This is a genomic window from Streptomyces sp. NPDC051921 (assembly GCF_040680975.1).
Taxonomy (GTDB): domain Bacteria; phylum Actinomycetota; class Actinomycetes; order Streptomycetales; family Streptomycetaceae; genus Streptomyces.
The window spans coordinates 57,672-114,436 of sequence record NZ_JBFAXU010000025.1 but is presented as its reverse complement, the minus strand read 5'-3'; the positions used below and the strand labels follow the sequence as shown (position 1 = coordinate 114,436).

Here is a 56,765-nt window from a genome sequence, read left to right as displayed (position 1 = left end):
CCACCGGGCTCGCCGCCTGGCGGGCCGGGCGGGTGCCGGCCGTCCCCGCCGCCAGGTCGGCGCTCCCCACCGCCGCCCCGCTCACCCTCCTCGGTCGCCGCGCCATCGGGCTGCACCTGTCGCCGGCCCTGGTGCTCGGCTGGCGCTCCGCGTTCTCCGGCCGCGGACGCAGCATGCTGTCGATCACCAGACTCGCGCTCCCCGTCGCCCTGATGACGGTGGCCCTCGTCGCCTGGTCGACGCTCGACCAGTTCCGCAGCGATCCCGTCCGGATGGGTCGCGCCGCCGCCCTGACCGTACGCGCCGAGAAGCCGGGGCCGGCCGACGACCCGGCGCTCGAACGCGCCCTGACGGCCGTCCCGGGTGTCGAAGACGCCTTTCCCGGCGTGGAGTTCGCCGCGCTGGTACCCGGCCAGACCGGGACGATCACCCTGCGCGGCCTGGGCGGCCGGGCACGGCCGTACCCCCACACCGTCGTCGAGGGGCGTGCGCCCACCGGCCCGGACGAGGCGGTCGCCGGCCAGGGTCTCCTCGACCTGCTGGGCGTGCGGGTCGGGGAATGGGTCCGGATGACGGTCGAGGGCCGTCCGCAGATCCTGCACATCGTGGGCCGCAGCGTCGAACCCGACCAGGGCGGACGGGTGATCTCCACCTCCCTCGACAGCCTCAGGGAGGGCGCCCCGGCGCTGAGGGCACGTTTCCACGCGCTCGTCCTGCGTCCGGGGGCCGACCCGCGGGCGGTGGCGGCCGCCCTCTCCGGGGCGACCGGGGGCACCCTGGAGGTCCGCGAGAGCCCCACCCCCGCCGACCGGCTGGACGCCCCGCGCGGAGTCATCGCGGCACTCATCGCCGTCCTGGCCTTCATCGCCCTCGTCGAGATGCTCACGCTGATCGGCACCGGGGTGCGTGCCCGGGCACGCGACCTCCTGGCGATGCGGGCCATCGGCCTCACCCCCCGTCAGATCGGCGCGGTCATCGTCACGGCTGCGGCCCTCAGCACCCTGGTCTCCGCCCTCCTGGGCACCGTGGCGGGGGCCGCGCTCGGACGCCGGCTCGTCGACGAGGAGGGCCGCTCCAGCGGCATCGGATCGGGCATCGCGCACGTGCCCTTCCCGCTCCTGGCGGCCCTGGTCGCCACGGCGACCGCGGTCGGCGCCGCCGCGGCGCTCGCGCCCGCCGTGAAGACGGCACGTCGCCGTCTCATCGACTCGGCGAGCGAGACCTTCTGAGGGCGTCTCGCCGACGGGACCGGCGGACATCCCCCGGGAGGCCCTCGTCGACCGGATCGGCGGGACACCGGCCCCCCGGCAGACCCCGTCGACCGGATCGGCGGGACGCCCCCCCGGCAGACCCTCGTCGACCGGATCGGCGGGACCCCATGGGAGGCCCTCGTCGACCGGCGAGGGCGACGGCCCGGGGCGGGCCGCTCGCAGGACGCACCGGTGCGCGGGGGGTCCCGCGTCGATGATTGCGCCCATGACGCGCATGCGCGAAGCTCGTTCGCACGACCCGGTTCTGATCCGTCCTCATGTCCGTCGACCATCCGGGGAACCTGCTCCGACCTGCGAAGACCTGCCCAGCGGTTGTCCTGCTCATCTCACCAGGAGGTACCCGTGAGGATGCTCATCAATGTTCCGGAGACCGTGGTCGCGGACGCGCTGCGCGGCATCGCCGCCGCGCACCCCGAGCTGACCGTCGACGTGGAGAACCGGGTCGTGCTGCGGCGGGACGCTCCGGTGGCCGGCCAGGTGGCCCTGGTGTCGGGCGGCGGGTCGGGCCACGAGCCGCTGCACGCCGGGTTCGTGGGGCCGGGGATGCTGGCGGCGGCCTGTCCCGGCGAGGTGTTCACCTCGCCGGTGCCGGACCAGATGGTGCGGGCGGCCGCGGCCGTGGACAGCGGCGCCGGCGTGCTGTTCGTGGTGAAGAACTACACCGGCGACGTGCTCAACTTCGAGATGGCCGCCGAGCTGGCCGAGGACGAGGGCGTGCAGATCGCGAAGGTGCTCGTCGACGACGACGTGGCGGTGACCGACAGCCTGTACACGGCCGGGCGGCGCGGCACCGGGGCCACGCTGTTCGTGGAGAAGATCGCGGGCGCGGCGGCCCAGGAGGGTGCGCCGCTGGAGCGGGTCGAGGCGGTGGCCCGGCGGGTGAACGAGCGGTCGCGGAGCTTCGGCGTGGCACTGAGCGCATGCACGACCCCGGCGAAGGGCTCGCCCACCTTCGACCTGCCCGAGGGAGAGCTGGAGCTGGGCATCGGGATCCACGGAGAGCCCGGCCGGGAGCGCCGCCCGATGATGACCTCGGGGGAGATCGCGGACTTCGCGGTGGACGCCGTCCTGGACGACCTGCGTCCGAAGGGTCCGGTCCTCCTCCTGGTGAACGGCATGGGGGCGACGCCGCTGCTGGAGCTGTACGGCTTCAACGCGGAGGTGCACCGGGTGCTCGGCGAGCGCGGGGTGCCGGTGGCCCGCACCCTCGTCGGCGACTACGTGACGTCGCTGGACATGGCGGGCTGCTCGGTGACGCTGTGCGAGGCGGACGAGGAGCTGTTGCGGCTGTGGGACGCGCCGGTGAGCACCGCCGCCCTGCGCTGGGGCCGGTGAGTCGGCGATGAGCGAGGAGACGTACGGGGCCGGGTTCTTCCGGGACTGGATGACGGCGGCGGCCGCCGCCGTGGACCGGGAGGCGGACCGCCTCACCGAGCTGGACTCGGCGATCGGCGACGCCGATCACGGGGCCAATCTGAAGCGCGGCTTCACGGCGGTGAGGGCGACCCTGGAGAAGGAGCCGCCGGCCACGCCGGGTGCCGTGCTCGTCACCGCCGGACGGCAGCTGATCTCCACGGTGGGCGGGGCCTCGGGGCCGCTGTACGGGACGCTGCTGCGGCGCGCCGGGAAGGCGCTGGGCGACGCGGACGAGGTCACCCGGGCCGCGCTGGCCGAAGCACTGGAGGCCGGGGTGGCGGCGGTCTCACAGCTGGGCGGGGCGCAGGCCGGCGACAAGACGATGCTGGACGCGCTCCTGCCGGCCGCCGGGGCGCTCGGCACCTCGTTCGCGGCGGCCCGCGAGGCGGCGGAGGCGGGCGCGCTGGCGACCGTGCCGCTGCGGGCGCGCAAGGGCCGGGCGAGCTATCTCGGCGAGCGGTCCGTGGGGCACCAGGACCCGGGGGCGACCTCGTCGGCGCTGCTGCTGGCCGCGCTCGCGGAGACGGCGGGCCAGGAGGCTGCGGGCCCGGAGACGGCGGGCCCGGAGGCTGCGGGATGACGGCTCGGGTGGGGATCGTCCTGGTCTCGCACAGCGCGGCCGTGGCGGCGTCCGTGGCCGAGCTGGCCCGGGGCCTGGCGGGCGGCGGTGACACTGCGCCGATCCGGGCGGCGGGCGGGACGCCGGACGGTGGTCTGGGCACGAGCGCCGAGCTGATCGTGGAGGCGGCGAAGGGCGTCGACGGGGGCGCCGGGGTGGCGCTCCTGGTCGACCTCGGCAGCGCGGTCCTGACGGTGAAGGCCCTGCTGGCGGAGGGCGACGAGCTGCCGGAGGGCGCACGCCTGGTGGACGCGCCCTTCGTGGAGGGGGCCGTGGCGGCGCTGGTGACGGCCTCGGCCGGCGGCGACCTGGAGGCCGTGACGGCGGCGGCGTCGGAGGCGTACGCGTACCGCAAGGAGTGACTCCGCGACGCCCGCGCCGCACGGGCCGGGCCCTCCGCCGGCCGCGGGAGGGCGCGGCCTTCGCCGTACCCATCCCCTCGTGACCTGCGCTGTGGCGTCCGGCACACCGACACCCCGCGTTTGTGCAACTTGTTGCACAAGGATCGGCGCGTCGTCTACAACAGTGCGTGACGACCCCGCGCGAGGAGACGCCCGATGGCCCCGAACACCCCGTACCCGCATCTGCTGAGCCCGCTGGACCTCGGGTTCACCACCCTGCCCAACCGGGTGCTCATGGGATCCATGCACGTCGGCCTGGAGGAGGCCGAGCGCGGATTCGAGCGGATGGCGGCGTTCTACGCCGAGCGGGCCCGCGGTGGCGTCGGCCTCATCGTGACCGGCGGCATCGCGCCCAACGAGGCCGGCCGGCCCTGGGACGGCGGTGCCAAGCTGACCACCGCCGAGGAGGTCGCCGAGCACCGCCTGATCACCGACGCCGTGCACGCCGAGGGCGGCCGGATCGCGATGCAGATCCTGCACTTCGGCCGGTACGCGTACCACCCGGGCCTGGTCGCCCCGAGCGCGATCCAGGCCCCGATCAGCCCCTTCGTGCCGAACGAGCTCTCCGACGCCGAGGTCGAGCAGACGATCGAGGACTACGCCCGCTGCGCCGAGCTCGCCAAGGAGGCCGGCTACGACGGCGTCGAGGTGATGGGCTCCGAGGGCTACCTCATCAACGAGTTCATCGCCTCCGCCACCAACCACCGCACCGACCGCTGGGGCGGCTCCTACGAGAACCGGGTCCGCTTCCCGCTGGAGATCGTGCGCCGCATCCGCGAGCGGGTGGGCGAGGACTTCATCCTCGTCTACCGACTCTCCATGCTCGACCTGGTCCCCGGCGGCTCCACCCTCGACGAGGTGATCGCCCTGGCCAAGGAGATCGAGGCGGCCGGCGCCACCATCATCAACACCGGCATCGGCTGGCACGAGGCGCGCATCCCCACCATCGCCACCTCCGTGCCGCGCGGCGCCTACACCTGGGTGACGAAGAAGCTGATGGGCGCGGTCTCCGTGCCGCTGGTCACCAGCAACCGCATCAACACCCCCGAGGTCGCCGAGCAGATCCTCGCCGAGGGCCGCGCCGACATCGTCTCGATGGCCCGCCCGTTCCTGGCCGACCCGGACTTCGTCGCGAAGGCCGCCGCGGACCGCGCCGAGACCATCAACACCTGCATCGGCTGCAACCAGGCCTGCCTGGACCACACCTTCAGCCTGAAGATCACCTCCTGCCTGGTGAACCCGCGGGCCTGCCACGAGACGGAGCTGGTCCTCTCCCCCACCCGCCTGGCCAAGCGCGTCGCCGTCGTCGGCGCGGGCCCGGCCGGACTGGCGTGCGCCGTGTCGGCGGCCGAACGCGGCCACACGGTCACCCTGTTCGACGCCGGGACCGAGATCGGCGGCCAGCTGAACATCGCCAAGCAGGTGCCGGGCAAGGAGGAGTTCGACGAGACGCTGCGCTACTTCCGGGTCCAGCTCGCCGAGCGCGGGGTCGAGGTCCGTCTGAACACGCTCGTCACCGCCGCCGACCTCGACGCCTACGACGAGGTCGTCGTCGCCACCGGCGTGACCCCGCGCACCCCCGAGATCGAGGGCGTCGACCACCCGAGCGTGGTCGGCTACCTGGACGTCCTGCGCGACCGCGTGCCCGTCGGCGAGCGGGTCGCGATCCTCGGTGCGGGCGGCATCGGCTTCGACGTGGCCGAGTTCCTCACGGACGGCGGCGAGGGCGCGAGCCAGGACCCCGAGACGTACTTCCGCCAGTGGGGCGTCGACACCTCGTACGAGACCCGGGGCGGCCTGCGCACCCCCGAGCGGCCCCGGCCGCCGCGCCAGGTCCACCTGCTCCAGCGCAAGACCACCAAGGTCGGCGCGGGCCTCGGCAAGACGACCGGCTGGATCCACCGCACCGAGCTGAAGCACCGCGGCGTCACGATGGTCGCGGGCGCGTCGTACGAGCGGATCGACGACGAGGGCCTGCACATCACGATCGACGGCGAGCCGCAGCTCGTCCCCGTCGACACGGTCGTGCTGTGCACCGGCCAGGAGCCGCGCCGCGGTCTGTACGAGGAGCTGGTCGCCGCCGGCCGCGCGGCGCACCTCATCGGCGGTGCGGACGTCGCCGCCGAGCTGGACGCCAAGCGGGCGATCGACCAGGGCACGCGGCTCGCCGCCGCCCTGTGAGCCAACGGACCCGGTGACCGCCCGGCCGGTCGGACCCGCCGAACCTAGGATGCGTCCATGTCCCTCCCGCACGCGATCCTCACGGCGCTGCTCGAGAAGCCGTCCTCCGGCCTCGAACTGACCCGCCGCTTCGACCGGTCGATCGGTTACTTCTGGTCGTCCACGCACCAGCAGATCTACCGGGAGCTCGGGAAACTGGAGCAGGCGGGGTACATCCGTGCCCTGCCCTCCGCCGTTCCCGCGCGCGGACAGAAGAAGGAGTACGAGGTGCTGCCCGCCGGCCGCGACGAGCTCGCGGCCTGGGTGGACACCGCCGAGGACCCCAAGCCGCTCCGCTCGGCGCTGCTGCTGCGGCTGCGCGCCGCGGCGGTGGTCGGCGGCCGGGGCCTGCGGGAGGAGCTGGAGCGCCATCTCGGTCTGCACCGACGCCAGTTGGACGAGTACCTGGAGATCGAGACCCGGGACTTCCCGCCGGAGCGCCGGTCCGCGGAGGCGGACCGGCTGCGGCACCTGGTGCTGCGCGGCGGGATCGACCTGGAGCGGTTCTGGGTGCAGTGGCTGACCCACGCGCTGGAGGAGCTCTCCGAGCCCGCCGGGGAGTGACACCGGCCCGGCGCCCCGTCTCGACGAGCCCGTCCACTCGGTCGGGCCTCCGCGGCTCGGCGCCCGCGACGTGCCCCCGCACGAGCGTGGATACTGGTCAGCCGGAGACCGAAGGATCCACGGGGGTGTGGGTCCACCACGCGAAAGGGCGAGGATGGGCGACGAGTTGGGGCCCCGCAGGACACGCCACGCGGTGGTCGTCGGGGGGAGTCTCGCGGGCCTGCTGGCCGCGCGGGTGCTGAGTGAGCACGCCGAGCGGGTCACGGTCGTCGAACGCGACCGCTATCCCGAGGACGCGGAGGCCCGCCCCGGCGTCCCGCAGGGCCGGCACCTCCACGTGCTGATCACGGGCGGGCAGCGCGCCCTCGACGAGCTGCTGCCCGGGTTCATGGGCGAACTGCACGCCCTGGGCGCGCCGAAGGTCGGCGCGCCCTCGGACATGGTCCAGTGGCAGAACGGGCAGTGGTTCGCCCGCACCGCGGCCATGGCGCACTACGCCACCGGAACGCGCGACCAGCTCGACTGGCTCGTGCGCAAGCGGGTGTTCGCCGACCCGCGGATCGAACGGATCGAGGGCACCGAGGCGGTGGGGCTGCTCGGCGACTCCTCCCGGGTGCGGGGCGTGCTGCTGCGCGAGCGCGGCGCGGGCAGGTCCAAGGAAACGTACCCGCTGGAGGCCGATCTGGTCGTGGACGCCTCCGGGCGCTCGACCCGCGCGGCGGACTGGCTGGCCGGGATCGGCGCCGAGGCCCCGCACGAGGAGACCCTCGACACCGGCCTGGCGTACAGCACCCGGATGTACCGCTCCCCCGCCGAGGACCCGTCGGTCGACGCCCTCGGCTACTTCGTGGTGCCCAACCCGAGCCAGGTGTACGGCGGTGTGGTGCTGCCCGTCGGCGACGGCCGCCACCTGGTCACCCTCTCGGGCCTGCGCGGTGACGAACCGCCGACGGACGAGGAGCTGTTCGAGGAGTACGCGCGCAAGCTGCCGCACCCGGTGATCAGCGAGTGGATCGCCAAGGCGGAGCCGGTGTCGCCGGTGTACGGCTACCGCAAGACCGCCAACATCCGGCGCCGGTACGACCGCCCGGGCCGCCGCCCGGCCGGTTTCCTCGCCACCGGCGACGCGCTGTGCGCCTTCAACCCGATCTACGGGCAGGGCATGACGGTCGCCGCGCAGAGCGCCCTCGCCCTGCGCAGGGCGCTCACGGACCCGAAGCGCACCCCGACCACCCGGCGGGTGCAGCGGGCGCTGCTCGACGCCTCGAAGCAGGCCTGGGACATCTCGGCCGGCGCCGACAAGAAGATGCCGGGCGCGGTCGGTGACGCGGCTCGTCCGGGGGCCATGGACTCGTTCACGGGCTGGTACCTGGGCCGCGTGCAGCAGCGCGCGGCGGGCAACCCGGTGGTCGGTGCGCCGTTCCGCGCCGCGCTGACCCTGACCGCCCCGCTGACCGTCCTGTTCGCCCCGGCGGTGGTCCGCGAGGTGCTGTTCGGCCCGGTGCCGCGGACCCCGGCCGAGCCGCCGCTGCTCCGCGAGAACGGCTGAGACGGGCGGGGCCCCGGCAGTGCGAGGGGCGGCGGTGGACCTGCCACCGCCGCCCCTCGCCCCAGGTGGAATCCGCCCGGCGGGCGTGCCTCACGTACCGATCTCGAACGCGGGCGGCTCGAGGCCCGCGAGACAGCTGGTGTCGGGTGCGTCCGGACGGGCGAAGAACGAGACGGTCATCGTCTGCGCGCACCTCGAGTCGGCGAAGACCACGTGCGCGACGTAGGGCACCGTGACGGCGATGGACCGGCTCAGCGTCCGGGCGGCGTACGGGCCGCTGCTCGGCGCGGTCTGGGAGTCGAAGCCGCCGGACAGGACGAGGGTCGGGATGTCGCTGTAGGTCCTGCTCCGGATCGAGGGGTCCGCCGGGGGGACGTCCCAGGCGCGGCAGTCCGCGTGCATCCAGCTGAGCAGGGGGGCGTTGGCCAGCACCGAGCGGGGGAAGGACGGGAACAGGCGCTGCCCCGCACGGATCACGTCCGCCTCGCTCTCGAACGGTGTCCACTCCCGGCAGAAGACGCCGAAGACGAGGCCGTGGGAGACCCTTCCGATGGCCTGCGGGCTGAGCTTTCCGCCCGCGTACTGCTCGGCGATCCGCTGCGGGTTGCCGTGTGCCAGTTCGTCGATCGAGCGGGGCACTCCGGCCGCGAGGTGGCTGGCGAAGGTCAGCCAGTTCACCAGGAGTCCGCCGTCGATGACGACCTCGACCGGCTGCGGCCGGCCCGGGACGGTGACGGTGGTGGTGACCGGCCGGGCTTCGAGGTCGACGACCAGGCGCTCGAAGGTGGCCTTGAGGTTCGGATAGCGGGTGTTGCAGGCGGGCTGGTCCGCGCAGGCCTTGAAGATGCCGTCGAAGCCTTCTCGTGCGGCCTTCCAGGTCACGGCGCCGCCCGCCAGGGACGGCGGCAGGACGCCGTCGATGCCGACCGACCGGATGCCCTCCGGGTGCAGGCGCATGTACTGGAGCGCCAGGTCGGTCCCGTAGGAGATGCCGAACACGTTCCACTGCCTGATGCCGAGGGCCTTGCGCAGGTCGTCGTAGTCGGCGGCGCTCTCGGTGCCGTTGTAGGCGCTCGGGTCGGCCCCGCGGCGCACCACCTGGTCGCGGCACTTCCGCGTCTCCTCGACGTGCAGGCGCCCGGTGGACGGTGCGCCGAAGACGAGGTCGAGGGAATCCGCGGCGAACTCGTCGACGTTCCGGCAGGTGAGCTCCGGGTCGGCCGAGTAGGTCCCGCGCTGTGACATGAAGATCAGGTCGCGGTCCCGGTTCAGGCCGCCGTTGAGCGCCATCGGGATCTCGGAGACCGCGTCGTCGCCGGGCCCGCCGGCGAGCCACACGATCGGATCGCCCGCCTTCTTGCTCGTGGCCGCCGGGATGATCGCCACCGCGAGGGTGATCTTGCGGCCTTGGTGCCCCTCGCCCCCGCGGTTCCCGCGGTTCCCGTGGTCCCCGTGGTCCCCGTGGTCCCCGTCGTCCCCGTGGTCTCCGTGGTCCGCATGGTCCCCGTGAACCTCGTGGTCCCCGTGGTGCCGGTCACGCTTCTCGGGGACGGTGAGCGTTCCGCAGTACGCGTCCTTCAGGGCCGGGATCGGGTCCGCCGTCCTCGGGCAGGGCCCCGGCTCGAAGCGGGCGTGACCCGCCGTCCGGGCGACCGTGCCGAGCGGCGCCGTGGGGCCGGACTCGGCCTGGACGGGGGCCGCGACGAGGCCTGCGGCGAGGACACCGGCGGTCGCCCCGGCCAGCGCGGCCGGGAGCCGTCGCGTGGCGCGGCGCTGGGGCGGTCGAAGGGACATCATTCGGTCTCCGCGTCAGGGGTGATGGTGAACGGCTTGGGCTGGAGTCCCGCCACGCAACGCGTGTCGGGCGCGGTCGGACGTGCGAGGAAGGAGGCGAGGACGCTCGCCGCGCAGGGCGACTGGGGAACCACCCAGTGGCCGATGCCCGGGATCACCACGGACGTCGATCGGGGCAGCGTGCGGGCCGCGACCCGGGCCCAGCTCGCGCCGGTCTTCTGATCGAAGCTTCCGGAGAGGACGAGCGTCGGCACCTTGCTGTACGTGGCGACCCGCTGGATCGCCGTGCGGTCCGGGACGTTCCAGACCCGGCACAGGTCGTGCTCGAAGGGCAGCTGCGGGGGCTGGACGAGGACCGAGTCGGGCCACCCCGGGAAGTTCCGGCGCCCCGCCTTCAGCACGTCGTGCTTCGAGAAGCCGGGCGTCCACTCGGCGCAGGCCACCGACTGCGTCATGCCGTGGGCGAACCCGCCGATGACGGTCCCCACGTCGACGGCCCGGGCCCGGGCGAAGCGCTCCGGGTTCCCGTGGGCGAGCTCGTCGAGCGCCGCGGGGACGTCGACGGCCTTGACGGTGTTGGCGACGAGGATGTTGACCAGCGCGCCCCCGTCGAGGTCGACCTTGACGGGGTCCCCGCCCGACGGCGGCTCGGCCATGAGCGTCAGAGGGTGCGCTTCGAGGCGGCGGACCTGTTCGTCCAGCGTGCGCCGCAGGTGCGGGTAGCGGGCCTTGCACCGGGGCTGGGCCTCACACGCCGCGAAGATCTCACCGATCCCCTCGGCGAAGCTGTCCCAGGTCCAGGGCAGGTTCACGACCTTGGGCGGCGCGACCGAGTCGATCGCCACCGAGCGGATGCCCTCGGGGTGGAGACGCAGGTAGGTGAGGGCCAGGTTGGTGCCGTACGAGTAGCCGTAGACGTTCCACCGGTCGATGCCCAGGGCTTCCTTCAGGTCGGCGAAGTCCGCCGCGTTCTCGGTCGTGTTGTAGGAGCTCAGCCGGATCCCGTCGCGGGTGAGGCGGTCACGGCACTCCTGGGCCGCTCCCACCAGGAGCCGCCCGGTCGCAGGGGAGTCGTAGCGCAGCCCCACGGCCCTGATGTTGAAGCGGTCGATCTCCGGGCAGGCGAGGTTCGGCTGCGAGTACCGCACGCCGCGCTGGGCCATCACGATCAGGTCGTGATCCCGGTTCACGCCGGAGGAGACGAGGAAGGGGATGCTGTCGAACGCGTCCCCGCCGGGCCCCCCTTCCATGAACACCACCGGCTCGTCGGCCGGCTTGCCCGAGGCGGCCGGGATGATCGCGACGGCCAGCCGGATGGTCCGGCCGCCGCCGCGGTGGGACCGGCTCTCGGGCACCTCCAGGAATCCGCACCGCCCGGGAACCGGCTCGGGGGTCTGCGGGCAGGGAGCGGGCACGAACCGCGCCGGACCCCCTGGATGGGGACCGCGCACGGCTGGTGACGCCGGGGTGACCGGTGCCGGCGGACTTCCTGCTGTCGGGGCACTTGCCGCCGTCGGGCCGGCCGCACCCAGAAGGGTGAGTCCGGTGGCGGCGAGGGCGAGACCGGTACGAGCGCTGCGGGAACGTCTCCTGCCGTACGGGCGCCGGGCGGGGGCCCGTACGGTGCCTTCTTCCGTCATGTGGTGGGGTCTTCCTGTGGACCACGGCCGCCCCGGCCGGGACGACGCCGCGTGGCTGAGCCCGCCGCGGCACGGGCCGGGCGGGCACTGTGCTCGTCAGCCTGCGGTCGTGGCCGGACCCCCACCACTCGTGGGCTCCACTCGGAGCATTCAGACGCCCGGGGCCGCCGTCACCACTCCGGCCGCGATGCCCGCGCTGAGCGCCGCGTAGTCGTCGGCGTTCTGCCCCGCGTAGCGCAGGGCGAAGTCGGCGATGGCCTTGTCGAAGACGTCGGAGGAGCCGAGGTAGGCCGCGATCGCGATCCGGTCACCGGAGCGGGCGTGCGCCCGGGCGAGGGCCCGGCCGCACAGCCGCGCGTAGTCGCGGAGCAGCGCCGGCGACATGGACTCCACCTCCGCGGAGCCCTTCATGTCGCGCAACTGACGCCAGTAGAAGTGCCGTTGCTCGGGTCCTGTCATCCAGCCGAGGAAGATGTCGCTGGCGGCCTGGGTGAGCCGCTGCCCGGACACCACCCGGTGTCCCTGGTGGCTGTACACGCTCGGCGGCAGGTACTGCTCGAGGACCGACCGGCCCGCCTCCTTGATCTGCAGGAACAGCGGGTCGGCGTCGTCGCGCCCCTCCAGGAGGAGGATGAAGCAGCGGGTGCCGACGCTGCCGACGCCGACCACCTTGCGGGCGGCGTCGACGAAGCGGAAGCGGTCGAGGAGCAGCCGGCGCTCCTCCGAGAGGGAGCTGCGGTAGTCGCTGAAGATCTTGCCGATGCCGACCCGGTCGACGTCGGTGACCCGTTCGAGGAGCGGCGGGTCCTCGATGATGTGCCGCCCGGTCTCGTCCTTCTCCGTGAGCTTGCCGAAGGCCTGGAGGCTGGTGCGCCGGCGGGCGCGGGCGAGCCGGTCCTTGAGGCGGGTGCGGTCGGCCCCGCGCACCAGGGAGGCCAGGTCCTCGGCGGCGATCCGCTCGTACCAGACGTCGAGTTCGCCGACCTCGGCGAGGCGGCGCACGGCCGTGCGGTACGACTCGGTGGCGACCAGGGCGGCTCGGTGGGCCTTGGCCTTGGTGGTGCCGTTCTGGAGGGCGGCGACGGCGATGGAGGCGGCGAGTCGCTTGACGTCCCACTCGAAGGGTCCGGGGAGCGTCTCGTCGAAGTCGTTGACGTCGAAGAGGAGCGCCCGTTCGGGTGAGGCGTACACGCCGAAGTTGAGCAGGTGGGCGTCACCGCAGAGCTGGACGGTGAGTCCGGTGTGCCGTTGCGCGGCGAGGTCGGCGGCCATGACGGAGGCCGCGCCGCGCAGGAAGGCGAAGGGCGAGACGGCCATCCGGCCGTAGCGGATGGGCACGAGCTCGGACAGCCGGTCGGCGGACTCGCGTTCCAGCACGGCGAGCGGGTCGGGGCGCTGCGAGGAGGGTATCCAGCGGCCGTGCGAGGAGCGGGGGACGCGCTTGCGCGCGGCCCGGCCTCTCTCGGCCCGTTCCGACGGAGTCGTCATCCGACCTCACCCGCCTCTTCCCGCGCTGCTGCCACCACTGTTCCGGTGCGATCCATTACAAATCGCCCCGCCCGTTTCGGCCACTCTCACCGACGGGGCTTCCCGAATGGTTTAGACCAATGATAGGAATTGATCACCCCTACGGGTCGAGCGGTCACACCGCGCAACGGTGGCAGCGCACACGTTCCCGCGCCCGCCCGGCTCCGCACCACCGGGTACGCCCACGCACGACAGAGAGGGTCCGAGACATGGCCGAGCCCGTTCCCGAGCACGGACCTGGGGCGGAGCTTCCGCTCTACCTCCGGGTCGCCCGCGCCCTGCGGGACGACCTCACCCAGCACCACATCTCCCCCGGCACGCGGCTCCCGTCCGAGCGCCATCTGGCGCACCGCTACCACGTGAACCGGCAGACCGTCCGCAGCGCGCTCCAACTCCTGCGCGAGGAACGCCTCGTGGTGACCGACCGGCGCGGCACCTTCGCCGCGGGAGCCGAACACGAGCCCGGGGTCCCCGCACCCACCGGGCTCGTGCGGACGTTCCCGGGCGGTCCCCGGGCCGCCGACGCCCTGGTCCGCGCCACGCTTGCCTGGGAGGCGCCGCCGGCGACCCTGGCCGGCCGGCTCTCGCTGGCACCCGGGGAGCCGACCCTCGTGCACCGCCATGCGGTGCTGACCCCGGCCGGCGCCTCCCTGCAGCGCTCCGTCAGCTGGTTCTCGCGGCCGGCGCTCCTGGAGATCCCGCAGCTCGGCCGCTACCGGCCCACCGGCGAGCGGTACCGCCGGCCGGACCTGCGGCTGCTCTACCACTGGATGCACCAGGCGGGCCTGCGCACCGTCCACCGCGAGTCGATCGGGGTGCCGGGCGCCGCACCCCCCGAGCGGGCCGGCGGCGCGGCGACCGGGATCGGAACGGCCGGCGGCCCGACCCGGCTGAGCGTCCACCGCGTGGTGAGCGACCACCACGGCCACGCCCTGGAGGTCACGGACATCGACGTCGCGGCGCGGACCGGAGCCTGGACCTACGAGTTCGGCGGCTGAGCCCCGAGGCCGGCGCGCGGGCCCCCGCCGGGGCCGCCGCCGACCGCCCACGCGGCAGGACCGGGCCCCGTCCGGGCGGGAAGCAGCGGCTCCCGGCCCCGATCCGGCCCGATCCTGTCTGATGGGCGAGACGGACCTAGACGATGCCCTCCGCGATCTCCGCCTCCTCACGGGCGCTGCCGTACGCCTGCGGCGTGCCGTACGAGCGGCGGGCGACGTACCACCAGACGCTGGCGAGGACGAGCACGACCGCGAGGGCGATCACGGCGTAGTTCATCGTGTCGACCGTGACGGGGGAACGCTGCGGCAGGCAGAACAACACGGTCACGAGGGCCACCCAGACCACCGCGATCCAGCCGATCGGCCGGCTCCACCGGCCCAGGTTCCACGGCCCGGGGACGAAGGAGCGGCCCGCGCGCAGCCGCAGCAGGATCGGGATGGCGTAGGCGGGCGTGATGCCGATCACGTTGATGGCGGTCACGGCCCCGTAGGCGGTGGCCGAGTACAGCGACGGCAGGGCGAGCAGCGCGGCGACCACCACGGAGAGCCAGACGGCCGGGACCGGGGTGTGGGTGCGGCTGCTGACCCGGCGCCAGAGCGAGGAGCCCGGCAGTGCGTTGTCGCGGCTGAACGCGAAGACCATCCGGCTGGCCGCGGCCACCTCGGCGTTGCCGCAGAAGAGCTGGGCCACGATCACCACGAGCAGCAGGGCCTTGGCGCCGCCCTCGCCGAGCGCGTCAAGGAGGATCTGGGCGGGCGGCACGCCGGTGGCGGTGTTCTGCGTGCCCGCGTAGTCCTGGATGGCGAACGTCAACCCGGCGAGCAGGGCGAAACCGGCGATCCAGGAAGCCCAGATGGAACGGACGATGCCCTTGGCGGCGGCCACCGAGGCGTTGGAGGTCTCCTCCGAGAGGTGCGCGGAGGCGTCGTAGCCGGAGAAGGTGTACTGCGCGAGCAGCAGGCCGATCGCGGCCACGTAGAGCGGGTTGGCCCACCCGGTGTCGTTCACGAACTCGGTGAAGACGAACGTGGCCGACTGGTGGTGGTCGGGGACGACGGCGAGCGCGCCGACGATGACGGCGACGCCGCCCAGGTGCCACCAGACGCTGACGGAGTTGAGGATGCTCACCAGGCGGACGCCGTAGAGGTTGAGCACCGCGTGCACGAGGAGGATCGCCAGGAAGATCAGGAAGGTCGACTCCGGGGTGGGGGTGAAGCCCCACTGGAGGTTGAGGAAGGCCCCGGTGAAGAGGGCGGCGCCGTAGTCGATGCCGGCGATGGCGCCGAGGAGACCGAGCAGGTTCAGCCAGCCCGTGTACCAGCCCCAGCGGCGTCCGCCGAGCCGGTCGGCCATGTAGTAGAGCGCCCCGGAGGTCGGGTAGGCACTGGTGACCTCGGCGAGCGCGAGGCCCACGCACAGCACGAAGAGGCCGACGCCCGCCCAGCCCCAGAGCATCACGGCGGGGCCGCCGGTGCCGAGGCCGAAGCCGTACAGCGTCATGCAGCCGGAGAGGATGGAGATGACGGAGAAGCTGATGGCGAAGTTGCCGAAGCCGCCCATCCGGCGGGCGAGGACGGGCTGGTAGCCGAGCTCTCTGAGCCGGGCCTCCTCGTCCCTGGGCGCCGGTGGCGGCTTGCGTATCGCGTCGGTGGGAGCGGTGCGGGACATGCGTTCCTCCGGGGGAAGGGGGACGGACAGGTCCGTACGGGGGTCACGGACCGGGGGACGTGCACGGGGGTCACGCGCGACGTGCGGGGGGAGCGGCCGTGGGGCGGCCGCGGGCTCCCTCCGGGGCCGGGAGGCCGCCGTCAGGGTCCGGTGCGGTCCTCGCCGGCACCCAGGCACCGGGCCCGGGACCGCAGGAAGACCTCCTCGGCGGGGCCGCGCTCGTCGGGGTGCGCGGTCCGGTACGACCAGGGCTGCGGGGTCCAGTAGGGCCCGAGCGCGTCGAACACCCGTGCCGCGTCGGCGAACTTGAGGGCCCCGTGGAGGGCGTGGGCCAGGTGATTGAGGTCGAGCAGGCTGGCCTCTTCCGTGGCGCAGAAGAGGAACCAGGAGTCCATCGCCCCACGGGCGTCGCGCACCGCGTCCTCGGCCACCCAGTGCAGGTCGAGGGCGCGTTCGTGACCGCGCTCGCGCTTGTAGCGCTCGACGCGCACATAGAGGGGCAGGGCGTGCAGCGCGGAACCGACCGGGGCCGAGGAGGCCGCCCACTGGGCGTAGTTGACGGCCTCGGAGAGGGGTCCGGACCGGCGGGCGTAGACGAACTGGAGCATCCGGTGGTGCGCCTCGCGGTTGAAGGGGTCGCGCTTCTCGGCCTCGGCGAGCAGCCCCCAGGGGGCCGGCGGCAGCATGGGTGCGGGCGGTACGGCCCGGTGCTCCTCCATGCGCTGCTGGACGTCGAGCAAGGAGAGGGCGAGCCGGCAGACCCAGGGGACGGGGTCGGCGGGGGCGTGCTCGGCGGCGTGCAGGCAGGCGGTCCAGGCCTCCTGCCAGAGTTCGCGGGTGCGTGCGTGCGCGGAGCGGTGGGCCCGTACGGCGCGCTCGACGGCGACCCGCGCGTGCATCACGGCGGCGGCGCCGGACCCCGGCTGCTCGGCGCACCAGGTCTCGACGACGTCGGTGCCGGCGGCGACGGCCCCGAGCACCTGGGTGCGCCGGGTCCAGGCGGGCCAGCCGGAGGTCTCGTCGAGTAATCGGGCCATGGCCACCCAGCGGCCCGTGCGCAGGTCCTGGACGGCGCCGCGCAGGGCGTGGTCGTGGCCCGCCGGGTGGTAGACGGGCCGGAAGCCGTGCCCGGCCATCAGGCGGCGGGGCGGTGGGTGGACGACATGGTTCCTCGGTGAGTCGGTGACGGGGGTGGTCAGTCCCCTGGGGCGGTGTGGTGCCGACCCGGCCGTTGATCGGCGATCACTATAGAGGTCGCCGGACGTGACCGATCCACTTTTCTCCGTGACCGGAACTATCCAGCCAGCGACCGGATTTGATTTGGCGTCAGCGAGAGGTCTGGACCTGACGAGTTTGCCTCCGAAGCCTTGACGGGCCGCCCCGGCTGCATCAGGCTGACCGGTTCCATGGTCGAGAAGGCGATCAAGGACGTCCAGGAACCCATGAACCGCAGGGAGTCGCAGACATGACGGGCCCGGTACTCGCCGTCGACCAGGGCACGTCGGGCACCAAGGCCCTCGTCGTCTGCCCCGAACGCGGGGTGATCGGCAGCGGCTTCGCCGCGGTGCACCCGCGCGCGCTGCCGGGCGGCCTGGTCGAGGTCGACCCCCGTGAGCTGTACGACTCCGTCGTCACCGCCGGCCGGGCGGCCCTCGCCGAAGCCGCGGAGCCCGCCGTCGCCGTCGGCCTCGCCAACCAGGGCGAGACGGTGCTCGCCTGGGACCCCTCGACCGGCGAGCCGCTCACCGACGCGCTCGTCTGGCAGGATCGCCGGGCCGCCGCACTGTGCGACGAACTCGCGGATGAAGCAGCCGAGTTGACACGGATCACCGGTTTGCCGCTCGACCCCTACTTCGCCGCACCCAAGATGGCCTGGATCCGCCGCAGCCTCACCGGCGCCGGCGTCGTCACGACCAGCGACTCCTGGCTGGTGCACCGGCTCACCGGCGCGTTCGTCACCGACGCCGCCACCGCGGGGCGCACCGGCCTGCTCGATCTGGACGCCGTCGCCTGGTCCGACCGGGCCCTCGACGTCTACGGCCTCGGCGGCGAGCGCCTGCCGCGGGTGGTGGACTGCGACACCCCGGTCGGCACGACCACCGCCTTCGGTCCGCCGCTCCCCCTCACGGGCCTCCTCGTCGACCAGCAGGCCGCCCTGCTCGCCCAGGACGTCACCGAGCCCGGCACCGCCAAGTGCACGTACGGCACCGGGGCCTTCCTGCTCGCCCAGACCGGGTACGCGCCGCGGCGCGGCGACTCCGGCCTGGTCGCCTGCCCCGCCTGGCGGCTCGCCGGCCGCACCAGCTACTGCCTGGACGGGCAGGTGTACACGGCCGCGTCCGCCGTCCGGTGGCTCACCGAGCTCGGCGTGATCGCGGACGCCACCGAGCTCGACACCGTCGGCGGTGCCGTTCCCGACGCGGGCGGCGTCACCTTCGTCCCCGCGCTCGCCGGGCTCGCCGCCCCCTGGTGGCGCGGTGACGTGCGCGGCGCGCTCACCGGACTCGGCCTCGACACCGGTCCCGGACAGCTCGTCCGGGCCCTGTGCGAGGGCATCGCCGCGCAGGTCGTGGAGCTCGCCGGGGCCGCGGCGGCCGACCTGGGCGCACCGCTCACCACCCTGCGGGTGGACGGCGGGCTCACCCGGTCGGCGCTGCTCATGCAGACCCAGGCCGACCTCCTGCAGCGCCCGGTCGAGGTGTCCGCGCTGCCCGACGCGACCGCCCTCGGCGTGGCGGCCGTCGCCAGGCTGGGCCGGCAGCCCGGGCTCGCCGTCCACGAGGCCGTACCGGCGTGGAAGCCTTCGGCCGTGTACGAGCCGCGGATCACGGCGGACGAGGCCGCGGAGCGCAGGGGGCGCTTCCGTTCCGTGGTGGCGGGGCTGCTCGCCGACGCCGGTGGCGCGGGCTCCGGCGCGGGGGGTTCCGCCGCGTGAGCGTCACCCGCCGCGGGGCGCTGCCGGACACCTCGGCGCCGGACGGCGCGTACGACGTGACCGTCGTCGGGGCGGGCGTGGTCGGCTGCGCCGTCGCCCGCGAACTGGCCCGTCACTCGCTGCGCGTCGCGCTCGTGGAGGCGAGCGGCGACATCGGCGAGGGCAGTTCCAAGGCCAACACGGCGATCCTGCACACCGGTTTCGACGCCGTGCCCGGCTCCCTGGAGGCCCGCCTCGTCCGCGAGGGGAGCCGGCTGCTCGGCGCGTACGCCGAGGAGACCGGCATCCCCGTCGAGCCCGTCGGCGCCCTGCTCGTCGCCTGGGACGAGGAGCAGCTCGCCGCGCTCCCCCGCCTCGCCGACAAGGCCGTCCGCAACGGGCACCACGACACCCGTCCGCTCTCGCCCGCCGAACTGTACGCACGGGAGCCGCACCTCGGCCCCGGGGCGCTCGGCGCCCTCGACGTGCCGGGCGAGTCGATCGTCTGCCCCTGGTCGACCCCGCTCGCCTACGCCACCCAGGCTGTGCGCTCGGGCGTCGACCTGCACCTGGACTGCCGGGTGGAGAAGGTGCGCGTCGGCGGTCCCGGCACGCCGCACCGGCTGATCACGCGTCGCGGGGTGCTGCGCACCCGCTTCCTGGTCAACGCGTGCGGACTGTACGCGGACGCCTTCGACGCGCTCGTCGGCCGCCACGACTTCACGGTCACCCCGCGGCGCGGACAGCTCGTGGTCTTCGACAAGTTCGCCCGCGAACTGGTGCGGCACATCCTGCTGCCCGTGCCGGGAGCGCTCGGCAAGGGCGTCCTGATCGCGCCGACGGTGTACGGGAACGTGATGCTCGGGCCGACCGCCGAGGACCTCGACGACAAGACGGCGACCGGCTCGACGGCCGCGGCGCTCGCCGGGCTGCGCGCACAGGGCCGCCGGATCCTCCCGGCGCTTCTCGACGAGGAGGTCACCGCGGTCTACGCGGGCCTGCGCGCGGCGACCGGCGCCGAGGACTACCGCATCGCCGCCCACCCCGAGCTGCGCTACGTCACGGTCGGCGGCATCCGCTCCACCGGCCTCACGGCCTCGCTCGCCCTGGGCCGGCACACGGTGGACCTGCTGGCCGACGCGGGCCTCGTCCTGGGGGCCGAGCGGCCGCTGGCGCCCGTGCGGATGCCGAACCTCGGCGAGGCCTTCCCCCGCCCGTACCGGGACGCCGGCCGGATCGCCCGCGACCCGGCGTACGGCACGATCGTCTGCCACTGCGAGCGCGTCACCCTGGGCGAGATCCGGGACGCGCTCGACTCCACCGTGCCGCCCGCGTCCCTGGACGGCCTGCGCCGCAGGACCCGGGCCAGGGCGGGGCGCTGCCAGGGATTCTCCTGCGGCGCGACAGTGCGGGCCCTGTTCGAGGAGGGCGTGCGGTGAACCGTACGGTCGACGTCCTGGTGGTCGGGGGCGGGCCCGCGGGCCTGGCCGCGGCCGCCCGGCTCGCGGCGGCGGGCGCGGGCCGCGTCGAGGTCCTGGAGCGGGAGCGGGTGGCGGGCGGTGTGCCGCGGCACTGCGGGCGCGCGGGCTTCGGCCCGTACACGGGGCCCGGGTACGCCCGGCGGGCGGTGGACGAGGCCGTACGGTCCGGGGCGCGCGTCCGCACCGGGGTGGGCGCGACCGGCTGGGCGGGGCCGCTCACCCTGGAGGTCACGGCCCCGACCGGCCCGGAGTGGGTCACGGCGCGCGCGGTCGTCCTGGCCACCGGGGCGCGCGAACGCCCGCGCAGCGCCCGCCTGGTGCCTGGCAGCCGGCCCGCCGGGGTGCTGAGCACCGGGGAACTCCAGCAGTCGGTCGAGGTGTTCGGCCTGCGCCGGGAGCGGATCGGCCGCCGGGCGGTGGTCGTGGGCTCCGACCCGATCGCCCGGCACGCGGCCCGCACGCTGCGCCGGGCGGGGGTCGAGGTGGCGGCGATCGTCGCGGACCGGTCCCGCGGGCCGCGCCTGCCGGGCCCCGTCCTGCGGGGCGCGACCGTGGTCGAACTCGTGGGCCGGGGGCGCCTCTCCGGCGTCGTGGTGCGCGGCGCGGACGGGCGGACGGGGCTGCTGCGCTGCGACACGGTGGTCTTCACGGGCGACTGGCTGCCCGACCACGAACTGGCGCGCACCGGCGGCGTCCTGCTCGATCCGGCCACCCGCGGCCCCTCCGTCGACCCGGCGCTGCGCACCTCCGTGCCGGGTGTCTTCGCGGCGGGCAATCTGCTGCGCGGTGTCGAACCGGCCCTGGCGGCCGCGGCGGAGGGCCGACAGGTCGCCGCCGGCGTCCTCGCCCATCTGGCCGGCGTCCCCTGGCCGGGCCCGGGCGTCCCGCTGCTCCCGGCGGGGGCGCTGCACTGGCTGTGCCCGGGCCGCCTCACCGGCCCCGCCCCCTCGCTGCTGCTCCGCCCCACGACCCGCCTCGTGCGGCCGCACCTGACCGTGGAGCAGGACGGGCGGCTGCTCCACGAGCGGCGGCTGCCGGCCCTGCTGGAGCCGCACCGCTCCCTGCGCCATGCGGCCGCCTGGGCCGCTGCGGCGGATCCGGGGGGCGGAGCGGTGGTGGTGCGACTGGACGCCACGGGCGGCGGGAGCACGGGTCGCCCGGCCGCGGCAACCCTCGCATAATGGGCCTTATGGCCCAGCGATCCGCGAAACACCACCCGCCGCCGACGGTCACGGTCAAGGGGCGGGACATGCGACTGCGCACCTTGGGGTTCCTCGCGCTGCTGGCCCTCGCCATCTGGTTCATCGCGGTCAACACCGGTTCGGTCACCATCCGGCTCTGGATCCCCACCGTCACGCTGCCGCTGTGGAGCGTCCTGACCGTGACCCTGCTCGTCGGCGTCGTGCTCGGACTGTTCATCGCCCGGCGCCGCGCCCGGCGGTAGCCGGCGGCCGCTACCGGTCGAGCAGCCCGGCGAGCCGGTCCAGGACGTGGGGCCAGCCGTGGCCCATGCCGTCGTAGGCCTGGCGCCCCATGGGCGAGTCGAGGTCGAATCCGGCATGGGTGAGGAAGAGGCGGGTGCCCTTGCCCTCCGGTTCGAGCCGCCAGGTGATGGTCGTGTCGAGCGAGCCCTCGGCGAAGCGGTAGGCGAACAGGCGCTCGGGGTCGACCTCGGTCACCTCGCAGGGCTGGCTGCCGAAGGCGCCCATGTCGAGGGTGAAGCGGTGCCCGACGACCGGCTTGACGTCGCCTGCGGCCCACCAGCGGGCGTGCAGCTCGGGGTCGGTGAGGGCGGCCCAGACGGCTGCCGGGGGGTGCGGCAGGAACTTCGCACAGTGGATCGCGTCGGTCCGCGGGGTGTCGGTCATGTCTCGTTCTCCTCGTCCAGCAGCTCGGCCAGGGCGTCCAGGCGCTGCGTCCAGAAGTGCTCGAAGGGGTGCAGCCACTCGCTCACCTCGGCCAGCGGGGCCGGCCGCAGGTGGTAGAAGCGGTGCCGTCCGCGAGGCTCCTCACGGACCAGGCCGGCGGCCTTGAGCACGGCCAGGTGCTCGGAGACCGCCGGTCTGCCGAGCTCGAACAGTCCGGCCAGCTCCCCGGTGGAGCGCGGGCCGTCCCGCAGGCTTTCGAGCAGTCTGCGGCGCACCGGATTGGCCAGCACGCCGAACACGTCGGTGGGCATGCCCCCACAATAGGTCGGGAATCTCCGACGCGTCAAAGTTTTCCGACGGGTCGTGGCGAAGGTACGCAGCAGGGATGTGCGGCCGCCCGGCGTCCGCCACACTGGGCGCCATGCCCGAGAAGCGCAGTGCCGGTCTCCTGCTCTTCCGCCGGACCGCGGAAGGTTTCGTCGAAGTGCTCATCGGCCACATGGGAGGCCCCTTCTGGTCCGGGCGCACCGCGGCCGCGTGGTCGATCCCGAAGGGCGAGTACGCGGCCGACGAGCCGGCCGAGGACGCGGCGCGGCGCGAGTTCGAGGAGGAACTCGGACTGCCCGCCCCGGAGGGGGCGTGGATCGACCTCGGCGAGGCCCGGCAGCAGAACGGAAAGCTCGTCACCATCTGGGCGGTGGAGGCGGACCTGGACACGCAGCGGGTGGTGCCGGGCACGTTCAGCATGGAGTGGCCGCGGGGCTCGGGCGTGGTCGCGGAGTTCCCCGAGATCGACCGGGTCGGCTGGTTCGGCTTCGAGGCGGCCCGCCCGCTGCTGGTGGCGGGTCAGCGGGTGTTCCTGGAACGGCTGGCCGAGCGGCTGGGCACGGACGGGACCTGACGGTCCGGTGCTGACGGTCCGGTGCTGACTTTCCGGTGCCGACTTTCCGGTGCTGACGGTCCGAGGTGTGCCGGCCTGAGGCCTGCCGGTCCGAGGCTAACGGTCCGAGGCCTGCCGGCCTGAGGCCTGTCGGCCCGGGGCTGAAGGTCCGAGGCGCCTATCGGCCCGGGGCTGCCGGCCTGAGGCCTGCCGGTCCGAGGCGTGACGGTCCGAGGTCGAACGGGGCCTGTCGGAGGGCCGGTTGCCCCGCATTGTCAGACCCGTGCGAGAGGGTGGGGTGCGACCACCTCGAACCAGCCAGAGGGAGCCTGACATGAGGACCGTCACCAGCCGCGAGCGCGCCGCCGCCCAGGCCTACCTGCGTCTCCTCGAGTCCACCCAGGCGGTGCTCTCCGATCCCCGCCTCGAACCCTACGCGGCGGCGATGCTGACGCATCCGATGGCGGAGGCGGACGAGGCGCTGCGCGCTGCGGGCCTCTCGGGGAACGAGGCACATCTGCTGCGCCTGGTGGCGGCGCTGCGGGCCTCCCCCGCCGCGGAGCGGGGCAGGCCCGTGTGAGGGCGGGGCCGGACCCTCAGGCGCGCGCCTCCGGCACCGGGTCGCCCGGACCCGCCGGGGTCGACTGCCGCGGGCGGCGGCCGTGGAGCACGGCGAGGCCGCGGCGCGTGGCGGCGACGACGACCCGGTCGCCGGGCCCCAGCGCGCGGTCTGCCGGGAGTTCCCAGGCCGGCACGTAACCGGAGCGGTCGAGCGGCACGCCCGCCTCGCCACTCGCGATCACGCGCCAGGCCCCGGGACGGAAGGCCTCGGCCACCGTGCGTCCGTCCAGCAGCGGATGGTCCGCGACGTCGAGCGCCGCGAAGAGGAGCACCCGGCGTTCGACGGGAAGGGCGCCCAGCACCTGGCGGCCCATCATGGCCCCCGCGAAGGCGGGCGCCGCGAGGTGCGAGACGCTGCGGCTGCGGGTGAGGGCGCCGGGGTGGACGGTGCGCAGCGTGCGGTAGACCGCCGTGGCGAAGTCGTCGTCGTACAGCCGCAGGGCGACCCGCAGCCCCGGGCTGATCGAGCGGGCGTGCAGCGCGGCCTCCAGGTTGGTGATGTCGACACTGGTCAGGGCGAGCAGCGCACGGGCCCGGTGGATGCGGGCGGCCTCCAGGACGCCCTCCTCCGTGACGTCGCCGATGACGGTCGGCACCCGCAGCCGGCGGGCCAGGGCGAGGCCGCGCGCCTCGGGGTCGGCCTCCACGCACACGACCGGGATGTTCATCTTCCGCAACCGGGCGAGCACCCGGGTGCCGACCTTGCCCAGGCCGAGGAGCACCACGTGCCCGGAGAGCCCGCGCGGCGGCCGGCGCAGCGTCGTCGCGCTGCGGAACGTGCCGAAGGCCTCCAGGAGCGCGGCGATCACCACGGGCAGCAGGAGCAGGCCCACGAATCCGGCGAGGATCTGCAGCAGCTGACGGCTGGTCGGTTCACCGACGGCCGGATCCCCGATGGCGAAGATGTCGAGCAGGACCAGATAGGCGGCGTGCAGCGGGTGGCCGCCCGTGGTGAAGGTGGAGGCCAGGGTGAGCGCCACGACCGCGGCGGCGACCCCGGCGAGGGACCAGCGGAGGCGTCGCGAGAACAGCGAACCGACCGGCAGCCCGGAGGCGCCCAGCCACCCGGAGGCCTGCGCGGGGCCCTCGTAGGAGACCGTTTCGAGCGCCACGACGCCGCGCCCGGTCGCCGCGGCCACCTCGGCCTCACCCGGCAGCAGCCGCGGGCTCTGGTCACCGCTCCGCTCGGAGCCCTCGCAGCCGCCCGGGTCGCCACTGGTCGACGAGAGCAGGGCGAGCGGGCAGAGGCCGGGGTCGGCGACCTCGCCCGGACCGGACGGGGTGCGGTCGACCGCGTGCAGCAGCAGCCCGCCGGCCTGGATCACCTTCCTGCCGCCGGCGACCGCCGTCGCCGCCAGGGCCGGCGCCGCGGTGTCGGCGTCGGAGAGCACGGTCGTCGTGGCCTCCCGCTTGTCCGGGTCGAGGCCCGGTTCGACGACGGCGGACGCCTCGTCGAGGAGGGTGGCCAGGTGCTGGCCGAGCTTGCGGTTGTAGAGCCGGATGACCAGGCGCAGCCGTGGGTTGAGCCGCCGGGCGGCCAGCGCGGCGCGGATGTTGCGCTCGTCGTCCTCGTGGACGAGGGCGAGCGCCGCGGCCCCCTCGACTCCCGCGTCGAGCAGCACGGCGTCGTCGACCTCGGCCGTCTCGACCATCCGGACCGCGCGTCCCTGGCCGACGCCGCGCGGGTCGCCGACGCCGGACGGGCCGGCCCCGCCCGCCCCCGTCGTACGGGTGACGGCCGCGGTCACCCGGCCGAAGAGCGCCATGGCCCGCCCTGGACGGGCGGCCGGCCGGTCGGGCGCGTCGCCGGGCGAGGGGACGAGCAGGGTGACGCGCTCGCCGTACATCTCGTTCAGCTCGGCCGCGAGACGGTGGGCGAGCACGTCGTCACCGCAGACGATCATGTGCTCGGCCGCGGTCGCGGACGCGTCGTCGGGGGCAACGGGCCTGCTCTGGTGCGGGAGTGAGGACACGTCACCAGGATGCCCTGCCCCACCGACAGGCCCCGTCGCCGGGGCCGCGGCGGTCCCGGAACCGCCCGCGCCCGGCCGCGCGAGGGTCCTCGCCCCGGCGCCGCCCGTCCCTCCTCGCCTCCGACACGCCGCCGTTCGCCACGGCCGCTACGCCGGTCGGCGCACTTCGCTCTGCGGTGACGGAAGCGTCTTCCTACGGTGGCTGAATGATCGTCACGCCAGCTGTCCGTCTTGCCGCCGCCGGTGCCGCGGTGCTGCTGCTCGCGCTTCCGGTCCCGGCGGCCTCGGCCGCCTCCCTCACGGAGCCGACCCCGCCCGCTCCGCGCTTCGTCGATCCGGCCCGGCTCGACCGGTCCGGTACACAGGTGCAGCCACTGCGGGGCGCTCCGGAGGTGCCCTCCGTCTCGGCCTTGTCCTGGGTGGTGGCCGACGCGGCCACGGGCGAGGTGCTCGCGGCGCGCAACGCGCACAGAAAGCTGCCGCCCGCGAGCACGCTGAAGACCCTCTTCGCCCTGACGGCGCTGCCCCACCACGAGCCGGGCGAACGCCACACCGTCGCCGACGCCGAACTGACCGGCATCGGCGAGGGCAGCAGCCTCGTCGGCGTCAAGGAGGGCTACACGTACAAGGTGTCGGACCTGTGGAACGGGGTGTTCCTCAGCTCGGGGAACGACGCCGTGCACGTGCTCGCCTCGATGAGCGGCGGCTGGGAGTCGATGACCCGGCAGATGCAGGAGAAGGCCCGCTCGCTCGGCGCCCGCGACACGCACGTGGTCTCCCCGGACGGCTACGACGCGCCGGGCCAGGTCTCCTCCGCGTTCGACCTGGCGGTGTTCGGGCGGGCCGGGCTGCAGGACCCGGCATTCGTCCGCTACTGCTCCACCCGGTACGCCGACTTCCCGGCCGGCTCGTGGTCGTACGGCATCGCCAACACCAACCGCCTGCTCACCGGGGCGGACGGGGTGGAGCGCTACCCCGGGCTCATCGGCGTGAAGAACGGCTACACCAGCAACGCGGGCAACACCCTCGTCGTGGCGGCCGAGCGCGGCGGCCGGACGCTGGTGGTCTCGGTGATGAACCCGCAGTGGGGCGGCGGACTCGCGGTCTACGAGGAGGCCCGGGAGCTGCTCGACTGGGGCTTCGAGGCCTCCGGCCGGATCCAGGCGGTGGGCTCGCTCCTGCCCCGCAAGGACGAGCGGGAGGCGCGCGGCACCGAACGGGCGCAGGCCGCGGGGAAGACGTCCGGCGCGAAGGAGGCGCTGGGCACCGTCCGGACGGAGGGTCCGGTCAGGGCACAGGCCGGACCCGAGCCCGGTTCCGCCGTACGGGCGCTCCTGGAGACGAAGCCGCGCGGCGCGCCGGAGAAGGCCGCCCCCTCGGGCAGGGCGGCGGGACTGCCGCTCGCCCTGGTCGGCGCGGCGCTCGGCGCGGCGCTGTCGCTGTGGCTCTGGCGCCGGTTCGGCGCCGGCGGAACCTGAGCGCAGCGCTCCGGTTCGGCGCCGGCGGAACCTGAGCGCACCGCCCGGACGCGGCTCCCGCGCTCCCTCGCACGGAGGCCGACGGTCCGCCCGTGCGAGAGGCCTGTCCGGCCGCTCCCGCCACGGGCCGGGCGGACTCCTTCGCGAGGGCATGGTTCGGCGGGCGCCGTACCGTCCCGCGCCTAGGCTGCCCCGACACCGCGCGGGAGCTCCCCGGCGGTCCTCGGAGAGGAGTGGCATGCGGACGAGCACCTACGCGGTGGAGGTGGCCCGGCGGTTCCGGGAGGTCAACGGCGAGCATCCGATGACGGCGGCCGACGACGCCTACGTCAGCGCGCAGTTCACCCCTCTGGAGAGCCTGTGCGCGGCACGGGGACGCGACGTGGTGGAGGCGCGGCGGCAGATGCTGGACGGGCTGCTGCCGCTGCCGGGCTATCTGCGGTCGGACGGCGCGGAGATGGTCCCGCGCGACCTGTTCGACCTGGCCGCGCGGGCGGGCGGGCCGGAGCGGCTGCGCGGGTGGTTCGTCGCGCACTGGGAGGACCCGGCCGAGGGCGTGGCGGAGTGGGAGGCGTATCTGAGCGGCCAGTACGTCTGCCTGCACCGGGTCGCGCCGGACACGATCCGGCGCAAGGGCGAGCTCACGGCAGCGATCACCGACGCGGTCGGCTCACCGCGGCCGGACGCGCCGCTGTGGACGGCGGCGCTGCACGCGCTGGTCGACGAGCTGGACGCGCTCGAACCGGAGTTCGCGCCCTACGACCGGCTGCGCTTCGGCGGCCCGACCTCGCGGGACACCTGCGTCGATGCCGTACGGGCCCGCTTCCCGCGCCCGGCGGGGGCGTCCGCGGGCGGTGACGCGCTCAGCCGACGTCGCCGTCGTCGGGGCGCGGGCGCTCGCGGCCGGTGAGGTGCCGGCGGGACCAGCGCAGCAGCAGGCGCAGGACACAGGTCAGGGTGAGCACCCAGACGGCTGCGAAGGTCCAGATGAGCACCGAGGACCCGGTGGCGACCGCGATCACGAAGAGGACGAGCGCCACGGGGACGAGCACGAGGGCCGCGAGGCCCGTGAACCGCCCGGCCCCGAGGGCCCGGTGGCCGGTCAGGCGGCCGCTGCGGGCGCCGGGCCCGGAGCCGCTCCGCCCGCCGCGGAAGCGTGGGCGGTGGCCCGTGGCCAGGGTACGGGCGAGGGCGGTGTCCTCGTCCAGGTCGTGCTCGATCTCCTCGAGGATCCGCCGCTCGCGCGGCGAAAGCTGTGCCTCGTCCATTTCCGGCACCTCCCGCCCATGACCATGGGCCGTGCGGTCCCGTCCAGGGCGCTATTCGGCGGCCACCCCGCCGGTGCGCGTCGAACCGCACACCTTCAGTGTGGACTCCCCCAGCGGCTCCGGCTCGGCGACGTAGCGCTCCGCCGCACGCACCGCCTCGGGGGCCGTCCGCTCCCCCATGAGGACGCACAGCGTGTACGCGGTGTCCTCGAACCGCCTGCGGGCCGACAGGTCGTACGGCACGGCCAGGACCAGCCGTTCCTGGCTGCGGTAGCACCGCAGCAGGCGGTCGATCGTGTTGCGGTCGGGGAGCAGCATCCGGTCCTCCTGGTACGGCTCTGGCCCCCCGGCTCCACCATCGTGGAGGCACACGCTCACCCGCGCGACCCGCAGCGCCACGCTGCGTGACCGGGTCGGGTTCCCCCGGGTGCGCCGGGGCCCGCGATGGCGGAAGGTCGAGACATGAACACCAGCGACCGACTGCACGTGGTCGTCACCGGTGCCACGGGGAACGTGGGAACGAGCCTGGTGCGGGCTCTGGAACGGGAGCCCCGGGTGGCGTCGGTGCTCGGCCTGTCCCGGCGCAGACCGGGGCTGACCCTGGCGAAGACCGAATGGGCCGAGGTGGACCTGTCCCTCGAGGGCGACGAGCCGCGGCTCGCGCAGTACGTGGCGGACGCGGACGCCGTGGTGCACCTGGCCTGGCGCTTCCAGCCGACGCACGACCCGGTGGCCACCTGGCGGACCAACGTGCTCGGCTCGGTACGGGTCTTCGACGCGGTGGCCGCCGCGCGCGTCCCGGTCCTGGTGGCCGCCTCCTCGGTCGGCGCCTACTCCCCCGGACCGGGCAACGGCGCGCCGGTGTCGGAGTCCTGGCCGACGCACGGCTGGCCCGGCGCGGCGTACACCCGGGAGAAGGCCTATCTGGAGCGGGTCCTGGACACCTTCGAGCGTGACCATCCGCAGACGCGGGTGGTGCGCCTGCGGCCCGGTTTCCTGTTCAAGGAGGAGTCGGCGAGCGAGCAGCGGCGGATCTTCGCGGGCCGCTGGTTCCCCGGCCAGCTGTTCCGGCCCGAACTGCTCCCGCTGCTGCCGGAGCTGCACGGCCTGCGCTTCCAGGTGCTGCACACCGACGACGCGGCGGAGGCCTACCGCCTGGCGCTGCTGCGCGACGTCCGGGGCGCGTTCAACGTGGCGGCCGATCCGGTGGTCGACGCGGGCACGCTGGCCGCGCTGTTCGACGCGCGGCCGGTGAAGGTGCCGAACGCGGCGGTCCGGGGCGTGCTCGCGGCGGCCTGGCGGATGCGCGTCGCGCCCGCCTCGCCCGGCCTGTTCGACGCGGTCCTCCACCTGCCGGTGATGGCGACGGAGCGGGCGCGGCGGGAGCTCGACTGGGCACCGACCAGGACCTCGGTGGAGGCCCTGGAGGCGTTCCTGCGCGGAGCGAGGGAGGGCGGCGGCGACGCCACGGAGCCCTTGGCCGGCCGCCGCTTCGGCTGAGCGGGCGGGGCGGGGCCGGGCTCGCGCCCGGTGCGGGGCTCAGCCGCGCGCCGCGGTCCAGTCGACGATCCGCATGGCGGCGCCGGCCGCCTCGCGGCCCCGGCAGTGGGCGCGGTGGCGGTCCAGGAGGGCGTCGAGGTCGAGGTGGCGGCCGAAGGCGGGGAGCGCGGCCAGCCGGGCGGCGTAGGTCCACAGCGCGGGGTGCGCGGCGACCCGTTCCATGGCGGCGGCGTCGAGGTGCCAGCGGTGGACGGTGTCCAGCTGTACGAGGGTGACCCAGACGGTCACGTCGGCGGCGGTGAGGGCGTCGCCGAGCACGTACGGGCGGCGGGCGAGGCGCCGCTCCAGGGAGCCGAGCGCGGCGAAGAGCACGGTGAGCGGGTCGTGGTGGGCGGCGGTGTCGTCGAGACCGAGCTCGCCGGCGCGCTGGGCCGCGGCGTTGACGCTGCGCTCGCACAGGTCGGCGACGGCACTGATCGCCTCCTGCCGGTCCTCGGGGAGCAGTTCGGGCCCGTCGCCCCGGAACCGGAGGGCCAGGTCGCGCAGGATGTCCGGCACGTGGGTGGAGACGATCCGGCCGGTCCAGCCGTCGCTGAGCACGGGCGCGGCGGCCGGCCCCGGGTACAGGTGGGCACTGGCCTCGTACAGGGGTCGCAGCGCGGCGTAGCCGCCGTCGGACGTGTCGGCGAGGGCGGGCAGCACGGTCAGCGGCAGCGTGTCGTCGAGACCGAGCAGGCCATGGGTCACGGCGACGCCCAGACAGCCGGGGTCGGCCGGGGCCAGGTGGAGGCGATAGCGGTGCGGTACGGCGTAGTGGCCGCTGTGCACGTCGCGGCCGATGCGGCCGCGGAAGGCGGGGGCGGCCGTGGCGGGGACGACGGAGGGGACGACGGAGGGGACGACGGACATGGTTCTCCCTGGGTGCTCGGTGCTGGGTCGGAGGGCGCGCGACGGCGTCGGCGGGCCCGGAGGCAGCAGAGGTACGGGAAGGAAGAGACAAGGGGACGCCGGAGCGGCGGAGCCGGGCCGCGCGGTACGAACCGGTGCGCGGCGGGGGCGGGCCGGTGGGCCGGGCGAGCCCGGGTCCGGGTCCGGGACGGCCCTAAGCCGCGCTGCAGACCCGCAGGAGGTCGATGTGGCGGCGGGAGGTGAGCGGGAGGGGGCGCGGCAGCGGGACGGCGCGGGCCGTGTCCGGTGCGGCGGCGGCTCCCATGGTTCCCTACCTGTTCGCTCGGCTTTCCCGTCCACGAGTGTGGGAGCGCCGCCGTCCCTCGTCAAGGGTGCGGACACGACGGCTAGGCATAATGCGCGTATGCGCATTTCAGCCAGGGCCGACTACGCGGTGCGGGCCGCCCTCCAGCTCGCCGCGGCCCGCGACGCCGGGCCGGTGAAGGCCGAGGCCATCGCCGACCACCAGGGGATCTCGCACAAGTTCCTCGAGGGCATCCTGGGCGACATGCGCAAGGGCGGTCTGGTGCAGAGCCAGCGCGGCGGCAACGGCGGCTACTGGCTGGCGAAGCCGGCCGAGGACATCTCGGTCGCCGACGTGATCCGCTGCGTGGAGGGCCCGCTGGTGTCGGTGCGCGGGGTCCGGCCGCCGGAGCTGACCTACACGGGCCCCGCCGAGTCGCTGCTCACCCTGTGGGTCGCGCTGCGGGCGAACGTGCGCCAGGTCCTCGACGGGGTGTCGCTGGCGCAGCTGGCCGCCGCCGAGCTGCCCCCGCAGATCGTGGCGCTGGCGGAGGACCCGGACGCCTGGACCAATCCCTGACCCGTCCGACCGATCGCATCCGTCTCGTTTCGCGAGATACCAAGGTCCGCGATGTGGACGCCTGTTGGGCCCCGGGCGGCCCCTCTGCCAGTATCCCTACTATTCCAGTGGGGATACTAGGGATCATGTGAGGTGCCGTGAGAACGCCGAAGAAGTCAGCGATACGCACCGCCTCCGCAGCGGCCCACCGCCCGGCGGACGACGAGATCTGGCCCCGCGTCACCCGCGAGCTCGCCGACGATCTGGCCGTGGACGCCCTGGTCAGGGACCGGACCGGCACAGCGCCGTTCGACGAGGTCGCCCGGCTCCAGGAGGCGGGACTGCCCGCGCTGCTCACCGCCCCCGGGGCCGACGGACGCGGCGCCGACTGGCGCACCGCGTGCGGGGTGATCCGGGAGATCGCGGCCGCGGACGGCTCGATCGGCGAACTCCTCGCCCACCACTACGTGCTGTCCTGGACCACGCGCTTCCTCGGCCCGGCGGCCGGCCCCCTCGACCTCGCCGTGCGCACGGCCCAGGAGCGGTGGCTGCTCGCCGGAGCGGTCGAACCGCCGCGCGCGGATCCTGGACCCCTGGGGCTCACACTCACCCCGGCCGGCGGCGGTGCGTACGTCCTCGACGGGCGCCGCGCCTTCGCCTCCGGCGTCACGGTCGCCGACCGGCTGGTCGTCGGGGCCCGCTGTACGGAGACGGGCGACCTGCTTCCGGTCCTCGTGGACCCGGCCCGTCCGGCCGTCCGCACCGACCCGGGCACCGAACGCGTGGGCCAGCGACTCGCGGGCGCGGGCACGGTCACGTTCGACCGGGTGACGGTCGACGCCGCCCAGGTCCTCGGCGCGCTCCCGCACGACGAGCACGCCGTCGCCCCGTACTCGACGCTCGCGCCGCTGGCCCTGCGGCTGCTCCTGGTCCACGTGGGACTCGGCATCGCCGAGGGCGCGCTCGCCGAGGCCCGGGACTTCAGCCGCGCCAGTCAGGCCGCGCCGTCGCCCGCGGCCGGCGGCGCCGGCCCGAGCGGGGACGACCCGTACCTGCTGCTCGCCTACGGCGAGTTGGCGACCTCCGCCCACACGGCCGCCGCCGTCGTGGAACGGGCGACGGACGTCCTGGCGCACGGGCTGCTCGCCGAACGGGCCCTCGACGTCGAGGAACGGGCCGACATCGCCGTCCTGGTCGCGGCGGCCGAGACCGTGGCCAACCGGGCTGCGGTCGACATCACCACGCGCATCCTGCAGCTCGTGGACCCGGCGACGACCCTCGACCCGCACCGCACGGGGCCCGGCTTCGACCGCTTCTGGCGCAACGTCCGGGCACTCACCGCGCCCGTCTCGCCCGACCACCGGCTGCGGGACATCGGCGACCACTACCTGCACGGCACCCACGCCCGGCTCACCCTCCTGGCCTAGGTCAGGTCCGGAAAGTGGCGCCGTCCGCCCGCAGGGCGGGGCCGGCGGCGTCCGGAGCCTGCGATCACCTGGCGCAGGGGCGCCCGCGTACCGGGGCGTACTCGGGTGATCCCGACGACGCGGCGAGCGTGCGGGCCGGGCGTCGGGAGCCGGGCGGGACTCCACGGGCACGGCCCGGGGCCGCCCGTCGGGTGGGACCGCGGGGACCGCGGGCACGGTGTCGTCCGGAAGCCGGGCCCACCGGGCCCGCGGTCCCCGGACGAGCGACGGGAGCCCGGCAGCTCCGATCCGGGTCGGACGGCACGGCGGTTCGGGACGTCCGGCCCTCCCCCCGGACGGTCCAATGGCCCAAGCTGGAGGCAGCGGCTCCGTCGTCCGGCGGGTCCGACGCCCGGCCGAGGGAGGCAACCTGATGAGTCGTGAGATCGTCGCAGGAGTGGACGGATCGCCGGAGAGCCTGGCCGCGGCGGACTGGGCCGCCCGCGAGGCACTGCACCGCGGGCTCCCGCTACGGCTCGTGCACGCCTGGCGGTGGGAACCCCTCGACCTGCCGCTGCTCCAGGATCCGACGGCCCAGCAGCAGGCCGCCCGGGGCGTGCTGCGCGAGGCCGCGACGGCGGTGGCGGAACGCCACCCGGGACTCTCGCTGAGCACCGAGGTCATCGGCGACACCCCGGTGGCCGCGCTCCTGGGCACGACGGCGCGGGCCGAGCTGCTCGTGATCGGCTCGCGCGGCCACGGCGCCGTGGCGGGCTTCCTCCTCGGCTCGTACGGGCAACAGGTCATCGCGGGCGCCGAGGTGCCGGTCGTCGCCGTCCGGTCCCGTGACGGCGAGGCGGCCGAGCCGCCCGCCGGGGAGGTCCTGGTGGGGCAGCACGGCACTCCGGAGGACAGCGCAGCCGCGCTCCGGTTCGCCTTCGAGACGGCCGCGGCGCGCGGGGCGGCGATCCGGGCGGTACGGGCCTGGAGCCTGCCGCCGCTCTTCGCGTACAGCCCGGCCTCGCTGCGGCTCGCCGACGAGTCGGGCGGGCTCGTCCCGTACGAGGAGAAGGCGTTGCGCGAGGCCCTGGCGCCGTGGCGGGAGCGCTACCCGGAGGTGCCGGTGACGGAGCACGTGGAGCTGGGCAGTGCCGGGCAGGTGCTGCTGTCGGGGTCCGGGGCTGCGCAGTTGCTGGTGGTGGGGCGACGGGCCCGGCGCGGGGCGATGGGGCCGCGCATCGGCTCGGTGGCGCACGCGGCGCTGCACCTCGCGCCGTGCCCGGTGGCAGTGGTGCCGCAGGAGGTTGACGCTCGGCATTGACGAGGAGTGTCACGTTCTCCGGGGCCGGAAAGTGATACGGCCGTCTCTTCCCACCGCCGTCCCGGTGACGATCCGAGTGCCGGGCGGTCCGGTGGACCCGTAGCGAGAGCGGAGCTCCATGCAGCACGACGCGTACGACGCAGCCCTCCCCCTGGAAGGCCCCGAGCGGCTCCGGACCCCGCGGGCCGCCCACGGCGGCCGGCACCGGCGGAAGGCGGCCCGGCGGGTGCCGTCCTTCCGGACGGCGACGATCACCGCCGGCACGATCGCCGCGGCGCTGACCGTGGTGACCGGGCTGTACGCGGCGCCGGGTGCTCCCTCGGGCGGGCCGCCGCGATCGGCCCCACCGCCCCTGGCGCGGGCCGACACGGTCGCCGCCGCGCGGCCCGTGTCGCTCCCCGAGCGGGCCGCCGGGACCGTCGCCCCGTACGCGACGCAGGTGGTGGCACTGGCCAATGCCGAGCGGAGGAGGGCCGGTTGCCCTCCCCTGCGGTCCGACGCCCGGCTCCGGGAGGCGGCCCAGAGGCACGCCGACGACATGGCGGCGCGGGTCTCCTACGCCCACGTCGGCAAGGACGGGCGGGACGCGGGCGACCGGATCAGCACCGCCGGCTACGACTGGTCCTCCTGGGGCGAGAACATCCACCGGGGCCCGGAGTCGCCCGCGCAGGCGGTGGAGGACTGGATGAACAGCCCCGGCCACCGCAAGAACATCCTCAACTGCGCGTTCCAGGACATCGGCGTCGGCGTGAACCTCAGGGCCAACGGCCCGTGGTGGGTGCAGGACTTCGCCACGGGCCGCTGAGTCCCGGCGCCGAGTGCGGGCCGCCGAGTCCCGGCCGCCCAGTGCGGGCCGCCCAGTGCGGGCCGCCGAGTCCCGGCCGCCCAGTGCCGAGCGCTACCGCTCGAGCGGTGTGGCGAGCTCCTGCACCCAGACCGTGCCGTCGGGGCCGGACACCGCGGCGACGCCGGTGTCCCGGTAGTCGCAGTCGAGCATGTTGGCCCGGTGCGGGGCGTCGGCCATCCAGTCGTCCACGACGGAGTCGGGGTCGGACTGCCCCCGGGCGAGGTTCTCGGCCCAGGCGCTCCAGGAATAGCCGCCCGCCGTCATCCGGGTGCCCGGATCCGTGCCGTCGGGGCCGCTGTGGCCGTACGAACGGTGGGCCACCATGTCCTTGCCGTACGCGCGGGCCACGGCGGCCAGCTCCGGGTCGGCGCGCAGCGGGCCGCAGCCGGCCTCCGCCCGGTGCCGGTTCACCAGCCGGGTCACCCTCTCCTCGGGACTCGGCTCGGGTGCCCGGGTCCGGGTCGGCGTGGGTGTGGGCGACGGCGGCGGTGGCGTCGGGGATGTGCTCGCGGGGGTCACTTCGGCCGTCGGCGTGCGCGGCACCGGCGCGCGCACCTCCGCCTCCGCGTCCCGGTCTCCGGGCAGCAGCAGGATGACGCCGCCGAGCACGGCGACGGCGGCGGCCCCGGCGCCCCAGGCCCGCCAGCCTGGAACGCCCCGGCCGGCCCCCGCAGCCGGTGCGCCGGCCACGGCGGGAGAGGGGTCAGCGGGGGCGACCGGAACCTCCTGCCCGGTCCAGGCGACCGCGGCCGGTGCGACGTCCCCGCCGCGCCCCGCCCAGAGCAGCAGCGGGGGCACCAGGCCGAGCCCGACGAGGAGGCCCTCAGCGGGGGCGAGTCCGGAGCGGGTGGGGGCGCAGTGACGGCAGGTGTCGAGGTGGCGGGCGAGGCGCTTGCGCCACAGCGGGGACGGGCTGCCGTCCCAGGTGGCGGTGGTCTCGGCCAGGTCCGGGCACGGCGGGGCGGCGGCGAGGGCCCGGACGACGGCGCGGCCGGTCTCCAGGCGGGTCTTCATGCGCTGGACGCGCACGGCGGCGTGCCGGGGCGGGACGTCGAGGGCGGCGGCCAGTTCGGCGCGCGTCAGTTCCCCCGCGGCCTCCAGCCACCACAGGGACAGCACGTCGCGGTCGTCCTCGTCGAGCCAGCGGGTGGCCTCGGCGACCTCGCGGCGCTGGCCGGTGAGACCCAGCCGCAGGATGGCGAGGTCGGTGAAGTCGCCGGCCGGGTCGGCGAGCTCGGCGGCCCGGTCGAGGCCGGGCAGCGGCGCCTGCTGGCGTTCCCGCCAGCGACGCCGTATCCGGTTCATGGCGATGGCGACGAGCCAGGACCGGAACCGGGCGGGGTCGCGCAGGGCGGGCAGGCCGTCGAGGGCGCGGACCATCGTCTCCTGGACGAGGTCGTCCACGTCGGCGTGCCCGTCGAGGGCGCGGCCGACGATGTTGTAGACGAGCGGCAGAAAGGCCCGTACGAGTTCGTCCCCGGCGCGTGCGTCACCGGCCCGCGCCGCCTCGACCAGCGCGGCGGTGCGGAGCTCCTCGTTCTGCATGTTCTCTGCTTCCCTCGGGTGCTGTCCTGGGTTCGTCTAGGAGACCCTCGGGAGCAGGGGTGACAACACTTTTTCGCGCACCTACCCCGACAGGTGCGGAAGGGTGGGCACGGTCGCCCCGCCTCCTTGCCGAACGGCCGTGACGACGGCGTCGTGCAGGTCACGGCTCTCCTCCTCCGATCCGCAGGGGACCGGACTGCCCGACATGGTGAACCAGTCGGAGGCGCCGCTGTACTGCACGGCCACACGTGCCTCGCCGTCGATGTAGGTGGTGTGCACGGTCAGATCGCCCGTGAGCACGCCGACCTCGACGGTCAGCACCCCGCCCCGCCCGGTGTAGACACCGGCGGTCGTCCATGATGCCCAGCTCATCCATCCAGACTCACACCGGGACGGCGGATGCGCCACCGACGCGACCGCCCCGGTCGGACGGGTGTCCGGCCGGGGCGGAGCGGCGTCGTCGCGCGATCAGGCGAGGGTGGCTACGGCCTCGTTGAACGTGGCCGAGGGGCGCATCACGGCCGCGGCCTTGGCCGGGTCGGGCTGGTAGTAGCCGCCGATCTCGGCCGGGGAGCCCTGGACGGCGTTCAGCTCGTCGACGATCTTCTGCTCGTTGGCGGAGAGCGCCTCGGCGAGCGGGGCGAAGGCCTTGGCCAGCTCCGCGTCCTCGGTCTGCTTGGCCAGCTCCTGGGCCCAGTAGAGGGCCAGGTAGAAGTGGCTGCCGCGGTTGTCGATACCACCGACGCGACGGGTCGGCGACTTGTCCTCGTTGAGGAAGGTGCCGGTGGCGCGGTCGAGGGTGTCGGCGAGGACCTGGGCGCGGGCGTTGCCCGTGGTGGTGGCCAGGTGCTCGAAGGAGGCGGCCAGGGCGAAGAACTCGCCGAGCGAGTCCCAGCGCAGGTAGTTCTCCTTGACCAGCTGCTGGACGTGCTTCGGGGCGGAGCCGCCGGCGCCCGTCTCGAAGAGGCCGCCGCCCGCCATCAGCGGGACGACCGAGAGCATCTTGGCGCTGGTGCCCAGCTCCAGGATCGGGAAGAGGTCGGTCAGGTAGTCACGGAGGACGTTGCCGGTGACCGAGATGGTGTCCTCGCCGCGGCGGATGCGCTCCAGGGAGAACTTGGTGGCCTCGACCGGGGACAGGATCTTGATCTCCAGGCCCTCGGTGTCGTGCTCCGGCAGGTACGCGTTGACCTTGGCGATCAGCTGCGCGTCGTGGGCGCGGGTCTCGTCCAGCCAGAAGACGGCCGGGGCGCCGGTGGCGCGGGCGCGGGTGACGGCGAGCTTGACCCAGTCCTGGATGGGCAGGTCCTTGGTCTGGCAGGCGCGGAAGATGTCGCCCTCGGCGACCTCCTGCTCCAGGACCACGTTGCCGGCGGCGTCGACCAGGCGGACCGTGCCGGCCGTGGCGATCTCGAAGGTCTTGTCGTGGGAGCCGTACTCCTCCGCCTTCTGCGCCATGAGGCCGACGTTCGGGACGGAGCCCATGGTCGACGGGTCGAAGGCGCCGTGGGCGCGGCAGTCCTCGATGACGGCCTGGTAGACGCCGGAGTAGGAGCTGTCCGGGAGGACGGCGAGGGTGTCGGCCTCCTGGCCGTCCGGGCCCCACATGTGGCCGGAGGTGCGGATCATGGCCGGCATCGAGGCGTCGACGATGACGTCGGACGGGACGTGCAGGTTGGTGATGCCCTTGTCGGAGTCGACCATGGCGAGGGCCGGGCCCTCGGCGAGCTCGGCGTCGAAGGAGGCCTTGATCTCCTCGCCGAGGCCGTGCGGCAGGGACTCCAGGCCCTTGAGGACGGTGCCGAGGCCGTCGTTCGCGGACAGGCCGGCGCCGGTGAGGACGGCGCCGTACTTCGCGAAGGTCTTCGGGAAGAAGGCGCGCACGACGTGGCCGAAGACGATCGGGTCGGAGACCTTCATCATCGTGGCCTTGAGGTGCACGGAGAAGAGCACGCCCTCGGCCTTGGCACGGGCGACCTGCTCGGAGAGGAAGGTGCGCAGGGCCTCGACGCGCATGACGGAGGCGTCGACGACCTCGCCGGCGAGGACCGGGACGGACTCGCGGAGCACCGTGGTGGTGCCGTCGGCGGCGACGTGCTCGATGCGCAGGGAGCCGGCCTCGGAGACGACCGCGGACTTCTCGGTGGAACGGAAGTCGTTCTGGCCCATGGTGGCCACGTTGGTCTTGGACTCGGCGGTCCAGGCACCCATGCGGTGCGGGTGGGTCTTGGCGTAGTTCTTGACGGCGCCGGGGGCACGACGGTCGGAGTTGCCCTCGCGCAGGACCGGGTTGACGGCCGAGCCCTTGACCTTGTCGTAGCGGGCGCGAACGTCCTTGTCCTCGTCGGTCTGCGGGTCGTCCGGGTAGTCCGGGAGGGCGTAGCCCTGGGCCTGGAGCTCGGCGATCGCGGCCTTCAGCTGCGGGATCGAGGCCGAGATGTTCGGCAGCTTGATGATGTTGGCCTCGGGCGTCTTCGCCAGCTCACCGAGCTCGGCGAGGGCGTCAGCGATGCGCTGGCCCTCTTCCAGACGCTCGGGGAAGCTGGCGATGATGCGCCCGGCCAGGGAGATGTCACGCGTCTCGACGTTGATGCCGGCGGTCGAGGCGTAGGCCTGGATCACGGGCAGGAACGAGTAGGTCGCCAGGGCGGGCGCCTCGTCAGTGTGCGTGTAGATGATGGTCGAGTCAGTCACCGGGTGTGCTCCGCTCCACGTCTGCGTCTGCGTCTGCAAGATTGCTCGACATCAAGATATCTCGTGATCGGGGTCCTCGGGAAAGGGGTCCTCGGGAACGGGTGGCGTGATCCGGTACGGGGTGGGCCCGGGGTCGAGCTCGACGTGGCGGAGCAGCCCGAGCAGGGCGAGCGTCACGCCGGCGCCGGTCCCGGCGGCGAGGGCCTGACCGCAGCGGTGGGCGATCCGGGGCAGCTCGGCGGGAAGCGGACCGGCGCCGGGCAGGCAGTCGGCGAGGAGGTAGCCGCCCGCGGCGAGACCGCCGACCGCGAGGACGGCGAGCGGGAGCAGGACGAGCAGACGCTTGGGGGGGAGGCCGCGTCGAGGAGCGGGCCGGATCTTGCCCTTCCGGGCGACGAGGGCGACGAGGGCGGCGAAGGCCGCCAGCACGAGCAGATCGGCGGCGATCACGTCGCCGGGCCGCTGGCGTCCCGAGGCGATCCCGTACGCGCCGAGGGCGACGGCCGCCAGGGCGCCGAGGCCGACGGCGATGCCGCGCAGCCGGTGCGGGACGACGAGGAGGAGGCCCAGGGCGCTGCCGGCGGCGATGACGGCGGAGCCGCTGGGGAAGCCGCTCCGGACGGCGACGCCGGAGGCGTCGACCAGGCGCGGGCCCGGTGCGTACCGCTGGAGGAGGAACGCGGCGACCAGGGCGACGGCGACGGTGCCGACCGCTGCGACGGTCAGGCGGTACCGCTTGCGCAGCACGCCGACGGCGACGAGCACCAGGACCATGCCGACCAGGGCGAGGGTGCTCATCCACGGGAGCGAGGGGTGCTCGCGCAGGAATCGGGCGACGGCCGGATCGGCGAGCCGTCCGGCGGTGACGGCGTCCCCCCAGCGCCGGCCGGTCGCGGTGAGCACGAGTCCGGCGTACGCGACGGTGATGAGGAGGACGGCGGCGAGGCAGGCGCGCCGCATGCGTATGCGGATGCGGGCGCTGAACGATCCGGCGGCCTCACCGGCGACGGCGGCGTACCACCATGTGTCACCGGCGGCGATGCTCGGCGGTGAGCTGCCGGTACGGGGCCTGTCGAAGGGTTCCATGCCTCGATTCGACCCCGCGGGGGGCGCGGGCGCCCGCTGGAGACGCCCGAACGGCAAGGGTCGGCGGCGTGGCGCCCGTGCGCGAAGGCAGCGGTCCCGGTGACCGCGAGGGCGATGCCGACGGCGAGGAGCGGCAGACCCGTGGACGACCCCGTGGCCGCGCCCAGGTGCGGCACGGTGCCGCTCGGGGTGTTCATGCCATGGCCGTACGGCGGGCGGGAGTGCGCCTCGCCGTCGGACACGCCGTCGGACACGCCGTCGCGGCGGCGTAGGAAGCCGTGGTCCTCCAGGCCCGCCATGGCGCGGACGGTGTCGAGCACCCGGGGTGGTCGGCGGGCGGGATGCCGAGGCGCGGGATCGGGGGCGGTCGCGTCGACGCGCCGGCCGCCGTGGCGCCGCTCGCAGGTCTGCCGCCCCTCGCTCCGGCCGAACCAGCAAACCTCGTCGGGGAGTTCGGCGCGCGGCGCCTGCCGGCGCCGGATGGAGCCGCGCGGTCCGGCGACCCGGGCGAGCCGCAGGACCCGGTCGGCGGCGACCCAGGTCATCACCGCGGAGTGCGCGAACGGGCGGCGCGGGACGCGGACTTCGCGGATTCCCTCGTCGGGGTCCGCGCCCGTGCTTGCCGACGCGCTCCAGGGGCGCCGCCCTCGGGTTCCACACCAGCTCGTCGAGGGCGACGTCCCCCGGACGGCGGAGTGGAGCGCCTGCAGGACCTCGCCGTGGGCGTCGCGCAGGAGCCACCCGACGGCCGCACATCGAACCGGACCTGACCGAACGTCACATCTCGTGCTCTGGCGCGCAGTCGGCGTCGGCCTAAGGCAGCCGGCCGCTGTCCGGCCACCCGCACAGCGGCAGCTGCACGGGCCACGCGCCACGGATCGCCGGTACGGGTCCCGCACCTTCCCGCCGGGAATCCTCGACCTGCTCGACCCGCGCGAGGGCGGCGGGGAACCTGGCGCCGAACTCGTCGCGCACGCCCCGCACCACGGGCAGGGCATCGCCGAGGTCCCGGGCCTCGAACTCCCGCCCGTCCACGGGTCGTCACACCCCCGAACGATCCGTGACGGCAGCCGCATCCTGGGGACTCCGATCGCCGATCGCCCGCGCAACGCGCCGCACCGGCCCGGAGAGGGCAGCGGTTGACGACCGACAAAACGGGTGATAGGGGTTGATGTGAGTGCATTGCATGTGGCAGTGCCTCATCGACCTTCGACAGGGTCGGTTGTCGGAAGAGGCGCGTCATGACCTCCCTCCCCATCAGCCGAGCGCCGGTGGCACCCGCTCCGCATCCGCTGCGACGGGTGACCGACTGGCCGAACGCTGGGGCGCGCCGCCGCCGTTCCGCGTGCGAGCGCACACCTCATCACCCGGCCCATCCCGCCCGGCGCGCCTCCGACCGCGTACGCGAAACCGACCGGCGCTGCCGCCGTCACACCGAGACCCACCGCCCCCGCACGGCCGCCCGCCGCAGGCGCTCCCGTGCGGTGCGCCCCCGTACCGCGGCCGGTCGGCGGCGCTCGACGAGCCCCTCGGGCCCGGACCCGAGCGACGGAGGCGACGGGGGAAGGCGGCACGAGCCGGGTTCGCGAGGCGGCTCGTGCGGAGGATCACGTGAGGGCCCACTGCCCCACGGCTACCGGTGCCACAGGGCCCACGCCTACCCGAGCCGCCGTGCCCACGCCTACCCGAGCCACAGGGCCCACGGCTACGCGTGCCACAGGGCCCACGCCTACCCGTGCCGCCGTACTCACGGCAACCCGTGCCGCAGGAACCGCGCGGCGCCCGGACCGTCGCTCGCCTTCAGGCGTCCGACCGGGTCCGGAAGCCCGGCCCCGGCCACGGTCCCGCCGCGAAGCCGGGCGCTCGTGCCCGCTCCGATCCCCGCCATCCCGCGTACCGCCGCGCGCGCCGCTCTCAGCACCCTCCCCCGAGGGGGCGAGGCGCGATGACCGGCGTCGACACGCGTGCCCCGGTTCCCCGTTCGCTCATCGGGCCCCCCGTCGGGCTCGCACGGGTCGTCCCCGGCTTCGACGAGCGCGAGCGGCTGCCCGCCACGGTCGCCGCCCTCGACCGGCGGGCCCGCCTCGGGGTCCGCGACGCGACCGTCACCCGTGCCGGCGCCCGGGACGTCCTGGTGGGCGGGCCGTCCCGGCGCCTCGGGCCCCCGGACCCCGGCCCCCAGACCGAGCCGGGGCGGGCGCAGGACGCGAGGGGGCGGCTCGACCGCGGGGTGCTGATGCGGTTGCCGCTGCCGCTGCGGCCGTCGGTGCCGCCGCCGTTGCCGTTGTCGTTGTCGTTGCCGTTGCCGTTGCCGTTGCCGTTGCCGTTGCCGTTGTCCATGGTGACCTCCGCGCCGATCGGAGCCGGGCACTCGGATGGTCCTCTCGGCCGAGACCGGGACCGGGACCGGGTGCGGGTGCGGGCCACGGCTCGCGAGGCGTCGCCGCGGGTGCCGCTCGTGGTGGCCGGGCAGGCCCGGAGGCGGAAGTCGTGAGCGGCATGACGGGTCGACCGAGCACAAGCGTGCGGCGCACGACACCGCTGCTCGTGGCGGTGTCCGGGCCCGATCGCACCGGGACGTCCTCGCTGGTGCCCGCCCTCGCGGGGCTGCTGCGCCGGCGCGGGTTCGCGGTGACGACGGTCCACTGCCACGGCTGTGTGGTGTGCCGCTGGTTCCCGGTTCCCCCACGGGTGAGGGAAACGGGGGAACCGGGCAGGACGGGGGCGGGTGAGTGGGCACGGCGGTTCGTGCGTCCCGAGCGCCGGGGACCGCGGCTCCGCCGTGCCCACGCCTTTGTCGAGGCGGGCGAGCTCGCGCTGCGGATCGGGGCCGCGCGGCTGCGCGTCTCCGTCGCGGCCCGGGGCCGGCCCGCCGTCGTGGTGACCGACCGGGGGCCGCTGGACGGGCTGGTGGAGTTCGACCCGCCGCCCGGTCGCGGCGCGGCCGAACGCTTCGCCCGGATCGCCGACCGCTACGACCTGACGCTCCTTCCTGAGGCCCGCCCCGGGGCGCCGGCCGGAAGCGGCCGGGAAGAGGCGCGCCCGCCCGCCGACCGGTGGGCGCGGCACCGCGCCTGGGCGGGGCGGCTGCCCCGCGTGACCCTGCTCGACGGCGAGAACCCTCCGGAGACGGTCGCGGCCGCCGCCCTGGAACGGGTCCTCGACTCCGTTCCACCGTCGGCGGACGGCGCACGACGCGACCCCACCCGCCACGAGCGGCGGGCGCCCGAACTCCCCTCGGCCACCGGCCCCGAGCGGCGCAAGCGGGTCGTCGTCTCCCTCTACGACGACGCGGACGACGCCGGCCACCGCGGCGGCAGCGCGCTCGTCGTGGAGCAGCTGGCGCGGCGGCTCTCCGAGCACTACCAGGTGACCGTGGTGACGGCCGGCCGCGACGCCCGGTCCGTACGGCGCCGCGGAATCCGCTACGTCACGCTGCCGGTCTGCCGGGCCGGGCCCCGCGTCGGCCACTTGTTGTTCCTGGCACTGCTGCCGCTGGTGGCCCGGCGGATCCCGCACGACGTGTGGCTGGAGAGCCTCACCCCACCGTTCTCGACGAGCTTCCTGCCCCTGTTGTCCCGCGCCCCGGTCGTCGGCATCGACCAGGGGCGCACCGCCGACGCCCTGTGGCGCCACCACCTGCCGTTCTTCCTGGTGGAGCGGATCGGGCTGCGCTGCTACCGGCACGTCGTGGCGCGGAACGAGGCCGAGGCCTCGGCCGTGCGCCGGCTCAGTCCGCGCGCCTCCGTGCACGTGATCGCCCACGGGGTCGAGCAGCACCGGCTCGACGAGGCCCGCCTCGGCAGCGGCGGCTCCATCCTCTTCCTCGGGCGGATCGACACCTGGGTCAAGGGGCTCGATCTGCTCCTCGACGCCTATGAGAGCGCCCGGCCGCAGATGGAACTCGTCCTGGCCGGTCGGGGGACCCCTGCCGAGGAGCGCCGGCTCCTGCGGCTGCTCGCGGTGCGGGGACCCGGTGTGCGCTGGGTGGGGTGCGCGGACGAGGAGACGAGGCGGCGGCTGCTGCAGGACAGCGCCTTCCTGGTGGTGCCCTCGCGCCACGAGACCTTCTGCCTGGTGGCACTGGAGGGCATGTCGTACGGGAAGCCCGTGCTCCACTTCGACCTGCCCGCGCTGCGCTGGATACGCGGCAGCGGCGACGTGGCCGTACCGCCCTTCGACACGGCGGCGTTCGGGGAGGAGATGGCCGCGCTGGCCTCCGATCCGACGCTGCGCGGACGTCTGGGGAGGCAGGCGGGGCTGGCCGCGCAGCACTACGCGTGGGACGAGATGACGAGCGCCTACCTGGCCCTGACCCGCCGGATCGTCGACGGCCCCGCCGCGCCGCGGCCGCGCAGGGACCGGAGAGTGCCATGGCAGTCGCCCCGCTGAGCGCGCCGTCCCGCTCCGAAGGCCCGCTGGTGTCCTCGCCCCGGCCGGGCGACGCCGCGCCGTCCTCCCGCCGGTTCCCGAGGCGGATCTGGGCGGTGCCCTCCGCGGAGCGGCGCGCGCAGCACCGGGCGGTGCCGCTGTCCGCCGACAGGGGCCCCCGCCGCGGGGCGTGGGCGCCGTGCGAGCTGCCACCGCTCCCCCGACCGCCGGCCGCACCGCGATGAGCACCAAGCCGGACCGCACGCGCGTCCTGCTCCTGACCGGCGGCCCGTTGGACGGGGCGGACGGGGCCGCCGTAGGGCTGGCATCCGACGTGCTCGCGGCGCTGCCGGACGTCGAGTTCACGTGGTTCTCGCGGTGGCCGCACCGGCGTGGCCGCCGTCCGCCGGACGCGCGCGGCGGGCACCCGGTACGGATCCTCTCCCGGGACGGGACGCCGCGCGTGCCGGAGCGGACGCAGGCGGTCCTGTCCGGGGCCGTGCACGCGCGCCGCTGCGACCTGGTCCACGCGTTCCTGACGATCGGGCGCACCTTCCCGGCCTTCTCGAGGCTGCGTCCCCTGCTGCTCGGGGGGCGCCCGGTGGTGCACACGGTGCCCGGGAGGCCGGACCCGCGGCTGCCGGCCCGGGCCCGGCCGTTGGGCACGACGGTCGTCCTGTCGGAGTCGATGGCGCGGCGGCTGCGCGCCGCCCGCTTCGGCGACGTTCGGGTGATCCCGCCGATGATCCCACTGGAGCACTGGCCGAGCCGGCCACGTCCGCGCGGTCTGCCCCTGGTGCTCTACGCCGGGCACCACGCCCCGCAGGGCGGGGCGGAGACGGCCATCGACGCGGCGGCGGAGGCCGCGGCCGCGGGCAGCCGGTTCCGGCTGGTGCTCGCGATGCGCGGGCTACCGGGGCAGGACCAGCACGGCTCGAAGGAGGCGCTGCGGGAGCGGGCCGTGGCCCAGGGCCTCGAGGACGTCGAGGTCCGCGGCTACGTGGACGACATGCGGGCGCTGATCACCTCGGCGCACGTGCTGCTGTTCCCGCCGCCGACGATCGGCGGAGTGGCCGACATCCCGTTGCCCGTGCTGCAGGCGCTGGCCACCGGGCGACCGGTGATCCTCAGCGATCTGCCGCAGTTCGCCGACTTCGGCAACGCGGTGCTGCGGGCACCCGCGGGCGACGCCCGCCGCACCGGCCAGCAGCTGGCGTGGCTGCTGGACCGGCTCCGGTCCTGGGACGTGCTCGCCGAGCGCGGCCGGGCGGCGGTGGAGGAACGCTTCGGCCCGGAGCGGTTCGCCGCACAGTACGCGGCCCTCTACCGGGAGCTGCTGTCGTGAGGCCGGTCCGGGACGGGCGGCGGCGGTACGACGGGACCGGCGGCTCCTCGCTCCGCGGCTCCGCGGAGCCGCGGAGCCGATCAGGGCCTCGGCCTCCGGCCCGTGAGCAGCAGCACCCCGGTGTCCCCGTACTCGGGCAGTGTGCGGTCCTTGGCGAGCCGGGAGATCCGCAGGTCCGCGGTGCGGGGGCCGAAGACGGAGCGCAGCGCGGGCTCGTCGACCGGACAGGCCGGCCAGAGCGGGCCCTCGCCGATGCGGTAGCTCGGCATGCGTTCCATGAAGGCGGCGACGAGCCCGCCGCCAGGTCGGACGGAACGGACGAAGGCCGCGCACAGAGCGGTGAACTCGTCGAAGTCCTCGGTCACGCTCTCGGCGACGAAGTTCATCGACGCCGTGTCGTAGCGTCCGTCGACCAGGTCGCCGGCGTCGCCGCGCACCACGTTGACGCGGGCGAGAGCCTCGGTGAGCGTGGCGGGCAGGGCGGGGTCGAGGGCGCGGGCCAGTCCGTAGAAGGGCTGCCAGCTGTCCTCGGGGCCGTCGGTCAGCTGGCGGCGCAGGAAGGCGAGGTTGGCGGCGCTGGGTTCCAGGGCCTCGATGCGGCGGCCGGCTCCGGCGGCCAGCGTGAGCGGGTAGAGGTTGGGGCCCGCGCCGAGTTCGAGGGTGCGGGCGAGGGAGCCGGGGGCGAACTGGCGGTAGAAGGCGCAGTGGTGGTGGATGACGCCCCGGTCGCAGGGGTGCATCCGGCGGTAGTTCTCGGCCAGGTACTCCGCGACGGGCCAGGCGTTCCAGTCCGCGTCGCGGTTTCTGCGCACCGCCCGCCGGGTCGTCGCCATCACGCCCCCGGGGACCGCCCGGCCGGGACCGGGCCGGGCGGGACGGGGGCGCGGCGCTGGAGGGAGAAGCGGGCCGACAGGGCGGTGAGGGCGTCGTTGAGCTCCTCGATCTCCTCGTCGGTGTTGGCGGCGGTGATCTGCACGCGGAAGCCGACCCGGTCGCGCGGGACGAGGGGGTAGCTGGCGAGCGTCACGTAGATGCCCCGCTCCCAGAGGAAGGCGGCGACCGTCTCCAGTTCGGCGGCGTCGCCGAGCGGGATCTCGACGATCGGCAGGCCGTCGGTGTTGGGGGTGGCGATGCCGAGGCCGCGGACGTGGTCGAGGACGCGGGCGGTCCTGCGGTACAGGTCGGCGCGGAGGGCGTCGCCGCGCTCCTCGTTGACGTCGAGCCCGGCGAGGGCGGTGGCGAGCGAGGCGGTCGGCGAGGGGCCCGAGTACAGGTACGGGGCGGCCGCGACCTTGAGGTGGTCCTTGAGGCGGGAGGGCACGGCGAGGAAGGCGAGCAGCGAGGAGTAGGCCTTGGAGAAGCCGCCGACGAGGACGATGCCGTCGTAGCTCTCCCCGAGGTGCCGCACGATGCTGTTGCCGCGAGTGCCGTACGGGCTGGTCTCCCCCGGGCCGCGTTCGCCGATGACGCCGAAGCCGTGGGCGTCGTCGACGTACAGGAGGGCTCCGTGCTCGCGGCAGATCCTGGCGGTGGCGCGCAGGTCGGGGTAGTTGCCGGTCATGCTGTTGACGCCGTCCGTGCACACGAGCCGGGCGCCGCCGCCGGGCGCCTCGCGGAGCATCGCGTCGAGCTCCCACGGCTCGTCGGCCCGGAAGCGGCGCAGTTCGGCGCCCTGGCCGCGGGCGATGACGCAGCCGTCGTAGATCGTGCGGTGGGCCTGGGCCTCGACGAAGATCCGGCCGCCGGCGGCGAGCAGCGGGATCACCGACTGGTGGATCAGGGTGATGGTCGGCAGGAGCAGGGTGTCGGGAGCGCCGAGGAGATCGGTGAGGCGTTCCTCGATCCGCGGATAGATGCGGGGACTGCCGATGAGCCGGGACCAGCTGGGGTGGGTGCCCCAGGCGCGGACCTGAGGGTCGATGGCGGCCATGACCTCGGGGTCGAGGTCGAGGCCGAGGTAGTTGCAGGAGGCGAAATCGATCAGCCAGTGGTCGCCCACGCGCAGTCTGCGGCCGTCGATCTCGTCGATGACGGCGTCGCACATCGGGCTGCTGCGCTTGAGCCGCTCCAGGTCCCGCCAGCGCATGTCGGGCCGGGCGGCGCGTGCGGCCGGGGTGCCCCTGGCGGTTGCGGCGGTACGGCCGGCCTCGGTCCGCTGGACGGTCCTCGCGGTCCGGGGCGGCGGGGCGGGCGCGCCGTGCAGGAAGGTCTCCGCCTGGTGCGCGGTCATCGGGCGGGCGAAGAGGTAGCCCTGCCCGAACCGGCAGCCCATGTCCGCGAGGAGGGCACGCTGGTCCTCGTTCTCGATGCCCTCGGCGACGACCTGGAGCCCGAGGACGTCGGCGATGCGCACGATGCCCTCGACGAGGGCGACCTGCTGGCGGTCGGTGGTGATGTCGTCGATGAACGACTTGTCGACCTTCAGCACGTCGATGGGGAACTCGCGCAGATAGCTCAGCGAGGAGAACCCGGTGCCGAAGTCGTCGATGGCGATCGACACGCCGAGGTCCTTGAGCGCCCGCATGGTGGTGCCGATCTGTTCGTCGCGGTGCATGAGGACGGACTCGGTGAGTTCCAGGACCAGCGAGCCGGGGGCGAGCCCCGAGGTGCGCAGGGTGCGCCGGACCACGTCGAGCAGGCCCGGGTCGCGGAACTGGCGCGCGGAGACGTTGACGTTGGCGCACAGCGGCGGTGTGCGACGGTGCGCGCGCTGCCAGCGGGAGATGTCCCGGCTCGCGTGGTCGAGCACCCATGCGCCGAGCGGCATGATGTGGCCGCTCTCCTCGGCGAGGCTGATGAACTGCTCGGGCGGGACCATGCCGCGCCCCGCGTGCGGCCAGCGGATGAGGGCCTCGAAGCCGGCCAGCTCCGCGTCGTCGACCTGCACGATGGGCTGGTAGCGCAGGGCGAACGCGTGTTGCGCGATCGCGTTCTCCATTCCGGCCTGGAGCTCGTGGCGGGCGACGAGCCGGGAGTGCAACTCGGGACGGAAGCGCCGCCACCGCTTCTTGCCGGCGGCCTTGGCGGCGTACAGGGCGAGGTCGGCATGGCCGAGGAGTTCCTCGGCGTGGGCGCTGTCGAGGACGGTGGCGACGCCGACGCTGGTCGAGACGGACACGGCGCCGTCGGTGAGGTGGAAGGGCCGGCTGAGGGTGCTGACGATCTCGGCGGCGAGGACCTCGGCGTCGCCGGGCTCGCGGGCGCCCTCGATGAGCACGGCGAACTCGTCGCCGCCGAGACGGGCGGCGGTGTCGGTGAGCCGGAGCACGGAGGTCAGCCGACGGGCGACGGCGACGAGGAGCTCGTCGCCGACCGAGTGGCCCATGGTGTCGTTGACGACCTTGAAGTCGTCGAGGTCGACGAAGAGCATGCAGGTCAGGGTGGATTCACGGCGGCCGCGCAGCAGGGCGCGCTCGATCCGTTCCAGGAGCAGCACCCGGTTGGGCAGCCCGGTCAGCGAGTCGTGGAAGGCGCGGTGGGTGAGTTCCCGCTCCAGCTTGCGCTGTTCGGTGACGTCCCGGAGGGTCAGCACGAGGCCGTGGACGGTCTGTTCGTCCCGCAGGTTGCTGCACCGGACCTCGACCTCCAGGTCGGCGGCGCCGCCGTGCAGCAGCTTCCAGTCGTCGCGGGCGTCCACGTTCCCCCGGGAGCGCACGCCGGCCACGATCCGCAGGGCGCTGACGGCGTCGCCGGGGGCGAGGAGTTCGGTCAGCGGGGTGCCGGGCAGCAGCGGGTGCCCGAACATGCTCTCCGCGGAGGGGCTGGCGTACCGGACGGTGTCGTCGTCGTCGACGATGAGGATGACGTCGGACGTGTTGTGCACCAGGGTGCGGAAGTAGGCCTCGCTGGTGCGGCGGCTGACCTCCTCGCTCAGGCCGAAGCGTTCCAGGGCCAGGGCGGCCTGGGAGGCGAGGGACTGGGCGGGGCCGGCGATCTCGGACAGCTTCTTCTCCGTCCCGGCGAGGAGCAGCGCGCCCAGCAGCGGCTCGCCGGCGGCCGGGGCCTGCAGCGCGAGGGGGCAGAGCAGGGCGTGCGTCTCGGGCGCGACGGCGGTGACGATCGCCGGGTCGAGCGCGTCGACCGGGAGGAGCCGGCTCCCGTGGGCGAGGAGGTCCGGCCAGGGGGCGTCGTCCGGTCCGGTGGCCTCGGGGCCGGTGACGTCGGCGACCTGGACGCTCCACGGCCGGGGGCCGGTGGGCACCGCGGCCAGCCGGCCGCGGCGGTCGCGGGCGAGCAGCATCGTGTGGTGCGGGGTGCCGGAGCCGAAGAGCGTGGCGGCGGCCGTCTCGACGGCGGCGGCGACCTCGCGCGGGCTCAGCGCCGCGACGAGGGAGGCGGCGGCGACCCGCAGACTGCGTTCGCGGGCCTCGGCCTTGCGGTGGTCGGCCATCATGCCCCACAGGCGGATCAGGACCAGGAGGAACATGAGCGCGGAGAAGATCGCGATGACCCCGATGTCCCGGTCGCCGTCCTGGCTCAGCGACTGGAAGAGCAGCAGGGCGGGCGCGATGAGGGAGGCGACGGCGAGCAGGAAGAGGCGCCGTTCGGCGATCCCGGGCGCGGGTTCGGGCGCGAGCTCGGTGAGCCCGGTCATCGAGGGGTGCAGGGCGGCGAGGCCCCAGGCGGTGAAGAAGACCACCCAGCCCAGGTCCCAGGGGGTGCCGACCTGCCAGGTGCCGTCCAGCTGCTTCACGCCGTAGACGACGTCGGAGAAGAGGATGCCGCAGGTGCCGAGGGTGAGCAGCTGGACGGACCGCGAGCGCAGTCCGCCGGGGACGAGGAGCCGGGCCAGCATGGCCAGCATCAGGACGTCGCCCAGGGGGTACGCGATCGAGATGGCGCGCTCGACCCAGGTCATGTCGGGGGACGTGGCGAGCGGGTTGATCAGGTTCACCCAGGCCAGCAGCGCGAGGCCGCAGGTGAGGATCAGCGCGTCGAGCGCGACGGCCAGGTCGTGGCCCGCGGCCCGGCGGCGGATGAAGCCGAAGAGGCCGATCGCGAAGAGGGGGTAGGTGGCGAGGTAGAAGGCGTCGGCGAGCGACGGGAACGGCCGGTTCTGGTGGAAGAAGGACTCCAGCGCGTTGTACGTGGTGTCGCCGGCGACGAAGGTGAAGTTGGCGGCCGCGAGCACCAGCCAGGGCCAGCGGCGGGCGGGCCGGTGCAGATGGACGCCGACGAGGATGGCGGCGACACCGCTGAGCCCGATGAGGGCCCACAGGACGGTGTGCCGGGAAGGCACTTCCAGGTAGGCGACGGTCACGGCGGCCACGAACAGCACGTAGAGGAGGGTCCAGCGGCGCAGTGGCCCGGACAGCTGTCGAAGCGCCATCCTCTACCGCCCCCTCACGCGCGGGTGCGTATTCGTCCAGTCTGTCCGGTGCGGCGGGGAGCCGCACCCGCGCACACCGGGGGTGAGGGAACGGCCACGAGGGGCGAGCGGGAGGGACGGCCGGGAGGGACCGCCGGGACCTCGCCCTAGCGGGCGAGCTCGCCCATCGGACCCCAACCCTGCTGGGGCACCTCGACGTTGATGATCTCAGGGGTGGCGGCGATGGCCTCGCCCATCACCGCGAGACCGGCCTTGAAGTGCGGGGAGGCGACGTGCGCCGCGCCGGCCCCGGCGTCGGCGAAGGCCTCCAGCAGGACGTACTGGTGCGGGTCGTCCACGCTGCGGGACCAGTCGAAGAACAGGTTGCCGGGCTCCTCGCGGGTGGCACGGGTGAAGTCGGCGACGCGGTCGAGCCAGGTCTCGGCGTGCTCGGGGCTGACGGTGAAACGTACGGCGATGAAGATCATGCGCTCAGGGTGCGCGCCGGCCCGCGCCGGGGCCGGCGGACGGGGTCAGGATTCCGGCAGGGTCGGAAAGCGGGTGACACCGGAGGCCGAGACCCCGGAGGCCGAGACGCCCGACGCCGAGACTCCCGACGCCGAGACCCCCGAGGCCGAGACCCCCGAGGCCGAGACGCCGACGGTGCTGTCCGACAGCGCGTCCGCGAGCAGCGGGACGGCGCGGGCCAGGGCCGCCCGGACCTCGCCGTGCCGACGCCGGAAGTCGGCGGTGGGCAGCGACACCGACAGGGCGTGCACGCTGCCGTCGCCGCGCCCCGGGAGCGCCGTCGCGAGACAGGTGTACGCGGGGTCGGCCTCGCCCACCGAGACGGCGAAGCCCCGGTCGCGGACCTTGGCCAGCTCCGCCTCGAAGCGCTCGGGGCTGGTGATCGTCCGCTCGGTGAACCGGGCCATGCCATGGGCGTCCAGGTAGCGCCGGCGCAGCGCCCGGGGCAGCCCGGCGAGCAGGGCCTTGCCGTGGGCGGTGGCGTGGGCCCGGGCCTCGGGTCCGGGTGCGAAGGGATGGGTGGTGTCGGTGACCGGCGCGGTCGTGTCGATGACGGTGATCCGGCCGTCGTGGTAGGCGGTGAAGTAGGCCTCGGCGCCGGAGGTACGGCGCAGCCGGCCGAGCAGCTCGGCGACGGACCCGCCGAGGCCGTGGTGCCGCTGGTAGGCGCGGTGCAGGGCAGGGACGCGCGGGCCGGGGGCGTACCCCTCGGGGGTCCGTACGAGGTGGCCGCGGGCGATCAGCGGACCGGTGAGGTGGTAGACGGTCGACAGGGCGCAGCCGAGCGTCCGGGCCAGGGCCTTCGCACCGACGGGCCGGTCCGCGTCGGCGACGGCGTCGAGGAGGGCGAACGCACGGTCGACGGACTGGGGGCCTGAGGAGGACGAGGGCACCCGGACACCTTAGTTCGCCCGGGATGAGAGGAGTGTCACCACTGGAATAAAAGGGACCATCTGGAACTATCACCCCCGTACGGCGTACCGTCGGGGGATACCCCGTTCGAGGGATGGGCCATCGCTGCCCCCTCACGGGTGTCCTCTGACTCCTCACCGCCCTGGGAGGGTGTGTGCGCCGCTCCACGACCGACCACGCCGCCGCGGGCCCGAACGGGCGCCGCGGCCACATACGCAAGGCGGCGATCGCGACCGGTGCGGTCGCGGCCGTCGCGGGCGGACTGTACGTGGCGGGACTCGTCGCCACGGGCAACGACATCTCGGACGGCACGCGCGTCGACGGCGTCGACATCGGCGGCCTGAGCCGCGCCGAGGCCGCCGCCCGGCTCACCTCCGCGGCCCCCGCCTCCTGGAAGGACCCGGTCCGGGTCACGATCGGTGACACGACCGGCACGGTCGACCCCGCCGGGGCGGGGCTCACGGTCGACGTGGCCGCCACGGTGGAGCGGGCGGCCGACCCGTCCCGTGACCCGTTCACGGTCATCGGCCGGCTGTTCTCGTCGGGCGACCGCGACATCGAGCCGGTCGTGTCCTTCGACGACGCCAAGGCGCGCGCGGCGGTCGCCGCGCAGGCGAAGCAGCACGACCGCACGACCCGCGAGGGTGCGGTGGCCTTCGAGCACGGCAAGCCGGTCGTGACCCAGCCGCGCGAAGGCCAGAAGCTGGACACGGCGAAGGCCGTCGACGTGCTCCGCGCCGCCTACCCCGGCACCGGCGGTGCGGCGCCCGTGGCCCTGCCGGTCTCCGTGACGCAGCCGAAGGTGAAGGCGGCGGAGGTCGACCGCTTTGTGAAGGACTTCGCGACGCCGGCCATGTCCGGCCCGGTCACGCTCACCTCGGGCGACAAGCGGCTCGCGATCCCGGCGGTGACCCTGGGCGACCACCTGGTCGTGAAGACCGAGGGCGGTCGGCTCACCCCGTCGCTGGACGCCCGCACGCTGATGCACGACCCGGCGGTGTCCCGCCCGCTCGACTCGCTCTCCGGCGCCCCCGTCGAGGCGAGCCTCGGCGTCCGGGACGGCAAGGTCGTCGTGGAGCGCGAGGGCCGCCCCGGCCGCGAGGTGTCCGCCGACGCGCTCGGCCGCGCGGTGACGCCGCTGCTCACCAAGCAGGGCACGGCGGCCCGCACCGCGCCGGTGGACGCGAAGGTGACCCAGCCGAAGCTGACGGCGAAGAGCCTGGCCGAGCTGGGGATCACCGAGCAGATGTCGACGTTCACGGTGAACTTCCCCACCGCCCCGTACCGCACGACCAACATCGGTCGGGCCGTGGAGCTGATCAACGGCTCCGTGGTCCAGCCGGGCGCGATGTGGAGCTTCAACCGGACGGTCGGGGAGCGTACCGAGGCCAACGGCTTCGTCGACGGCACCATGATCATGGACGGCCAGTACAAGAAGGCCCCGGGCGGCGGTGTGTCGGCGGTCGCCACCACGGTCTACAACGCGCTCTTCTTCGCCGGCGTCAAGCCGATCGAGCACGGCGCCCACTCCTTCTACATCGAGCGCTATCCGGCCGGCCGCGAGGCGACCGTGGCCTGGGGCACGCTCGACCTGCGCTTCCGCAACGACTCGGGCCACCCGATCTACATCAAGGCGAGCTCGACCGACTCGTCGGTGACGGTGAGCTTCCTCGGCACCAAGAAGTACGACACGGTCGAGGCGGTCGCGGGCCCGCGCACGAACATCACTCCGCCCGCGGAGCGCAAGGACACGAGCGAGAAGTGCGAGGTCCAGGAGCCTCTGGAAGGCTTCGACATCAAGGTCGACCGGGTCTTCAAGAACGGCGGCGTCGAAGTGAAGCGCGAGACGTTCAGCACGCACTACACGCCGCGGGACAAGGTGACGTGCGTGAAGCCGGGACAGCAGGAGCAGCAGCCGGGACAGCCGGACACGACGAAGTACGAAGCGTCGGGCTCCCGGTGACGGACGACCGGTGACGGACGACCGGTGACGGACGACGGACGACCCGGAACGCCGCAATCCCGGCACCCCGGCACCCCGGCACCCCGGCACCCCGGCACCCGGACGTGGAAGGGCCCGCCTCGAACCAGTGGTTCGAGACGGGCCCTTCCCGTCGTGTCCGTGGTCCGCGGCGCGGCGCGATCAGGCGTCGGCGCGGACAGGCGTGTCCGCCGGAGCGGTCTCGGCGACGTCGGCCAGGTCGCGGTGCCGGGTCTCACGGGCGCAGACGACGGCGACGACGGTGAGGAGCGCGGCGGCGATCACGTAGAGGGCGATCGGGGTCGAGCTGTCGTAGTCGGCGAGGAGCGCCGTGGCGATGAGCGGGGCGGGGGCGCCGGCGGCGACCGAGGAGAACTGGGCGCCGATCGACGCGCCGGAGTAGCGCATCCGGGTCGCGAACATCTCGGAGAAGAACGCCGCCTGGGGGGCGTACATCGCGCCGTGCAGGACGAGTCCGACGGTGACGGCGAGCAGCAGGCTGCCGAAGGATCCCTGGTCGATGAGGGCGAAGAAGGGGAACATCCAGAGCCCCACGCCGACGGCCCCGATGAGGTAGACGGGCCGGCGCCCGAGCCGGTCGGACAGCGCGCCCCAGAGGGGGATGACGGCGAAGTGGACGGCGGAGCCGATGAGTACGGCGTTGAGGGCGGTCTGCTTGGAGAGGCCGACCTGGGTGGTGGCGTAGACGAGGATGAACGCCGTGATGACGTAGTACGAGATGTTCTCGGCCATGCGGGCGCCCATGGCGACGAGCACATCGCGCCAGTGGTCGCGGACCACGGCGACCAGCGGCATCTTCTCGGCCTGCCCGGCGTCGGCCTTGCGCTCCTCGGCGGCGGCGAGCGCGGCCTTGAAGACGGGCGACTCGTCGACGGAGAGCCGGATCCACAGGCCGACCATCACCAGGACGCCGGACAGCAGGAACGGGATCCGCCAGCCCCAGGACCCGAAAGCGGACTCGGAGAGCAGCGCGGTCAGCGCCGACAGCACACCGGTCGCGAGCAACTGCCCGGCCGGCGCCCCGGTCTGCGGCCACGAGGCCCAGAACCCCCGCCGCTCGGCGTCCCCGTGCTCGGACACGAGCAGCACGGCCCCGCCCCACTCCCCACCGAGCGCGAATCCCTGCACGAGCCGCAGCGCGGTCAGCAGCAGCGGCGCGGCGGAGCCGACCGTCGCGTGCGTCGGCAGCAACCCGATGGCGAAGGTCGCCCCGCCCATCAGCAGCAGGCTGAGCACCAGCAGCTTCTTCCGCCCGAGCCGGTCACCGTAGTGCCCGAACACCAGCGCACCCAGCGGCCGGGCCGCGAACCCGACGGCGTACGTCAGGAAGGAGAGCAGGGTCCCGACCATCGGATCGGACTCGGGAAAGAAGAGCTTGTTGAACACCAGCGCGGCGGCCGACCCGTAGAGGAAGAAGTCGTACCACTCGATGGTGGTGCCGATGAGACTGGCGGCGACGATGCGCTTGAGGGAGCCGGGGGGCGTGGGAGCGTGTGTTGCGGCGGCCATGTGCACCACTTCCGAGCGGGTGACGGGGACGTGTTCGTGTCGCCACACCGTAGAAACGCGCAGGTCACCCGCGTATGTGGTGGGACACCATAGTTCGAGGCGCGGGCATGCGCCCGGTCACCATGTCAGGGCGGGGAGGACCCGGCAAGGGCCGCCGAACGCCGCCTGCAGGGTGGTGTCGTTCACGTGGTCCCTGCACGCTGGCCGACGCACTACCGCGTCCGGGACCAGGACCGCCGCGGCCGGGCGCGGATCCACACGGCCGCGGAAGCGATGACCAGTGCGAGCCCCAGGGACGGGACGAGGGAGGCCAGGAGGACGGGACCGGGCCCGACGCTGTCGGCGAGTGCGATCCGACGCGGATCCTGCGGGGCGTACACGATGCTCAGATCGCTGCCTCGGTGGAACTTCCTGATGAGCTCGTGGGCCGGCAGTTTCGCCACCACGGTGCTGTCGGCGGCGTCGAAGGTCACGCGACACGCGTCGGAGC

47 protein-coding genes (2 of these 47 cut by a window edge) are annotated in these 56,765 nt (G+C 74.5%); 25 read left to right on the top strand and 22 right to left on the bottom strand.

The features are described 5' to 3' along the window. The 7 genes from AB0M16_RS29295 to AB0M16_RS29265 all read left to right on the top strand — a co-directional run. A protein-coding gene (locus AB0M16_RS29295; RefSeq protein ID WP_365348178.1) for an FtsX-like permease family protein crosses the window boundary here: on the top strand, positions 1-1,229 show its 3' portion. It extends 1,105 nt beyond the left edge of the window; only the last 1,229 of its 2,334 coding nucleotides appear in the window; the start codon falls outside the window, past its left edge; its stop codon occupies positions 1,227-1,229. Between the two features lie 384 nt (positions 1,230-1,613). Further along, entirely contained in the window at positions 1,614-2,606 is a 993-nt protein-coding gene (gene dhaK / locus AB0M16_RS29290) for a dihydroxyacetone kinase subunit DhaK (RefSeq protein ID WP_365348176.1), read from the top strand. Between the two features lie 7 nt (positions 2,607-2,613). Beyond that, positions 2,614-3,267 carry a dihydroxyacetone kinase subunit DhaL gene (gene dhaL, locus AB0M16_RS29285; protein ID WP_365348174.1) on the top strand — a complete coding sequence of 218 codons (654 nt, stop codon included), beginning with the start codon at positions 2,614-2,616 and terminating at the stop codon, positions 3,265-3,267. Further along, positions 3,264-3,668 carry a PTS fructose transporter subunit IIA gene (locus AB0M16_RS29280; RefSeq protein ID WP_365348173.1) on the top strand — a complete coding sequence of 135 codons (405 nt, stop codon included), beginning with the start codon at positions 3,264-3,266 and terminating at the stop codon, positions 3,666-3,668. Before dhaL ends, AB0M16_RS29280 begins: the two co-directional genes overlap by 4 nt. A 195-nt stretch (positions 3,669-3,863) precedes the next feature. Beyond that, positions 3,864-5,888 carry an NADPH-dependent 2,4-dienoyl-CoA reductase gene (locus AB0M16_RS29275; protein WP_365348171.1) on the top strand — a complete coding sequence of 675 codons (2,025 nt, stop codon included), beginning with the start codon at positions 3,864-3,866 and terminating at the stop codon, positions 5,886-5,888. Positions 5,889-5,945: 57 nt separating this feature from the next. Next, positions 5,946-6,491: a PadR family transcriptional regulator gene (locus AB0M16_RS29270; protein ID WP_365348169.1), complete on the top strand. Its 546-nt coding sequence runs from the start codon at positions 5,946-5,948 to the stop codon at positions 6,489-6,491. 154 nt (positions 6,492-6,645) lie between these two features. Beyond that, positions 6,646-8,040: an FAD-dependent monooxygenase gene (locus AB0M16_RS29265; RefSeq protein ID WP_365348167.1), complete on the top strand. Its 1,395-nt coding sequence runs from the start codon at positions 6,646-6,648 to the stop codon at positions 8,038-8,040. A 90-nt stretch (positions 8,041-8,130) separates the two neighbouring features. Here the strand turns inward: AB0M16_RS29265 and AB0M16_RS29260 are convergent, their stop codons facing one another. From AB0M16_RS29260 to AB0M16_RS29250, 3 genes are all read right to left on the bottom strand, one after another. Continuing rightward, positions 8,131-9,837, bottom strand: a complete 1,707-nt coding sequence (locus tag AB0M16_RS29260) for an alpha/beta fold hydrolase (RefSeq protein ID WP_365348165.1) — start codon at positions 9,835-9,837, stop codon at positions 8,131-8,133. Then, on the bottom strand, positions 9,834-11,189 hold the full coding sequence (locus tag AB0M16_RS29255; protein ID WP_365348163.1) for an alpha/beta hydrolase: 1,356 nt from the start codon (positions 11,187-11,189) through the stop codon (positions 9,834-9,836). The genes AB0M16_RS29260 and AB0M16_RS29255 overlap by 4 nt, the downstream gene beginning before the upstream one ends. A gap of 435 nt (positions 11,190-11,624) precedes the next feature. Further along, complete coding sequence (locus AB0M16_RS29250; RefSeq protein ID WP_365348161.1) at positions 11,625-12,962, bottom strand: DUF2252 domain-containing protein; 1,338 nt, start codon at positions 12,960-12,962, stop codon at positions 11,625-11,627. Between the two features lie 248 nt (positions 12,963-13,210). Here AB0M16_RS29250 and AB0M16_RS29245 point away from each other — a divergent pair, with 248 nt between their 5' ends. Continuing rightward, positions 13,211-13,999: a GntR family transcriptional regulator gene (locus AB0M16_RS29245; RefSeq protein ID WP_365348159.1), complete on the top strand. Its 789-nt coding sequence runs from the start codon at positions 13,211-13,213 to the stop codon at positions 13,997-13,999. Between the two features lie 136 nt (positions 14,000-14,135). On the opposite strand, the gene AB0M16_RS29240 is transcribed toward AB0M16_RS29245, so the two are convergent. Both AB0M16_RS29240 and AB0M16_RS29235 read right to left on the bottom strand, forming a co-directional pair. Then, positions 14,136-15,668: an amino acid permease gene (locus tag AB0M16_RS29240; protein ID WP_365348157.1), complete on the bottom strand. Its 1,533-nt coding sequence runs from the start codon at positions 15,666-15,668 to the stop codon at positions 14,136-14,138. 140 nt (positions 15,669-15,808) lie between these two features. Beyond that, on the bottom strand, positions 15,809-16,804 hold the full coding sequence (locus tag AB0M16_RS29235) for a hypothetical protein (protein WP_365348155.1): 996 nt from the start codon (positions 16,802-16,804) through the stop codon (positions 15,809-15,811). A gap of 329 nt (positions 16,805-17,133) precedes the next feature. Between AB0M16_RS29235 and AB0M16_RS29230 the strand changes: the two genes are divergently transcribed. Genes AB0M16_RS29230 through AB0M16_RS29215 form a run of 4 tightly spaced genes read left to right on the top strand, consistent with a single transcriptional unit; the run spans position 17,134 to position 21,507 of the window. Then, entirely contained in the window at positions 17,134-18,603 is a 1,470-nt protein-coding gene (locus AB0M16_RS29230) for an FGGY family carbohydrate kinase (protein WP_365348153.1), read from the top strand. Next, on the top strand, positions 18,600-20,021 hold the full coding sequence (locus AB0M16_RS29225) for an FAD-dependent oxidoreductase (RefSeq protein WP_365348151.1): 1,422 nt from the start codon (positions 18,600-18,602) through the stop codon (positions 20,019-20,021). Before AB0M16_RS29230 ends, AB0M16_RS29225 begins: the two co-directional genes overlap by 4 nt. Then, positions 20,018-21,244 carry an FAD-dependent oxidoreductase gene (locus tag AB0M16_RS29220; RefSeq protein WP_365348149.1) on the top strand — a complete coding sequence of 409 codons (1,227 nt, stop codon included), beginning with the start codon at positions 20,018-20,020 and terminating at the stop codon, positions 21,242-21,244. The genes AB0M16_RS29225 and AB0M16_RS29220 overlap by 4 nt, the downstream gene beginning before the upstream one ends. 8 nt (positions 21,245-21,252) lie before the next feature. Further along, a complete protein-coding gene (locus AB0M16_RS29215; RefSeq protein ID WP_365348147.1) occupies positions 21,253-21,507 on the top strand; it encodes a LapA family protein in 255 nt (84 codons plus the stop codon). Positions 21,508-21,517: 10 nt separating this feature from the next. Here AB0M16_RS29215 and AB0M16_RS29210 read toward each other — a convergent pair whose 3' ends face one another. Then, a complete protein-coding gene (locus AB0M16_RS29210) occupies positions 21,518-21,931 on the bottom strand; it encodes an SRPBCC domain-containing protein (RefSeq protein WP_365348145.1) in 414 nt (137 codons plus the stop codon). Further along, complete coding sequence (locus AB0M16_RS29205) at positions 21,928-22,242, bottom strand: metalloregulator ArsR/SmtB family transcription factor (protein WP_365348142.1); 315 nt, start codon at positions 22,240-22,242, stop codon at positions 21,928-21,930. Before AB0M16_RS29205 ends, AB0M16_RS29210 begins: the two co-directional genes overlap by 4 nt. Before the next feature lie 110 nt (positions 22,243-22,352). Here AB0M16_RS29205 and AB0M16_RS29200 point away from each other — a divergent pair, with 110 nt between their 5' ends. Together AB0M16_RS29200 and AB0M16_RS29195 are read left to right on the top strand one after the other, a co-directional pair. Then, complete coding sequence (locus tag AB0M16_RS29200; RefSeq protein ID WP_365348140.1) at positions 22,353-22,832, top strand: NUDIX domain-containing protein; 480 nt, start codon at positions 22,353-22,355, stop codon at positions 22,830-22,832. A 313-nt stretch (positions 22,833-23,145) separates the two neighbouring features. Next, complete coding sequence (locus tag AB0M16_RS29195) at positions 23,146-23,391, top strand: hypothetical protein (RefSeq protein WP_365348138.1); 246 nt, start codon at positions 23,146-23,148, stop codon at positions 23,389-23,391. Between the two features lie 16 nt (positions 23,392-23,407). Here AB0M16_RS29195 and AB0M16_RS29190 read toward each other — a convergent pair whose 3' ends face one another. Next, a complete protein-coding gene (locus tag AB0M16_RS29190; RefSeq protein WP_365348239.1) occupies positions 23,408-25,336 on the bottom strand; it encodes an NAD-binding protein in 1,929 nt (642 codons plus the stop codon). 275 nt (positions 25,337-25,611) lie between these two features. Between AB0M16_RS29190 and AB0M16_RS29185 the strand changes: the two genes are divergently transcribed. Together AB0M16_RS29185 and AB0M16_RS29180 are read left to right on the top strand one after the other, a co-directional pair. Then, positions 25,612-26,883, top strand: a complete 1,272-nt coding sequence (locus AB0M16_RS29185) for a serine hydrolase (RefSeq protein WP_365348136.1) — start codon at positions 25,612-25,614, stop codon at positions 26,881-26,883. A 238-nt stretch (positions 26,884-27,121) separates the two neighbouring features. Next, the gene (locus tag AB0M16_RS29180) at positions 27,122-27,793 is read left to right on the top strand and encodes a DUF6058 family natural product biosynthesis protein (RefSeq protein ID WP_365348134.1); all 672 of its coding nucleotides are present in this window, start codon (positions 27,122-27,124) and stop codon (positions 27,791-27,793) included. Here the strand turns inward: AB0M16_RS29180 and AB0M16_RS29175 are convergent. Together AB0M16_RS29175 and AB0M16_RS29170 are read right to left on the bottom strand one after the other, a co-directional pair. Continuing rightward, the gene (locus AB0M16_RS29175; protein WP_365348132.1) at positions 27,747-28,151 is read right to left on the bottom strand and encodes a hypothetical protein; all 405 of its coding nucleotides are present in this window, start codon (positions 28,149-28,151) and stop codon (positions 27,747-27,749) included. The genes AB0M16_RS29180 and AB0M16_RS29175 overlap by 47 nt on opposite strands. 51 nt (positions 28,152-28,202) lie before the next feature. Next, on the bottom strand, positions 28,203-28,469 hold the full coding sequence (locus tag AB0M16_RS29170; protein WP_365348130.1) for a DUF5133 domain-containing protein: 267 nt from the start codon (positions 28,467-28,469) through the stop codon (positions 28,203-28,205). 144 nt (positions 28,470-28,613) lie between these two features. Here AB0M16_RS29170 and AB0M16_RS29165 point away from each other — a divergent pair, with 144 nt between their 5' ends. Then, the gene (locus AB0M16_RS29165) at positions 28,614-29,651 is read left to right on the top strand and encodes an NAD-dependent epimerase/dehydratase family protein (protein ID WP_365348128.1); all 1,038 of its coding nucleotides are present in this window, start codon (positions 28,614-28,616) and stop codon (positions 29,649-29,651) included. Between the two features lie 39 nt (positions 29,652-29,690). Here AB0M16_RS29165 and AB0M16_RS29160 read toward each other — a convergent pair whose 3' ends face one another. Continuing rightward, on the bottom strand, positions 29,691-30,560 hold the full coding sequence (locus AB0M16_RS29160) for a glutathione S-transferase C-terminal domain-containing protein (protein ID WP_365348125.1): 870 nt from the start codon (positions 30,558-30,560) through the stop codon (positions 29,691-29,693). Between the two features lie 403 nt (positions 30,561-30,963). On the opposite strand from AB0M16_RS29160, the gene AB0M16_RS29155 reads away from it, so the two are divergent. From AB0M16_RS29155 to AB0M16_RS29140, 4 genes are all read left to right on the top strand, one after another. After that, entirely contained in the window at positions 30,964-31,422 is a 459-nt protein-coding gene (locus AB0M16_RS29155) for an Rrf2 family transcriptional regulator (RefSeq protein WP_365348123.1), read from the top strand. A 137-nt stretch (positions 31,423-31,559) separates the two neighbouring features. Further along, on the top strand, positions 31,560-32,828 hold the full coding sequence (locus AB0M16_RS29150) for an acyl-CoA dehydrogenase (protein ID WP_365348121.1): 1,269 nt from the start codon (positions 31,560-31,562) through the stop codon (positions 32,826-32,828). Positions 32,829-33,240: 412 nt separating this feature from the next. After that, complete coding sequence (locus tag AB0M16_RS29145) at positions 33,241-34,128, top strand: universal stress protein (protein WP_365348119.1); 888 nt, start codon at positions 33,241-33,243, stop codon at positions 34,126-34,128. A 118-nt stretch (positions 34,129-34,246) separates the two neighbouring features. Further along, on the top strand, positions 34,247-34,933 hold the full coding sequence (locus AB0M16_RS29140) for a CAP domain-containing protein (protein ID WP_365348117.1): 687 nt from the start codon (positions 34,247-34,249) through the stop codon (positions 34,931-34,933). A gap of 93 nt (positions 34,934-35,026) precedes the next feature. On the opposite strand, the gene AB0M16_RS29135 is transcribed toward AB0M16_RS29140, so the two are convergent. The 5 genes from AB0M16_RS29135 to AB0M16_RS29115 form a co-directional block, all read right to left on the bottom strand. After that, a complete protein-coding gene (locus tag AB0M16_RS29135) occupies positions 35,027-36,520 on the bottom strand; it encodes a sigma-70 family RNA polymerase sigma factor (protein ID WP_365348115.1) in 1,494 nt (497 codons plus the stop codon). Positions 36,521-36,601: 81 nt separating this feature from the next. Further along, a complete protein-coding gene (locus AB0M16_RS29130; RefSeq protein WP_365348114.1) occupies positions 36,602-36,892 on the bottom strand; it encodes a hypothetical protein in 291 nt (96 codons plus the stop codon). A 96-nt stretch (positions 36,893-36,988) separates the two neighbouring features. After that, positions 36,989-39,214, bottom strand: coding sequence for an NADP-dependent isocitrate dehydrogenase (locus AB0M16_RS29125; RefSeq protein ID WP_365348112.1), 2,226 nt, complete (start codon positions 39,212-39,214; stop codon positions 36,989-36,991). A gap of 51 nt (positions 39,215-39,265) precedes the next feature. Beyond that, positions 39,266-40,300 carry a phosphoesterase gene (locus tag AB0M16_RS29120; protein WP_365348110.1) on the bottom strand — a complete coding sequence of 345 codons (1,035 nt, stop codon included), beginning with the start codon at positions 40,298-40,300 and terminating at the stop codon, positions 39,266-39,268. Between the two features lie 813 nt (positions 40,301-41,113). After that, a complete protein-coding gene (locus AB0M16_RS29115; RefSeq protein ID WP_365348108.1) occupies positions 41,114-41,335 on the bottom strand; it encodes a hypothetical protein in 222 nt (73 codons plus the stop codon). Between the two features lie 910 nt (positions 41,336-42,245). Between AB0M16_RS29115 and AB0M16_RS29110 the strand changes: the two genes are divergently transcribed. From AB0M16_RS29110 to AB0M16_RS29100, 3 genes are all read left to right on the top strand, one after another. Further along, positions 42,246-42,794 (top strand): hypothetical protein, encoded by a 549-nt coding sequence (locus AB0M16_RS29110; RefSeq protein ID WP_365348106.1) that lies wholly within the window; start codon positions 42,246-42,248, stop codon positions 42,792-42,794. Positions 42,795-42,823: 29 nt separating this feature from the next. Then, positions 42,824-44,692: a glycosyltransferase family 4 protein gene (locus AB0M16_RS29105; RefSeq protein ID WP_365348104.1), complete on the top strand. Its 1,869-nt coding sequence runs from the start codon at positions 42,824-42,826 to the stop codon at positions 44,690-44,692. Positions 44,693-44,870: 178 nt separating this feature from the next. After that, positions 44,871-46,016, top strand: a complete 1,146-nt coding sequence (locus AB0M16_RS29100) for a glycosyltransferase (protein WP_365348102.1) — start codon at positions 44,871-44,873, stop codon at positions 46,014-46,016. Between the two features lie 80 nt (positions 46,017-46,096). Here AB0M16_RS29100 and AB0M16_RS29095 read toward each other — a convergent pair whose 3' ends face one another. The 4 genes from AB0M16_RS29095 to AB0M16_RS29080 all read right to left on the bottom strand — a co-directional run bounded on the left by AB0M16_RS29095 (position 46,097) and on the right by AB0M16_RS29080 (position 52,745). Continuing rightward, positions 46,097-46,828, bottom strand: a complete 732-nt coding sequence (locus AB0M16_RS29095; protein WP_365348100.1) for a class I SAM-dependent methyltransferase — start codon at positions 46,826-46,828, stop codon at positions 46,097-46,099. 20 nt (positions 46,829-46,848) lie between these two features. Further along, entirely contained in the window at positions 46,849-51,345 is a 4,497-nt protein-coding gene (locus tag AB0M16_RS29090; RefSeq protein ID WP_365348098.1) for an aminotransferase class I/II-fold pyridoxal phosphate-dependent enzyme, read from the bottom strand. Between the two features lie 146 nt (positions 51,346-51,491). After that, entirely contained in the window at positions 51,492-51,812 is a 321-nt protein-coding gene (locus AB0M16_RS29085) for a putative quinol monooxygenase (RefSeq protein WP_365348096.1), read from the bottom strand. A 45-nt stretch (positions 51,813-51,857) separates the two neighbouring features. Further along, complete coding sequence (locus AB0M16_RS29080; protein WP_365348094.1) at positions 51,858-52,745, bottom strand: IclR family transcriptional regulator; 888 nt, start codon at positions 52,743-52,745, stop codon at positions 51,858-51,860. A gap of 173 nt (positions 52,746-52,918) precedes the next feature. Here AB0M16_RS29080 and AB0M16_RS29075 point away from each other — a divergent pair, with 173 nt between their 5' ends. Further along, positions 52,919-54,727, top strand: coding sequence for a VanW family protein (locus AB0M16_RS29075; RefSeq protein WP_365348092.1), 1,809 nt, complete (start codon positions 52,919-52,921; stop codon positions 54,725-54,727). A 180-nt stretch (positions 54,728-54,907) separates the two neighbouring features. Here the strand turns inward: AB0M16_RS29075 and AB0M16_RS29070 are convergent, their stop codons facing one another. Both AB0M16_RS29070 and AB0M16_RS29065 read right to left on the bottom strand, forming a co-directional pair. Further along, entirely contained in the window at positions 54,908-56,275 is a 1,368-nt protein-coding gene (locus AB0M16_RS29070; protein WP_365348090.1) for an MFS transporter, read from the bottom strand. Positions 56,276-56,487: 212 nt separating this feature from the next. Beyond that, positions 56,488-56,765, bottom strand: partial view of a hypothetical protein gene (locus AB0M16_RS29065; RefSeq protein ID WP_365348088.1) — the 3' portion only. 172 nt of this gene lie beyond the right edge of the window; 278 of the gene's 450 nt are visible here — the last part of the coding sequence; the start codon falls outside the window, past its right edge — the gene reads right to left on this strand; it ends in the stop codon at positions 56,488-56,490.

Excerpts from the sequence above, each read along its gene's own strand:
- AB0M16_RS29185 (WP_365348136.1), top strand. The coding sequence starts at position 25,612 with ATGATCGTCACGCCAGCTGTCCGTCTTGCCGCCGCCGGTGCCGCGGTG.
- AB0M16_RS29090 (WP_365348098.1), bottom strand. The coding sequence starts at position 51,345 with ATGGCGCTTCGACAGCTGTCCGGGCCACTGCGCCGCTGGACCCTCCTC.
- AB0M16_RS29175 (WP_365348132.1), bottom strand. The coding sequence starts at position 28,151 with ATGGACGAGGCACAGCTTTCGCCGCGCGAGCGGCGGATCCTCGAGGAG.
- AB0M16_RS29275 (WP_365348171.1), top strand. The coding sequence starts at position 3,864 with ATGGCCCCGAACACCCCGTACCCGCATCTGCTGAGCCCGCTGGACCTC.
- AB0M16_RS29110 (WP_365348106.1), top strand. The coding sequence starts at position 42,246 with ATGACCGGCGTCGACACGCGTGCCCCGGTTCCCCGTTCGCTCATCGGG.
- AB0M16_RS29250 (WP_365348161.1), bottom strand. The coding sequence starts at position 12,962 with ATGACGACTCCGTCGGAACGGGCCGAGAGAGGCCGGGCCGCGCGCAAG.
- AB0M16_RS29180 (WP_365348134.1), top strand. The coding sequence starts at position 27,122 with ATGCGGACGAGCACCTACGCGGTGGAGGTGGCCCGGCGGTTCCGGGAG.
- AB0M16_RS29190 (WP_365348239.1), bottom strand. The coding sequence starts at position 25,336 with ATGATCGTCTGCGGTGACGACGTGCTCGCCCACCGTCTCGCGGCCGAG.
- AB0M16_RS29120 (WP_365348110.1), bottom strand. The coding sequence starts at position 40,300 with ATGGAACCCTTCGACAGGCCCCGTACCGGCAGCTCACCGCCGAGCATC.
- AB0M16_RS29280 (WP_365348173.1), top strand. The coding sequence starts at position 3,264 with ATGACGGCTCGGGTGGGGATCGTCCTGGTCTCGCACAGCGCGGCCGTG.
- AB0M16_RS29235 (WP_365348155.1), bottom strand. The coding sequence starts at position 16,804 with ATGGCCGGGCACGGCTTCCGGCCCGTCTACCACCCGGCGGGCCACGAC.
- AB0M16_RS29260 (WP_365348165.1), bottom strand. The coding sequence starts at position 9,837 with ATGATGTCCCTTCGACCGCCCCAGCGCCGCGCCACGCGACGGCTCCCG.
- AB0M16_RS29265 (WP_365348167.1), top strand. The coding sequence starts at position 6,646 with ATGGGCGACGAGTTGGGGCCCCGCAGGACACGCCACGCGGTGGTCGTC.
- AB0M16_RS29230 (WP_365348153.1), top strand. The coding sequence starts at position 17,134 with ATGACGGGCCCGGTACTCGCCGTCGACCAGGGCACGTCGGGCACCAAG.
- AB0M16_RS29085 (WP_365348096.1), bottom strand. The coding sequence starts at position 51,812 with ATGATCTTCATCGCCGTACGTTTCACCGTCAGCCCCGAGCACGCCGAG.
- AB0M16_RS29200 (WP_365348140.1), top strand. The coding sequence starts at position 22,353 with ATGCCCGAGAAGCGCAGTGCCGGTCTCCTGCTCTTCCGCCGGACCGCG.
- AB0M16_RS29155 (WP_365348123.1), top strand. The coding sequence starts at position 30,964 with ATGCGCATTTCAGCCAGGGCCGACTACGCGGTGCGGGCCGCCCTCCAG.
- AB0M16_RS29135 (WP_365348115.1), bottom strand. The coding sequence starts at position 36,520 with ATGCAGAACGAGGAGCTCCGCACCGCCGCGCTGGTCGAGGCGGCGCGG.
- AB0M16_RS29245 (WP_365348159.1), top strand. The coding sequence starts at position 13,211 with ATGGCCGAGCCCGTTCCCGAGCACGGACCTGGGGCGGAGCTTCCGCTC.
- AB0M16_RS29210 (WP_365348145.1), bottom strand. The coding sequence starts at position 21,931 with ATGACCGACACCCCGCGGACCGACGCGATCCACTGTGCGAAGTTCCTG.
- AB0M16_RS29170 (WP_365348130.1), bottom strand. The coding sequence starts at position 28,469 with ATGCTGCTCCCCGACCGCAACACGATCGACCGCCTGCTGCGGTGCTAC.
- AB0M16_RS29145 (WP_365348119.1), top strand. The coding sequence starts at position 33,241 with ATGAGTCGTGAGATCGTCGCAGGAGTGGACGGATCGCCGGAGAGCCTG.
- AB0M16_RS29215 (WP_365348147.1), top strand. The coding sequence starts at position 21,253 with ATGGCCCAGCGATCCGCGAAACACCACCCGCCGCCGACGGTCACGGTC.
- AB0M16_RS29130 (WP_365348114.1), bottom strand. The coding sequence starts at position 36,892 with ATGAGCTGGGCATCATGGACGACCGCCGGTGTCTACACCGGGCGGGGC.
- AB0M16_RS29070 (WP_365348090.1), bottom strand. The coding sequence starts at position 56,275 with ATGGCCGCCGCAACACACGCTCCCACGCCCCCCGGCTCCCTCAAGCGC.
- AB0M16_RS29160 (WP_365348125.1), bottom strand. The coding sequence starts at position 30,560 with ATGTCCGTCGTCCCCTCCGTCGTCCCCTCCGTCGTCCCCGCCACGGCC.
- AB0M16_RS29205 (WP_365348142.1), bottom strand. The coding sequence starts at position 22,242 with ATGCCCACCGACGTGTTCGGCGTGCTGGCCAATCCGGTGCGCCGCAGA.
- AB0M16_RS29140 (WP_365348117.1), top strand. The coding sequence starts at position 34,247 with ATGCAGCACGACGCGTACGACGCAGCCCTCCCCCTGGAAGGCCCCGAG.
- AB0M16_RS29270 (WP_365348169.1), top strand. The coding sequence starts at position 5,946 with ATGTCCCTCCCGCACGCGATCCTCACGGCGCTGCTCGAGAAGCCGTCC.
- AB0M16_RS29195 (WP_365348138.1), top strand. The coding sequence starts at position 23,146 with ATGAGGACCGTCACCAGCCGCGAGCGCGCCGCCGCCCAGGCCTACCTG.
- dhaL (WP_365348174.1), top strand. The coding sequence starts at position 2,614 with ATGAGCGAGGAGACGTACGGGGCCGGGTTCTTCCGGGACTGGATGACG.
- AB0M16_RS29240 (WP_365348157.1), bottom strand. The coding sequence starts at position 15,668 with ATGTCCCGCACCGCTCCCACCGACGCGATACGCAAGCCGCCACCGGCG.
- AB0M16_RS29165 (WP_365348128.1), top strand. The coding sequence starts at position 28,614 with ATGAACACCAGCGACCGACTGCACGTGGTCGTCACCGGTGCCACGGGG.